The 57,468-nt window shown below is 58.9% G+C and carries 52 protein-coding genes (2 of these 52 running past the window's edge); 28 read left to right on the plus strand and 24 right to left on the minus strand.

Translation table 11 applies throughout. The features are described from left to right. The 3 genes from G5367_RS03615 to rsmS all read left to right on the plus strand — a co-directional run. Positions 1 to 235 carry the 3' portion of a hypothetical protein gene (locus G5367_RS03615; protein WP_337072758.1) on the plus strand. Its footprint begins 68 nt before the window's first position, so 235 of the gene's 303 nt are visible here — the last part of the coding sequence; its start codon lies off the left edge, out of view; its stop codon occupies positions 233 to 235. Positions 236 to 255: 20 nt separating this feature from the next. Continuing rightward, complete coding sequence (locus tag G5367_RS03620) at positions 256 to 726, plus strand: acyl-CoA thioesterase (protein ID WP_216963462.1); 471 nt, start codon at positions 256 to 258, stop codon at positions 724 to 726. Between the two features lie 96 nt (positions 727 to 822). Further along, positions 823 to 978 carry a pleiotropic regulatory protein RsmS gene (rsmS, locus tag G5367_RS03625; protein WP_076493688.1) on the plus strand — a complete coding sequence of 52 codons (156 nt, stop codon included), beginning with the start codon at positions 823 to 825 and terminating at the stop codon, positions 976 to 978. A gap of 47 nt (positions 979 to 1,025) precedes the next feature. Here rsmS and G5367_RS03630 read toward each other — a convergent pair whose 3' ends face one another. Next, positions 1,026 to 1,868 (minus strand): LysR family transcriptional regulator, encoded by an 843-nt coding sequence (locus G5367_RS03630; protein WP_421243870.1) that lies wholly within the window; start codon positions 1,866 to 1,868, stop codon positions 1,026 to 1,028. Positions 1,869 to 1,977: 109 nt separating this feature from the next. On the opposite strand from G5367_RS03630, the gene G5367_RS03635 reads away from it, so the two are divergent. Continuing rightward, positions 1,978 to 2,508, plus strand: a complete 531-nt coding sequence (locus G5367_RS03635; RefSeq protein WP_279491854.1) for a nucleoside deaminase — start codon at positions 1,978 to 1,980, stop codon at positions 2,506 to 2,508. Beyond that, entirely contained in the window at positions 2,501 to 3,775 is a 1,275-nt protein-coding gene (locus G5367_RS03640; protein ID WP_421243871.1) for a cyanate transporter, read from the plus strand. The genes G5367_RS03635 and G5367_RS03640 overlap by 8 nt, the downstream gene beginning before the upstream one ends. Positions 3,776 to 3,842: 67 nt before the next feature. Here the strand turns inward: G5367_RS03640 and rluF are convergent, their stop codons facing one another. Together rluF and G5367_RS03650 are read right to left on the minus strand one after the other, a co-directional pair. After that, positions 3,843 to 4,859: a 23S rRNA pseudouridine(2604) synthase RluF gene (gene rluF, locus G5367_RS03645; protein WP_421243872.1), complete on the minus strand. Its 1,017-nt coding sequence runs from the start codon at positions 4,857 to 4,859 to the stop codon at positions 3,843 to 3,845. Beyond that, entirely contained in the window at positions 4,849 to 4,971 is a 123-nt protein-coding gene (locus G5367_RS03650; protein ID WP_421243873.1) for a hypothetical protein, read from the minus strand. The genes rluF and G5367_RS03650 overlap by 11 nt, the downstream gene beginning before the upstream one ends. A 343-nt stretch (positions 4,972 to 5,314) precedes the next feature. Between G5367_RS03650 and G5367_RS03655 the strand changes: the two genes are divergently transcribed. After that, a complete protein-coding gene (locus tag G5367_RS03655; protein ID WP_421206472.1) occupies positions 5,315 to 6,895 on the plus strand; it encodes an alpha/beta hydrolase in 1,581 nt (526 codons plus the stop codon). A gap of 122 nt (positions 6,896 to 7,017) precedes the next feature. Here G5367_RS03655 and G5367_RS03660 read toward each other — a convergent pair whose 3' ends face one another. Further along, positions 7,018 to 7,386, minus strand: coding sequence for a VOC family protein (locus G5367_RS03660; RefSeq protein ID WP_421243874.1), 369 nt, complete (start codon positions 7,384 to 7,386; stop codon positions 7,018 to 7,020). A gap of 163 nt (positions 7,387 to 7,549) precedes the next feature. After that, positions 7,550 to 8,017, minus strand: coding sequence for a hypothetical protein (locus G5367_RS03665; protein WP_107682341.1), 468 nt, complete (start codon positions 8,015 to 8,017; stop codon positions 7,550 to 7,552). Positions 8,018 to 8,171: 154 nt separating this feature from the next. Here G5367_RS03665 and G5367_RS03670 point away from each other — a divergent pair, with 154 nt between their 5' ends. From G5367_RS03670 to gloA, 9 genes are all read left to right on the plus strand, one after another. Further along, entirely contained in the window at positions 8,172 to 11,315 is a 3,144-nt protein-coding gene (locus tag G5367_RS03670; RefSeq protein WP_421206474.1) for a DUF3427 domain-containing protein, read from the plus strand. A 181-nt stretch (positions 11,316 to 11,496) separates the two neighbouring features. Beyond that, positions 11,497 to 12,078 carry an electron transport complex subunit RsxA gene (gene rsxA / locus G5367_RS03675; protein WP_266135085.1) on the plus strand — a complete coding sequence of 194 codons (582 nt, stop codon included), beginning with the start codon at positions 11,497 to 11,499 and terminating at the stop codon, positions 12,076 to 12,078. A gap of 2 nt (positions 12,079 to 12,080) precedes the next feature. After that, positions 12,081 to 12,659 carry an electron transport complex subunit RsxB gene (gene rsxB / locus G5367_RS03680; RefSeq protein WP_005350799.1) on the plus strand — a complete coding sequence of 193 codons (579 nt, stop codon included), beginning with the start codon at positions 12,081 to 12,083 and terminating at the stop codon, positions 12,657 to 12,659. A gap of 14 nt (positions 12,660 to 12,673) precedes the next feature. Then, positions 12,674 to 15,406 carry an electron transport complex subunit RsxC gene (gene rsxC / locus G5367_RS03685; protein WP_421243875.1) on the plus strand — a complete coding sequence of 911 codons (2,733 nt, stop codon included), beginning with the start codon at positions 12,674 to 12,676 and terminating at the stop codon, positions 15,404 to 15,406. A gap of 11 nt (positions 15,407 to 15,417) precedes the next feature. Then, positions 15,418 to 16,470, plus strand: a complete 1,053-nt coding sequence (gene rsxD / locus G5367_RS03690) for an electron transport complex subunit RsxD (RefSeq protein ID WP_204479647.1) — start codon at positions 15,418 to 15,420, stop codon at positions 16,468 to 16,470. A gap of 43 nt (positions 16,471 to 16,513) precedes the next feature. Then, positions 16,514 to 17,146 carry an electron transport complex subunit RsxG gene (rsxG, locus tag G5367_RS03695; RefSeq protein ID WP_005359614.1) on the plus strand — a complete coding sequence of 211 codons (633 nt, stop codon included), beginning with the start codon at positions 16,514 to 16,516 and terminating at the stop codon, positions 17,144 to 17,146. A gap of 15 nt (positions 17,147 to 17,161) precedes the next feature. Then, positions 17,162 to 17,923, plus strand: a complete 762-nt coding sequence (locus G5367_RS03700; protein ID WP_421243876.1) for an electron transport complex subunit E — start codon at positions 17,162 to 17,164, stop codon at positions 17,921 to 17,923. Positions 17,924 to 17,936: 13 nt separating this feature from the next. After that, positions 17,937 to 18,578, plus strand: a complete 642-nt coding sequence (gene nth, locus G5367_RS03705) for an endonuclease III (protein WP_227342383.1) — start codon at positions 17,937 to 17,939, stop codon at positions 18,576 to 18,578. Between the two features lie 56 nt (positions 18,579 to 18,634). Further along, a complete protein-coding gene (gene gloA, locus G5367_RS03710) occupies positions 18,635 to 19,048 on the plus strand; it encodes a lactoylglutathione lyase (protein ID WP_005337610.1) in 414 nt (137 codons plus the stop codon). Between the two features lie 84 nt (positions 19,049 to 19,132). Here gloA and G5367_RS03715 read toward each other — a convergent pair whose 3' ends face one another. Then, a complete protein-coding gene (locus G5367_RS03715) occupies positions 19,133 to 20,008 on the minus strand; it encodes a flagellar protein MotY (protein ID WP_005337611.1) in 876 nt (291 codons plus the stop codon). Positions 20,009 to 20,076: 68 nt separating this feature from the next. Further along, positions 20,077 to 22,050 carry a methyl-accepting chemotaxis protein gene (locus tag G5367_RS03720; protein ID WP_421243877.1) on the minus strand — a complete coding sequence of 658 codons (1,974 nt, stop codon included), beginning with the start codon at positions 22,048 to 22,050 and terminating at the stop codon, positions 20,077 to 20,079. Positions 22,051 to 22,341: 291 nt separating this feature from the next. Between G5367_RS03720 and G5367_RS03725 the strand changes: the two genes are divergently transcribed. Continuing rightward, the gene (locus G5367_RS03725) at positions 22,342 to 23,259 is read left to right on the plus strand and encodes an autotransporter domain-containing protein (RefSeq protein WP_421171955.1); all 918 of its coding nucleotides are present in this window, start codon (positions 22,342 to 22,344) and stop codon (positions 23,257 to 23,259) included. 106 nt (positions 23,260 to 23,365) lie between these two features. Here the strand turns inward: G5367_RS03725 and katG are convergent, their stop codons facing one another. Next, positions 23,366 to 25,552, minus strand: coding sequence for a catalase/peroxidase HPI (gene katG, locus G5367_RS03730; RefSeq protein WP_216978449.1), 2,187 nt, complete (start codon positions 25,550 to 25,552; stop codon positions 23,366 to 23,368). Positions 25,553 to 26,108: 556 nt separating this feature from the next. Between katG and G5367_RS03735 the strand changes: the two genes are divergently transcribed. Continuing rightward, entirely contained in the window at positions 26,109 to 27,116 is a 1,008-nt protein-coding gene (locus G5367_RS03735; RefSeq protein ID WP_421243878.1) for a DUF1176 domain-containing protein, read from the plus strand. A gap of 57 nt (positions 27,117 to 27,173) precedes the next feature. Here G5367_RS03735 and G5367_RS03740 read toward each other — a convergent pair whose 3' ends face one another. Next, positions 27,174 to 28,355 carry a DUF1615 domain-containing protein gene (locus G5367_RS03740; protein ID WP_421243879.1) on the minus strand — a complete coding sequence of 394 codons (1,182 nt, stop codon included), beginning with the start codon at positions 28,353 to 28,355 and terminating at the stop codon, positions 27,174 to 27,176. A 257-nt stretch (positions 28,356 to 28,612) separates the two neighbouring features. On the opposite strand from G5367_RS03740, the gene G5367_RS03745 reads away from it, so the two are divergent. Further along, positions 28,613 to 29,647 carry a sterol desaturase family protein gene (locus G5367_RS03745; RefSeq protein WP_421243925.1) on the plus strand — a complete coding sequence of 345 codons (1,035 nt, stop codon included), beginning with the start codon at positions 28,613 to 28,615 and terminating at the stop codon, positions 29,645 to 29,647. A gap of 125 nt (positions 29,648 to 29,772) precedes the next feature. Here the strand turns inward: G5367_RS03745 and carB are convergent, their stop codons facing one another. After that, positions 29,773 to 32,997, minus strand: a complete 3,225-nt coding sequence (carB, locus tag G5367_RS03750; RefSeq protein WP_421243880.1) for a carbamoyl-phosphate synthase large subunit — start codon at positions 32,995 to 32,997, stop codon at positions 29,773 to 29,775. Between the two features lie 20 nt (positions 32,998 to 33,017). After that, complete coding sequence (gene carA / locus G5367_RS03755; protein ID WP_421243881.1) at positions 33,018 to 34,154, minus strand: glutamine-hydrolyzing carbamoyl-phosphate synthase small subunit; 1,137 nt, start codon at positions 34,152 to 34,154, stop codon at positions 33,018 to 33,020. A gap of 67 nt (positions 34,155 to 34,221) precedes the next feature. On the opposite strand from carA, the gene G5367_RS03760 reads away from it, so the two are divergent. Next, a complete protein-coding gene (locus G5367_RS03760) occupies positions 34,222 to 34,464 on the plus strand; it encodes a hypothetical protein (RefSeq protein ID WP_421243882.1) in 243 nt (80 codons plus the stop codon). A gap of 357 nt (positions 34,465 to 34,821) precedes the next feature. Here the strand turns inward: G5367_RS03760 and dapB are convergent, their stop codons facing one another. Further along, entirely contained in the window at positions 34,822 to 35,634 is an 813-nt protein-coding gene (gene dapB / locus G5367_RS03765) for a 4-hydroxy-tetrahydrodipicolinate reductase (protein WP_005347132.1), read from the minus strand. A gap of 333 nt (positions 35,635 to 35,967) precedes the next feature. On the opposite strand from dapB, the gene G5367_RS03770 reads away from it, so the two are divergent. From G5367_RS03770 to serA, 4 genes are all read left to right on the plus strand, one after another. Then, complete coding sequence (locus tag G5367_RS03770) at positions 35,968 to 37,302, plus strand: Na+/H+ antiporter NhaC family protein (protein ID WP_005337634.1); 1,335 nt, start codon at positions 35,968 to 35,970, stop codon at positions 37,300 to 37,302. A gap of 212 nt (positions 37,303 to 37,514) precedes the next feature. Beyond that, positions 37,515 to 38,111, plus strand: coding sequence for a 5-formyltetrahydrofolate cyclo-ligase (locus G5367_RS03775; protein WP_058059524.1), 597 nt, complete (start codon positions 37,515 to 37,517; stop codon positions 38,109 to 38,111). A 161-nt stretch (positions 38,112 to 38,272) separates the two neighbouring features. Beyond that, on the plus strand, positions 38,273 to 38,926 hold the full coding sequence (rpiA, locus tag G5367_RS03780; RefSeq protein ID WP_005353106.1) for a ribose-5-phosphate isomerase RpiA: 654 nt from the start codon (positions 38,273 to 38,275) through the stop codon (positions 38,924 to 38,926). A gap of 324 nt (positions 38,927 to 39,250) precedes the next feature. Continuing rightward, positions 39,251 to 40,483: a phosphoglycerate dehydrogenase gene (gene serA / locus G5367_RS03785; RefSeq protein WP_005337639.1), complete on the plus strand. Its 1,233-nt coding sequence runs from the start codon at positions 39,251 to 39,253 to the stop codon at positions 40,481 to 40,483. Positions 40,484 to 40,564: 81 nt separating this feature from the next. On the opposite strand, the gene G5367_RS03790 is transcribed toward serA, so the two are convergent. Further along, positions 40,565 to 40,945: a diacylglycerol kinase gene (locus G5367_RS03790; protein WP_005337641.1), complete on the minus strand. Its 381-nt coding sequence runs from the start codon at positions 40,943 to 40,945 to the stop codon at positions 40,565 to 40,567. Between the two features lie 144 nt (positions 40,946 to 41,089). Here G5367_RS03790 and G5367_RS03795 point away from each other — a divergent pair, with 144 nt between their 5' ends. Further along, positions 41,090 to 42,151, plus strand: coding sequence for a 3-deoxy-7-phosphoheptulonate synthase (locus G5367_RS03795; RefSeq protein WP_204477408.1), 1,062 nt, complete (start codon positions 41,090 to 41,092; stop codon positions 42,149 to 42,151). Positions 42,152 to 42,267: 116 nt separating this feature from the next. Here the strand turns inward: G5367_RS03795 and G5367_RS03800 are convergent, their stop codons facing one another. The 3 genes from G5367_RS03800 to G5367_RS03810 all read right to left on the minus strand — a co-directional run bounded on the left by G5367_RS03800 (position 42,268) and on the right by G5367_RS03810 (position 44,955). After that, positions 42,268 to 43,065, minus strand: a complete 798-nt coding sequence (locus tag G5367_RS03800; RefSeq protein ID WP_421243926.1) for an ATP-binding cassette domain-containing protein — start codon at positions 43,063 to 43,065, stop codon at positions 42,268 to 42,270. A gap of 53 nt (positions 43,066 to 43,118) precedes the next feature. Further along, positions 43,119 to 44,126, minus strand: a complete 1,008-nt coding sequence (gene btuC, locus G5367_RS03805; protein ID WP_421243883.1) for a vitamin B12 ABC transporter permease BtuC — start codon at positions 44,124 to 44,126, stop codon at positions 43,119 to 43,121. A 97-nt stretch (positions 44,127 to 44,223) separates the two neighbouring features. Beyond that, positions 44,224 to 44,955, minus strand: coding sequence for a substrate-binding periplasmic protein (locus tag G5367_RS03810; RefSeq protein ID WP_043825634.1), 732 nt, complete (start codon positions 44,953 to 44,955; stop codon positions 44,224 to 44,226). A gap of 112 nt (positions 44,956 to 45,067) precedes the next feature. Here G5367_RS03810 and G5367_RS03815 point away from each other — a divergent pair, with 112 nt between their 5' ends. Both G5367_RS03815 and tapW read left to right on the plus strand, forming a co-directional pair. Continuing rightward, positions 45,068 to 45,424 carry a DMT family protein gene (locus G5367_RS03815; protein WP_421243884.1) on the plus strand — a complete coding sequence of 119 codons (357 nt, stop codon included), beginning with the start codon at positions 45,068 to 45,070 and terminating at the stop codon, positions 45,422 to 45,424. Positions 45,425 to 45,482: 58 nt separating this feature from the next. Beyond that, entirely contained in the window at positions 45,483 to 46,622 is a 1,140-nt protein-coding gene (tapW, locus tag G5367_RS03820) for a type IVa pilus ATPase TapW (RefSeq protein ID WP_337072779.1), read from the plus strand. A gap of 94 nt (positions 46,623 to 46,716) precedes the next feature. Here the strand turns inward: tapW and G5367_RS03825 are convergent, their stop codons facing one another. After that, positions 46,717 to 47,166 carry a methyltransferase family protein gene (locus G5367_RS03825; RefSeq protein WP_100646207.1) on the minus strand — a complete coding sequence of 150 codons (450 nt, stop codon included), beginning with the start codon at positions 47,164 to 47,166 and terminating at the stop codon, positions 46,717 to 46,719. A 173-nt stretch (positions 47,167 to 47,339) separates the two neighbouring features. On the opposite strand from G5367_RS03825, the gene alr reads away from it, so the two are divergent. After that, positions 47,340 to 48,566, plus strand: coding sequence for an alanine racemase (gene alr, locus G5367_RS03830; protein ID WP_103422279.1), 1,227 nt, complete (start codon positions 47,340 to 47,342; stop codon positions 48,564 to 48,566). A gap of 64 nt (positions 48,567 to 48,630) precedes the next feature. On the opposite strand, the gene G5367_RS03835 is transcribed toward alr, so the two are convergent. The 7 genes from G5367_RS03835 to G5367_RS03865 form a co-directional block, all read right to left on the minus strand. Continuing rightward, positions 48,631 to 49,575, minus strand: a complete 945-nt coding sequence (locus G5367_RS03835) for a TerC family protein (protein WP_005337664.1) — start codon at positions 49,573 to 49,575, stop codon at positions 48,631 to 48,633. 303 nt (positions 49,576 to 49,878) lie between these two features. Then, positions 49,879 to 50,874: a murein tripeptide/oligopeptide ABC transporter ATP binding protein OppF gene (gene oppF / locus G5367_RS03840; RefSeq protein WP_005337666.1), complete on the minus strand. Its 996-nt coding sequence runs from the start codon at positions 50,872 to 50,874 to the stop codon at positions 49,879 to 49,881. Continuing rightward, a complete protein-coding gene (locus G5367_RS03845) occupies positions 50,875 to 51,855 on the minus strand; it encodes an ABC transporter ATP-binding protein (RefSeq protein ID WP_005337668.1) in 981 nt (326 codons plus the stop codon). Between the two features lie 54 nt (positions 51,856 to 51,909). Continuing rightward, complete coding sequence (gene oppC / locus G5367_RS03850) at positions 51,910 to 52,821, minus strand: oligopeptide ABC transporter permease OppC (protein WP_236345225.1); 912 nt, start codon at positions 52,819 to 52,821, stop codon at positions 51,910 to 51,912. A 14-nt stretch (positions 52,822 to 52,835) separates the two neighbouring features. After that, complete coding sequence (gene oppB, locus G5367_RS03855; RefSeq protein WP_069555437.1) at positions 52,836 to 53,756, minus strand: oligopeptide ABC transporter permease OppB; 921 nt, start codon at positions 53,754 to 53,756, stop codon at positions 52,836 to 52,838. A 98-nt stretch (positions 53,757 to 53,854) separates the two neighbouring features. Continuing rightward, positions 53,855 to 55,474, minus strand: a complete 1,620-nt coding sequence (locus G5367_RS03860) for an ABC transporter substrate-binding protein (protein ID WP_216978442.1) — start codon at positions 55,472 to 55,474, stop codon at positions 53,855 to 53,857. A gap of 279 nt (positions 55,475 to 55,753) precedes the next feature. Then, positions 55,754 to 56,389: a YchE family NAAT transporter gene (locus tag G5367_RS03865; protein ID WP_005337678.1), complete on the minus strand. Its 636-nt coding sequence runs from the start codon at positions 56,387 to 56,389 to the stop codon at positions 55,754 to 55,756. A gap of 856 nt (positions 56,390 to 57,245) precedes the next feature. Between G5367_RS03865 and adhE the strand changes: the two genes are divergently transcribed. Next, positions 57,246 to 57,468 carry the beginning of a bifunctional acetaldehyde-CoA/alcohol dehydrogenase gene (gene adhE, locus G5367_RS03870; protein ID WP_019446648.1) on the plus strand. The gene runs 2,444 nt beyond the window's last position, so the window shows 223 of its 2,667 coding nt (coding positions 1-223); the start codon lies at positions 57,246 to 57,248; its stop codon lies beyond the right edge, outside the window.

Consider the following 57,468-nt stretch of genomic DNA (forward strand, 5'->3'; position numbering starts at 1 on the left):
TCGCTCAGCCCAGCAGGCCAAGCTGGATGCCGCCTGCCAGCAAGCTCAGCAGCAACTGGTCGAGCAGGGCAAGCAACAGCGGATCGACGCCTGCATCAAGGAGGGCGGCAAGGCCGACAAGTGTCAGCAGGAGTTCGCCAACTTCGGCCAGCGCGAGGGCAACAAGCGGCCAGACCTCAACAACCTGCCCCCCTGCCAACAGGCTGACGCCTACCGCAAGAGCTACCGCCAATGACCCCGAACCAAGGAGAGAGCATGATCCCCCCCCGCGAACTGACCCTGCAATTTCTGGCCGAACCCTCCGACGTCAATTTCGGCGGCAAGGTGCATGGCGGCATGGTGATGAAGTGGATCGATCAGGCGGGCTATGCCTGCGCCGCTGGCTGGTGTGGCGGCTATGCGGTGACCGTCTATGTAGGGGGGATCCGCTTTTTGCGCCCCATCCAGATTGGCCAACTGGTAGAGGTGCACGCCCAGGTGATCCACACCGGCACCACCAGCATGCATCTGGCGGTGGATGTCTACAGCCGCCATCCCACCGAGACCGAGCGCCACAAAACCACCCACTGCATCATCATCTTCGTGGCGATGGATGAGCACGGCAAGCCGACCCCAGTGCCCCAGTGGCAGCCGGTGAGCGAGAGCGATCTGCAGTTGCAGCAGTACGCCAAAAAGCTGATCGCCCTGCGCGAGGAGATCGACAAGGAGATGCGCCAGCACCTCTGACCTTGGTGATTCCCCTTCCCGATACAGCGGGCGCTTTCGGCCTGCGGCGGCGCCCCTGTATAATCCCCCCCTCTTCCCGCAACCGGAACCCTGCCCATGTCACTGGAAACTGCCCCGCCCGAGGTGAAACTCGCGGTGGATCTAATTGAACTGCTGGAAACCAATGAGCTGGCCCCCGAGCTGGTGCTGGCGGCGCTGACCATCGTAAAAAATGACTACGAGCGCAAGCTGGCGGAGGGGAAGGATCACTGATCCCCCCGTTTTATCTTTCCGACTTCAGTTTTTCACCACATAGCCACTCACTGCGGCCCCATCACCTCGTCACAGAGGGCGATTAGGGCCGCACTCAAGCGGGTGAGCGGCTCGCTCCCGCTTCCCCCGGCATGGAGCGCCAGCTCCACCGGCGCCACCTTGGGCCACTGGGTCAGGGCCAGCTGATCGGCGGGCATCAGCCGTTTGGGCAGCAAGCTCACCCCGATCCCCGCGCTCACCGCCCCCTGCAAACTGGCGAGGCTGGCGCTGACATAGGCGATACGCCAACGCCGCCCCAGACCATCGAGCGCCTCGGTCATCTGGCGCCGATAGAGCCCTTCGCTCGGGAACACCACCAGCGGCAGCGGATCCCGTTCCCGGGCGGGCCAGTCGCGGCTATCTACCCACACCAGCGGCTCGCGCCAGCTGGCAAGGGGCGAACCCTGCCCCCGCGTCTGTTTGACCAGCGCCAGATCCAGCTCCCCCGCAGCGAAGCGCTGCCAGATGTGGTGGCTCAGACCGCTCTCCACCTCCAACCGCACCTCGGGGTAGTCGCGGGCAAAGGCGGCCAGCACCGGGGTAATGGCCCCTGTGGCGAAATCCTCCGGCACCCCGAGGCTGAGGGACACGCTCCCCTCGCTCACCTGCTCCTCGGCCTGTGCCAGCAGCGCCAGAATGCGGCGGGCCAGCCCCAGCAATTTTTCCCCCTCCGCCGTCGCCACCACCTGACGGCCAGCGCGATCCAGCAGTGGGCAGCCAAGCTGCTGCTCAAGGCGGCGGATCTGCTGGCTGATGGTGGATTGGGTCAGATGGACCCGTTCACCGGCGCGGGTAAAGCTGCCGGTGTCGATAATGGCGACAAAACTGCGCAGTAACAGGGGATCTAGCATGGGGCGCTCCATTTACAAAACCACTGAAACTCATTCTATCATTTAATTTCCAAATGACTTTTTTCGCCGCTAGGCTGGCATTTGTTCTGTCAAATCAGGGTTTTTCATCATGTCACAGCCTCTTGTAGCGTCTACCCCTCTTCGCTCGCTCACCCCATCAACCTCACTCCAGACTCACCGACAATGGCTGGAGCAGGCGGTGCAACTGGCCAGAGCAAATCACCGGCAGGGCGGTCGCCCCTTCGCCGCCCTGCTGGTGCGCGATGACCAGCTGGTGGCGAGCGCGGTCAACGGCATTCATCTGGATGGCGATCCCACCCGTCACGCCGAGCTGGAGGCGCTGCGCAAGGCAAGCCAGAGCGCGCCGCTCGCGGGCAGCATCGTCTATGCCAGCGGTCACCCCTGCCCCATGTGCCTCGGCGCGCTGGTGATGAACGGCATCGCCGCCGTCTATTACGCCTTTGATAACGCCGATGCGGCGCCGTTCGACTTTGACAGCACCGCCGCTTATCAAAAGCTGGGGCTGCCGCTGGCACCGCCACCTCTGCCACTGGTCAAACTGGCCGTCACCATGACGGCGGCAGATCTCTACGGCTCCCAGTTACAACAAGCCACACAAGCAGCGCCTGATCATGAGTAAAGGGACTTTCGAACGCCCGGCAGAAGCGCGCCGCCAGCAGTTTGCCCTGCTGGTGCTGGTGATCCTGACTGGCCTGAATCTGCGCCCCTTTCTTACCGCCATCGGCCCGCTGAGCGGCGAGATTGGCCGCGCCCTGTCGCTGGGGATGGACACCCTCGCCTGGCTTACCCTGCTGCCGCTCTGGCTCATCGGGATTGGCGTGCTGCTCACTCCCAGCCTGCGTCGGCGCGCCAGTGCGTGCCAACTGCTGGGGCTGGCCCTGTTGCTGCTCGGCGTTGGCAGCGCTATGCGCTTCGATGCCCAAAGCGGTGCCTTGCTGATCGCCAGCGCGGCGCTGTGTGGATTGGGGTCGGCACTGGTGCAGGGGGTGCTGCCGGCACTGATCAAGCAGGCCTTCGCCCACAAGGTGCCGCTGGTGATGGGGATCTTCTCTGCCTGCATGATGGGGGGCGGGGCATTGGGGGCCAGTCTCACCCCAAGGCTTGCAGTCAGCCTCGACTGGTCGCGGGCACTGGCGCTCTGGAGCCTGCCGGTGCTGCTGGCCCTCGTCTGGCTAGGGTGGAAAGTGCGTCTGCCAAACACCGCAGCGGTCGCCATTCCCCACGGCGAGCAACGGCTGATCACCCTGCCCCGCAGCTGGTTGCTGATCGTCTGCTTTGGCATCATTAACAGCGGCTACGGCATCGTGGTGGCCTGGCTGGCCCCCGCCTATATGGCGCAGGGCTGGAACGCTGCACAGGCTGGCGGGCTGGTCGCCTGGCTGGCACTGGCGCAGACCGCCAGCGGTCTCGGCTTGCCGCTGCTGGCGGCGCGCAGTCTGGATCGACGACCCTGGATGGGCCTTGCCATCGCCATGCAGCTGGCGGGATTCGGCGGCCTCTGGCTGGCGCCAGCCAGTGCCCCCATTCTCTGGTGTATGCTGTGCGGTGCCGGTCTTGGCGGCAGCTTTTCGCTGATCATGGTGATTGCGCTCGATCACCTGCCCGACCCGCGCCGCGCGGGCACCCTGAGCGCCCTGATGCAGGGATTCGGCTTTATGCTGGCGGCCACCGGCCCCTGGGTGGCGGCACGGCTCTATCACTATGTGGGCGATTTTGCGGCCGCCTGGCAGTGGCAACTGGGAGGCTTGCTGCTGATGAGCCTGCTGGTGCTGCGCCTCGACCCGCGCCACTACCCTCGCGTCATGCGGTTACCGACCGCCAGCGAACCGACCCTTTCAGCGCCCCTCCCAACCGACTCTGCGGCCCAAAGCAACACACCGGCCTAAGGCCGGTGTGTTGGGGATAACAGTGTTGGGGATGACAAGGTAGGCTGACGCCACTCAGAGGGGCAACTCAGCGCCCCTTCTTCTGCCGCCCTGTGTTAGCGGTGCGCGGCTTGCCAGCGGCCGGTTTGCCTCCCTTGGGAGCCCCTTTGCCAGCACCGCCCCTGTTGGCAGCACCTTTGCCCGCGCCACCCTTGCCCACCGGCAGCTTCTTCTCGAAGGCTTCCGGGCCCGGCACATTGGGGCGCCCGCCAATCTCGTGATCATCATCGCGGCGCGGCTTCTTGCCTTGGGCCGGCTTGGCGGTTTGCGCCGCAGGAGCCTTGGCCGCCTTCGGTTTGTCGCCTTTGGCCGGTTTCACCTCGGAGGAGGAGTCCTCAATCAGCTTGAACAGATCGATCAGCTCGTCGTCGGTCAGATCGCGCCACTCGCCCACCGGCAGCCCCTTGAGGCTGACGTTCATGATGCGAATGCGCTCCAGCTTGGTCACTTCAAAACCGAAGTGCTCGCACATGCGGCGGATCTGGCGGTTAAGCCCCTGCACCAGGGTGATGCGAAAGACGAACGGCGCCTCTTTCTTCACCTTGCACTTCTTGGTGACAGTACCGAGGATCGGCACCCCGGCCGCCATGCCGCGCACAAACTCGTCGGTCACCGGCTTGTCGACGGTCACCAGATACTCTTTCTCGTGATCGTTGCCCGCCCGCAGGATCTTGTTGACCAGATCGCCGTGGTTGGTGAGGAAGATCAGACCCTGCGAATCCTTGTCGAGCCGCCCGATGGGGAAGACCCGGGTGCTGTGGTTGACGAAATCGACGATATTGTCCTTCTCGCCCGCCTCTGTGGTACTGACGATGCCCACCGGCTTGTTGAGGGCGATCAGCACCAGACTGTCCGCCTCGCGCGGCTCGATCACCTGACCGTTCACCTTGACCAGATCGCCAACCTGCACCTGATCGCCGATCCCGGCGCGCTTGCCGTTGATAAAGACGTGGCCCTGCTCGATAAAGCGGTCGGCCTCGCGGCGCGAGCAGATACCGCTCTCGCTGATGTATTTGTTCAGGCGCATGGATTCGTTAGCCAGCATGAGTTACCTGCCACAGGATCTGGGTCGCGCCCGGTTGTGCCATTGCCTGTTCCGGCTGCGCCGGGGAGGCTGTCTGCTGCATCAGCCAATTCACTACGTCAAAGTTCTGCATACCATTCCATCTTCAAAAAAGGCCAATGCCAGCTTATCCATCAAAAAACGCCGCTACAGTAGCATAATTGCCCTCTTTCAGGGGCAGATAGTTGCAAGGTCGCGCGCCCAAGCGGCATCTGCGGACAAGTTCACGCCGCCGGATGGCCCGCGATGCCGCCTTTGAACAACCAGCCTGATGCCAACGGCGGGATCCGGCTCCCACAGCCAGCGCGGCCGAACGCCATCAACTATACATATCACCTTGTTTCCATTAGGCTTTAAGCCGGTTGGCCGCGCCCAATGTGCTGCGCCGAACTCGCCCGCCCAAATGCGGCTTCACCTCTATCGCCAAGGATTGCACCATGCTGGCTCACACTCGCCGCCTTGTTCGCCGTGCTCTGCTGACCCTGTTGCTGCTGTTGCTGACCGCATGGGCGGTGATCGCCTACTTCGCCTGGCAGGCAGCGCCGCTGCAGCTGTGGCACACAGTGGTGCCCCCCGAACTCAGTGCCGATGAGCTCGACAGCAGCGACTGGCAAGCCTATCTGGCCCGCGAAGCAGAGCTGTTCGAGCTGGTGGCCACCGAGGTAGTCGCCAAGACGCCGCCGGAGCAGCAACTGGCCAGCAATCGCTACTATCAGGACGCCCCCATCAATCCCGCCCGCTTTCAGCAGAACTGGAACCGCTCCTACCTGCTGCGCCCCGAGGGGGAAGCCAAAGGGGTAGCGGTGCTGCTGCACGGCCTGACCGACTCCCCCTACAGCCTGCGCCATCTGGCTAGACGCTATCAGCAGCAGGGCTTTATCGCGCTGGGGCTGAGGATCCCCGGCCACGGCACAGTGCCCGCTGGCCTCGTAGATGTGGATTGGGAAACCTGGCTGGCCGCCACCCGACTGGCGGTGCGGGAGGCCAGATTGCTGGCACCGGGCAAGCGGCCGCTGCATCTGGTGGGCTTTTCCAACGGCGGCGCGCTGGCGGTGAAATATGCGCTCGATGCGTTGGCCGACCCGAGCGGCACGCTGGCAAAACCGGATCGGCTGGTGCTGATCTCCCCGATGATCGGGGTGACCCGCTTTGCCCGCTTCGCCGGGATCAAGGCCGTGCCTGCCCTGCTGCCCGCCTTTGCCAACGCCGCCTGGCTCGACACCATGCCGGAGTTCAACCCGTTCAAGTACAACTCGTTCCCGGTCAACGGCGCGCGCCAGTCCTACCGCCTGACCCACGCAATCCAGCAGCAGGTGCGCCAGCTGGCCGCCAGTGGCGAGCTGGAGGCATTTCCCCCCGCCCTCACCTTCCAGTCGGTGATGGACTACACCGTCAGCACCCGCTCCATCATTGCCGATCTCTATCACTACCTGCCGGCCAACGGCAGCGAACTGGTGCTGTTTGATATCAACCGCAGCACCCTGTTTGGCCCGCTGATGAGCTCGGCCTCAGAGCTGGCGCTGCACCGCTTGCTGCCAAACGCCCCCGGGCACTATCGCCTCACCGTGGTGGGTAATGTCGAGCCAACCTCCCCCGCGACGCAGGCCAGAACGCTGGCCAGCGCAGACCAGCCTGAGCAGGTCCGCCCGCTGGGCATCGACTATCCCAAGGAGATCTACTCCCTCTCCCATGTGGCGCTCCCCTTCCCGATGGACGACCCCCTCTATGGCATGGCAGCGCGCCCGCAGCAGCGGGAGCAATACGGCATCAACCTCGGTGGTCTGGCCCTGCGTGGCGAGCGCGGCGTGCTGATCGTCAACCCCGGCGCCCTCACCCGCACCTCCTCCAACCCCTTCTACCCCTATCTGCAGCAGCGGGTGATGGAGACTCTCATCGCCCCTCCCGTCGCCCCGTCTGCCGCCGTAACCCCTGCCAGCAGCGGTCAACCTGATGCGGCCTATCAGGCAGAAGTGGAGCAGTTTTTACAGGAGAGCGACGAGAGCAGCGCGCCTTTCTAGGGCATTTCTGGAGTATCGGCAAAGAGCCACTGGCGCTGGGTCGATGGCGATACAAGAAAGGGGCCGTCAATTGACGGCCCCTTTCTATTGATGATGGCGATGGGAGTGATGACTTGGTGGGCTCAGGGATAGATGCTGACTTCTATCAGGTTCTGGTCAGGGTCGAGGAAGTAGACAGATTCTATCGGCCCGCAGGCACCGCTTTTGGTCACCGGCCCCTCGACAATCTCCACCCCGTGGCAGGCAAGCTGGGCCATCACCTGCTCCAGCGGCCAGCGGGTGATAAGGCAGACATCTCCCGACCCCACCTGCGCCAGATTGCGCGGCTCCTGCCCCAGCAGTTGCAGATTGATCTTCTGGTTGCCAAACCCTACCGCCCGGCGCCCCGCACCGAAGGTAATGGCCTCCATATTGAGCACCGAGCTGTAAAATTCCACGGCCCGTTCGATATCACTGACCGTCAATACCAGATGGTCGATATGGCTGATCATGGTTACCTCCTGGTGGTGATCTGGCTGATGTGACCGGCATATACCCGCAAACATCCGGCTGTTGCCGCCACGGCGGGCAACCCCATCATACCCGGCAAGGGGAAGCCCATGTGTGTCGTGACGCGCAAAGCGAGCGCAAATGATCTGGTCAGATAAATTCGCTTTACTGCACCGCTGCGCACGCTTTCTCCCGCTGGGCCAGCAGGGCTTCATCGTCACTGTCCATTGCCGCCAGAATCGCCTGATTGCAGGCGCGCTCCGCCAGCTTGGCAGGACTCTGCTTGGCATCCCCAATCTCTGCAATCATCGGCCGATAACTGATGGCCGCCGAGCAGTACATGGTGCGAAATTTGGGCAGTTGCCAACTGCTGTCATCCTGCCGGGTCAAGTCATCGCACAGCTTGTGAAACAGGGCGGACGCCTTGACCGTGCACTGGCTAAAACGCCGAACATCCTGCTGGTAGGGACGACAAACGCTCGGCTGCTGGATCTGCCACAGCTGAAAAGAGAACGGGACCGACTCCCCCTCATACTGCACCACCAGCGTCTTGGCCTCAGTGCCATAGATATCCGCAACCTGCTGCTGTACCAGATTGAGATAAGCCGAAAAAAGATAGGAAACCGGATCCATCACCACCTCCCTGTGGTTGTCACTGCCGGGCTTTATTACCGAAAACCGGGGTGATTTTCAAACGAGTAACAGGCGACAACAGCTTACTGATTTGGTTGGAAAAAATGATACTCTTCTCGCCACCCTCATGTACAACGTTCAAGGCTAAAGTGCGATGCAACAATGCGGTATTTATGAACAGCTCATTACTCAACTGCTGACATCTCGACTCGACCGCGAGCGCTTTTACGTGGGGGAACGCCAACTTGAGCCTGCCGAAGCGGCAGTTTGGTTATCCAGATTTCTGAGCCGGGTTTTGGAATATGCGGTGGGCTCGGTAACTGGAGAGGATCAGCTGCAACGGCAGATTGAGCTGGCTAACCAGTTATTGCTTTGGCTAAAGGATCGCACCCAAGACCCAGACTTTATTGGCGAGAACCTCATCGATAGTCAGGGAAAAATTCTGACAGCACTCTACCAGTTGGATAACCCCATCTCCGCCAATTTAAAGCAATATGCCGAGGATATTTTCCCTCTGACAGGTCTCACTCAGAGCGAACTGTTTTGTGGCAGCAATGCGGGTTTGTCGATGGAGTCGGAGATTAAACGGGAAATTTTATCGGCAGATAGCATCTGCTGGCTGGTCTCATTTATCAAATGGGCAGGTATCCGGATTTTCCGTCATGAGCTGGAAGAGTTCACTCACAGCGGCCGCCAATTAAAAGTAATTACTACCTCTTATATGGGGGCGACCGATGCCAAGGCAGTTGAATTTTTAGCCAGCCTCCCAAATACCGAAGTCAAACTCAGCTATAACACCCAGCGCGAGCGGTTGCATGCCAAGAGCTATCTCTTTTGCCGAAATACCGGCTTTCATACCGGCTATATAGGTTCCTCCAATCTCTCTCACTCTGCCCTCACCAGCGGCTTGGAGTGGAACCTAAAAATCACCTCGCAAGAGATCCCTCATATTATCGAGAAATCCCTGAGTACCTTTGAAACCTATTGGGAATCCGATGATTTTGAGCTGTTTGATGGCAAGCTCGAAAGCCGTACAAAATTGCAGCATGCACTGCAAGAGGCCCGTGGGGATGGGGACAAAAATAGCCCTGCCTATTTCTTTGATATCACGCCGTTTCCCCATCAACTGGAGATCCTTGAACAATTGGCGATGGAGCGCGCTTTACACCAGCGCTTCCGTAACTTGGTGGTTGCGGCCACCGGTACAGGGAAAACCCTGATCTCCGCTTTTGATTTTGCGCGTTTTCTGAAAACCAAACCCGATGCCAAGTTCCTGTTTGTCGCCCACAAAGAGGAGATCTTGCGCCAAGCATTAGCCTCGTACCGCGGTGTGCTCAAGCAATCCAATTTTGGCGAACTCTTAGTCGGCGGCGCCGTGCCAACCCACTACCGTCAACTATTTGCCTCGGTGCAATCCTTGAATAACCAGCTGGCTAATTTACCTCTTAGCCCAGATTATTTCGATTACATCGTCATTGATGAGGTTCACCATATTGCGGCGGCCAGTTATCGCGGTCTGCTCGCCGCCTTTGAACCTCACATTCTGTTGGGATTAACCGCAACGCCAGAGCGCCATGATGGCGGTGATATTCTTGCCGACTTTTGTGGTGTCATCGCAGCAGAGATCCGCTTGCCCGAGGCCATCAATCGTCGCCATCTCTGTCCGTTCCAATATTTTGGTATCGATGATGATACTGACTTGCGCCAAGTGGCTTGGAAAAATGGCCGTTATGACATCACTGAACTCACCAATATCTATACCCATAACCAGCAGCGGGTACAGAAAATAGTCCAGAGCCTCAATGAGATCGTCACCGATATTACCAAGATAAAAGCGCTGGCATTTTGTGTGAGCCGTGAACATGCCGATTTTATGCGCAAGGCCTTTTTATTGAAGGGCATCAAGGCTGATATTCTCACCAGCGATAACCGAGAAGAACGGTATAGCAAACAACAAGATTTGCGTACCGGCGTTATCAATATTCTCTGCGTGGTGGATATCTTCAACGAAGGGGTTGATATCCCGGAAGTCGATACCTTGCTATTTTTACGACCAACGGAAAGCCTCACTATCTTCTTGCAGCAATTAGGGCGCGGCCTGCGGCTGGCGAGCGATAAAGAGTGCTGCACCGTGTTGGACTTTGTTGGCAATGCCCGTGCTGAGTATGACTTTGCCCAGAAATTCCGGGCACTGGTGGGTAAAACTAATAAGGCGATCAGCCACGAGATCAAACAGGGCTTCCCTCACGCCCCCTTGGGCTGCCGCATCGAACTCTCAAAACAGACCCAAGAGTTAATTCTGAGCAATATCAAGAAGGCGACCCTCAATACCTCACGCCTCATGGGCCTGATCCGCCGTTTCTCACAGGACTGTGATTTACCACTGACGCTGGCGAACTTTTTGAAGTTCTACCCTCACATCAGCCTTGAGGAGATCTACAAGCGCGGTAACTGGAGCGCCTTGGTCAAACAGGCTAGCAACCATACCATTTCTGAAATGAGCGATGAGAAGCTGTCGACCCTCTACACCCGGGCCATCAAAACCCGGCTATTGGGCTGCGATGCGCTCCATTACTTGAAATTCTTACAAACCTTGGTGGCAGACGCCTTTACCTTAACGGCCGAACACGATGAACGTATGGCCTTGATGTGCCATTACGACTTCTGGCAACAGAGCGGCCCCAATGCAGGCTTTAGCTCCTTGGCGCACAGCCTGAAACAACTCAATCAACCAGAGTTAAGGGCCGAGCTGGCAGATCTGTTGCCCATGCTGCTCAACCGGGTGCAACACGAACAAAGCGCCATGCCAAACCTTCCCGGTAATCCGCTGCAACTGCATGCTCGCTATGCCAGAGAGCAGGTGCTGGTTGGCTTTGGTGCGACCACCTTCGCGCAGCAACCCACGGCTCGCGAAGGGGTCTATGTCATCGCAGAGCAAAATATCGAGTTGCTGTTCGTGACCTTGAACAAAACGGAACAGCACTTCTCCCCCACTACCCGTTATCACGACTACGCCATCAACGAGTCGCTGTTTCATTGGCAGAGCCAAAACAGCGCTCGCCCAGAACGGGGTAAGGGGCTGAGTTACATAAACCACAGAGCAGAAGGTAAGCGCTTGTTTCTGTTCGTTCGTGAGCAGAGCAAAGATGAATTTGGCCGCACCCTTGGCTTTGTGAACTTTGGTGAGGTGGAGTACGTATCCCACACTGGCAGCCAACCGATGAACATTAAATGGCGTCTCACTACTCCGATGCCGCCATTTATGTGGAAAGAGGCCGCCAAACTGGCTGTTGGTTAGTAAGGCTTCTCACCCGGTGGGAAGATGACGCAAAACCCACCGGATTCTTGCCCAAAACCCCGGCTAAATTATCCAGTTGCATAATAACCATGCGGCCTTGCGGTTGTTTAACTGGCCCTAACGTCAGATAATACCGCCCGCCTTCAAACCCCGATAACCCGACTTTCAGTGACGGTAATTGATGACTGAGTACCTGCTTTTATTGATCGGCACCGTGCTGGTTAACAACTTCGTGCTGGTGAAATTCCTCGGCCTCTGCCCCTTTATGGGGGTCTCCGGCAAGCAGGAAACCGCCATCGGCATGGGGCTGGCGACCACCTTCGTGATGACCCTCGCCAGTGCCAGCTCCTATCTGGTGGAGCACTATATCCTGCTGCCGCTGGATATCGCCTATCTGCGCACCCTCGCCTTTATTCTGGTGATCGCCGTGGTGGTGCAGTTTACCGAGATGGTGGTGCGCAAAAGCAGCCCGACCCTCTATCGCCTGCTGGGGATCTTCCTGCCGCTCATCACCACCAACTGCGCGGTGCTCGGGGTGGCGCTGCTCAGCATCAATGAGCGACACGACTTTATCCAGAGCGTGATCTACGGCTTTGGCGCCGCCACCGGCTTCTCGCTGGTGTTGATCCTGTTTGCCGCCATGCGCGAGCGTCTGGTCGCCGCCGATGTGCCCGCACCGTTTCGCGGGGTGTCGATTGCCATGATCACCGCCGGTCTGATGTCGCTGGCCTTTATGGGCTTTACCGGCCTAATCAAGATATAACCATGATCCATATTCTCTTTGCCATTCTGGTGCTCACCCTGCTGGCGCTGGCGTTCGGGATTATCCTGGGCTTTGCCGCCGTCAAGTTTCATGTGGAAGCAGACCCCATCGTCGATCAGCTCGATGCCCTGCTGCCCCAGACCCAGTGTGGCCAGTGCGGCTATCCCGGCTGCAAACCCTACGCCGAGGCGCTCGCCAACGGCGATCAGATCAACAAGTGCGTGCCCGGTGGCGAGGCCACCATGCGCAAGATTGCCGATCTGATGGGGGTCGAGCCCCAGCCGCTGGGGGGCAGTGACGAGGCCGCAGTGCCAGTCAAAAAGGTCGCCTTTATCCACGAAGATCAGTGCATCGGCTGCACCAAGTGCATTCAGGCCTGCCCGGTGGATGCCATTGTCGGCGCCACCAAGGCGATGCATACCGTGATTGCCAACGAGTGCACCGGTTGCGATCTCTGTGTCGATCCCTGCCCGACCGACTGCATCGAGATGATCCCGGTGCCCACCACGGTCGATAACTGGAAGTGGGATCTCAATAACGTGCATGTTCCGGGCAAGATTCCGGTCAAGATAGTGGAATAAACAGCGGAGCAACCATGCATTCCTTACTCGAACGTATCAAAGCCGGCACGCTCTGGGACTTTCACGGTGGCATTCACCCCGCCGACAACAAGCTGCAATCAAGCCAGAGCCCGTTGGTAGACGCCGGTCTGCCGCCACGTCTCATCATTCCGCTGCGCCAGCACGCAGGCCCCGCCGGCGATCTGCTGGTGCAGGTGGGCGACAAGGTCAAAAAAGGGCAGCCGCTGACCCGTTATGCCAAGGGGCGGGTCGTCCCTGTCCATGCCTCCACCTCCGGCACCATCACCGAGATTGGCAACCACACGGTTGCCCACCCCTCCGGGCTCGGCGATCTCTGCGTCATTCTCACCCCGGATGGGGAAGATGAGTGGGGCGAGCGCAATGGCAAACCCGATTACTGGAATCTGGAGCGGGGCGAGCTGCTCGAACGCATCCAGCAGGCGGGAGTAGCGGGCCTTGGCGGCGCCGTATTCCCGACCCACAGCAAGCTCGATGGCCGCGGCCAGCTCACCGAGATCCTGATCGTCAACGGGCTGGAGTGCGAACCCTATATCACCACCGACGATCGGTTGATGCAGCAGTACTCCGACGAGATCATAGATGGCATCCGGGTGCTCAAGCACCTGCTCAAACCGAAACTCACCCTGATCGGGGTGGAAGACAACAAGCCCGAGGCGATCGAGCAGCTGACCCGCCACGCCACCGATGAAGATGTGCTGGTCAAGACGGTGCCGACCAAGTACCCCTCGGGCGGTGCCAAGCAGACCATCGAGCTGCTGACCGGCCGTCAGGTGCCCAAGGGGGGCCGCGCGGTCGATATCGGCATCATGGTGCTCAACGTCGCCACCGTGTTTGCCATCAAGCGCGCCATCATCGACGGCGAGCCGCTGATCGAGCGGATCGTCACTCTCACCGGCGACAGCTTCAAGAAGCCCGGCAACGCCTGGGTGCGCCTGGGTACGCCGGTACGCTGGCTGTTGCAGCGTTTTGAACTGCAACCGGAAGCGGAGCAACGGGTGATCATGGGTGGCCCCATGATGGGCTTTACCCTGCCCCACGCCATGGTGCCTGTGGTCAAGGCCACCAACTGCCTGCTGGCGCCGACGCAGGCCGAACTGCCCGCCCCCGGCCCAGAGCAGCCCTGCATCCGTTGCAGCGCCTGTGCCGATGCCTGCCCAGCCACCCTGCTGCCGCAAGAGCTCTACTGGTACAGCCGGGCCAAGGAGTATGACAAGGCCGAGAAGCTCAACCTGATGGACTGCATCGAGTGCGGCGCCTGCGCCTGGGTCTGCCCGAGCGAGATCCCGCTGGTGCAGTACTACAAGATCGCCAAAGACGACATTCGCGAAGCCCGTGCCGAGGCCGAAAAAGCCGAACGCGCCAAGCAGCGTTTCGAGGCCAAGCAGGCCCGTTTCGAGCGGGAGAAAGCAGCCCGCGAAGCGCGCCACGCCGAAGCCGCCGCCCAGCGCCGTCAGACCATGACGGCCGCAGGCGGGGAAGATCCGGTGGCAGCGGCACTGGCCCGCATCAAGGCCAAGCAGGATGCGCCCATCACAGCCATTGCCACCACCGCCGAGGGCTTGCCTGACAACAGCGCGGTGATTGCCGCCCGCGAAGCCCGCAAACGGGAAGCGGAGGCGCGCCGCGCCGCCAAGCTGGCAGAGAACGCAAACAGCGACACTGCCGCTGCGGCGCAACCCTCCGAGGCGGTTGACCTCGCCAGCGATCCCAAGAAAGCGGCCATCGCCGCCGCACTGGCCCGCGCCAAGGCCAAGAAAGCCGCTCAGGCTGGCGAGAGCGCCGAGCCTGTGACTGCCGAAGCCGTTGCTGCCCCAGCGGTAGATGCTGATCAGCAAAAAGCAGAGGTTGATCCGAAAAAGGCGGCGATTGCTGCCGCCATTGCCCGCGCCAAGGCCAAAAAGGCCGAGGCGAATGGTGAACCGGTAAGCGCTGCCAAGGGCACGGCAGCCGAGGTCAACACGCAAAATGATGCCCCTGTCGATCCCAAAAAAGCGGCAATTGCTGCCGCCATCGCCCGGGCCAAGGCCAAGAAGGCCGCCCAGCAGGGTGACAGCGCTGAGGGCGATCTGACTGCAAATGCTGGCGCCAGCGAATCCGCTGCAACCCAAAGTGATGCGCCATCTGCGGCCAGCGAAGCGGTTGCTCCCAAGAAAGCCGCTATCGCCGCTGCCATTGCCCGCGCCAAGGCCAAAAAGCTGGCCCAGCAGGGTGAAAGTGCCGGTGCTGAGGATGCGAAGAGTGAGCCAGCTGCCAGCGCACAGACCCGCGACATGACGGTAGCCAAGAGCGAAGTAACCACCAGCCAAAGCGATACGGCTGCAAGTGAAGCGGTCGATCCCAAGAAGGCCGCTATCGCCGCAGCCATCGCCCGGGCCAAGGCCAAAAAGCTGGCCCAGCAGAGCGCAAGTACCAGTGCTGAGGTAGAAAATGCCGGTGCTGGGGTAGAAAGTGCCGGTACTCAGGTAGAGAGTGCCGGAACTGAGGGTGAGCGCGCACCGGCTGAGCCGATGCAAAGCGATGCTGCCAGCAGTGAGCAACCACTTGCCGTCACAGAGGCTCCTGAAGCGAGCGCCCCTGTGGCTGACGCCCCGGTTGATCCGAAAAAAGCGGCCATTGCAGCCGCAGTGGCCCGCGCCAAGGCGAAGAAGCTGGCGGCCGAGGCAGCCAGAGCCGCAGAGACCGCCGCTGAAGATGCCCCGTCAGCCGACCGAACAACCACAAGGTAATCGACAGACTCATGTTCAATATTGCGACTGCGCCGTTTGCCCATAACCGCAAACAGACCCGAACCCTGATGCTGCTGGTGATCCTGGCCTGCGTGCCGGGCTTGCTGGCCCAGACTTGGTTCTTCGGCTGGGGCTCCTTTATCCAGATCCTGCTGGCGTTGGTGACCGCGCTGCTGTGCGAGGCGCTGGTGCTCAAGCTCCGTGGCCGCGCCATCAAGCCTGCCCTGATGGATGGCAGTGCGGCGCTCACCGCCGTGCTGATCGGTCTCTCCCTGCCGCCGCTGCTGCCATGGTGGATGCTGGTGGTGGGCACGGCCTTTGCCATCATTGTCGCCAAGCACCTTTACGGCGGACTGGGTCAGAACCTGTTCAACCCGGCCATGGTCGCCTATGTGCTGCTGCTGGTCTCCTTCCCGGTGCAGATGACCAGCTGGCTGCCACCGGAGAGCGTGCGCGCCTACAGCCTCGGCTTTGGTGATGCGGCGTCGGTGATCTTCACCGGCTTTAGTCTCGACGGCTACAGCATGACCCAGCTCAAGCAGGGGGTGGATGGTCTCACCATGGCGACCCCCCTCGATACCCTGAAAACAGGCCTGACTCAGGGGCTCACCACCGGCGAGATCCTGAGCGGCCCGCTGTTCGAGGGTTGGGGCGGCATCGGGTGGAGCTGGGTCAACCTCGGCTATCTGCTGGGCGGCCTCTTCCTGCTGCAACAGAAGGTGATCAACTGGCGCATTCCCACCGCCATTCTCGGTGCCCTGCTGGCGGCAGCGACCCTCGGCTACCTGATGAGCCCGGATGCCACCGCCACGCCGATGTTCCACCTCTTTAGCGGCGCGACTATGCTGGGGGCCTTCTTTATCGCCACCGATCCGGTCAGTGCCTGCACCACGCCGCGCGGCCGCTTGGTCTATGGCGTGCTGATCGGGGTGCTGGTCTACATCATTCGCCGCTTTGGCGGCTACCCGGATGCCTTCGCCTTCGCCGTGCTGCTGGCCAACCTTTGCGTACCCTTTATCGACAGCCTGACTCGCCCGAAAGTGTATGGAGCCCGTCGCCAATGATGTTTCTGCCCTCTTTTCCCATCACAGCTGACGGAGCCCGGACATGTTAAAGAGCATGCGCAAGAACGGCCTTATTCTGGCCATGTTCGCGCTGGGCTGTACCGCGCTGGTGGTACTGACCAACGAGCTGACCAAGGATAAAATCGCCCACCAGCAACAGCTGGAGAAGCAGCAGACCCTCTCGGTATTGCTGCCGGAGGGGAGCTATGACAACGATCTGGTGGCCAGCTGCAAGCAGGTGACCAGCAGGAAGTATCTCGGCAGCGATCAGCCGCAGGCCCTCTATACCGCCAGCAAGAATGGCGTGGTAACCGGCTATGCGCTGGAGGCGATCGCGCCGGATGGCTACAGCGGGGCGATCCGCATCGTGGCGGGCTTTGATGCCAAGGGCACCATCACAGCCGTGCGCGTGCTCGCTCACAACGAGACCCCGGGCCTGGGTGACAAGATCGAGCTAAAAAAATCGGACTGGATCAACAGCTTTGCCGGAAAATTCCTGACCCATGACAACGAGCCCCAGTGGGCGGTGAAGAAAGATGGCGGCGAGTTCGATGCCTTTACCGGCGCCACCATCACCCCGCGAGCCGTGGTCAAGGCGGTGAAGAACCTGCTTAAACTGCAGCAGGAGCAACCCGAACTGCTCAGCAACGCCCCGGCTTGTCCGGCGGCGAACTAACGGAGTCGAGCCATCATGAACCAGATGGAACAGATTGAAACGGGCATAGCCCCGCTTGCCGAGCTGGAAAGCCGCAAGGGCGAGCTCAAGGAGCTGATGAGTCAGGGGCTGTGGAAGAACAACCCCTCGCTGGTGCAGGTGTTGGGGCTCTGCCCGACCCTCGCCGTCTCCTCCACCTTTACCAATGCGCTGGGGCTGGGCCTTGCCACCATGGCGGTGCTGGTCTGCTCCAACCTTGCCGTCTCGCTGGTGCGCAACTGGGTGCCGAAAGATATTCGCATCCCGGTCTATGTGATGATCATCGCCTCGCTGGTGACCAGCGTGCAGCTGCTGATGAACGCCTACACCTATGGCCTCTATCAGGCACTCGGCATCTTTATCGCCCTCATCGTCACCAACTGCGTCATCATCGGCCGCGCCGAGGCGTATGCCTCCAAGAATCCGCCGCTGCTGGCGGCCCTCGACGGCCTGATGATGGGCCTTGGTTTTACCCTGGTGCTGCTGGTACTGGGCGGCATGCGCGAGATCATCGGCATGGGCACTCTGTTTGATGGCGCCGAGCTGCTGCTGGGCGAGTGGGCCAAATCCCTGCGCATCGAGCTGTTCCACGCCGATGCCAGTCTGCTGCTGGCGATTTTGCCGCCGGGCGGTTTTATCGGGCTGGGACTGCTGATCGCCGCCAAGAACGCCATCAACGACTGGCGGGACCGCAAACAAGCATCCACAGTGGCCCACTGCAACGTTGCCCCGGCTCGCGTCCGGGCGACCGAACTATGATCGGACGCAAGGCATGAATAACCAGAAACGCAGAGAGATCCTCGAGCGACTGCGGGAAAACAACCCCCACCCCACCACAGAGCTCAATTTCAACTCGCCATTCGAGCTGTTGATCGCCGTGCTGCTCTCGGCGCAGGCAACCGATGTAAGCGTCAACAAGGCGACCGACAAACTCTATCCGGTGGCCAACACCCCGCAAGCAATGCTGGATCTCGGGGTGGACGGGCTCAAGGAGTACATCAAGACCATTGGCCTGTTCAATACCAAGGCCGAGAACGTCATCAAGACCTGCGCCATCTTGCTGGAGCGCCACGGAGGCGAGGTGCCAGAGAACCGCGAAGCGCTGGAAGCCCTGCCCGGCGTCGGCCGCAAGACCGCCAACGTGGTCCTCAACACCGCCTTTGGCTGGCCCACCATCGCCGTCGATACCCATATCTTCCGGGTATCGAACCGCACCGGCTTTGCGGTAGGCAAGAACGTAGATCAGGTGGAGGAGAAGCTGCTCAAAGTGGTACCCGCCGAGTTCAAGCTGGATGTCCACCACTGGCTCATCCTGCACGGGCGTTACACCTGTCTGGCTCGCAAGCCCCGTTGTGGTTCCTGTATCATCGAGAACTTGTGCGAATACAAAGAGAAGGTCTATCCAGAAAGCTGATGGCCTCGCAACCGAGATTGAAAGCAGTACACATCACCAACCCGGAGAACTGAGCAATGAGAATTCTGCATACCATGCTGCGTGTCGGCGATCTGCAACGCTCCATCGACTTCTACACCCGTGTCCTTGGCATGAAGCTGCTGCGCAAGAGCGAGAACAGCGAGTACAAGTACACCCTGGCCTTCGTCGGTTACGGTGACGAGAAGGATGAAGCGGTGATCGAGCTGACCTACAACTGGGGGGTGAGCGAGTACGAACTGGGCTCTGCCTATGGCCACATCGCGCTGGAAGCAGACGACATCTATGCCACCTGCGAAGCGCTGCGCGCCGCCGGTGCCAAGATCACCCGCGAGCCGGGCCCGGTCAAGGGTGGCACCACCGTCATCGCCTTCGTCGAAGATCCGGACGGTTACAAGATTGAACTGATTGCCAAGAAAGATGCCGGTACAGGGCTGGGTGACAGCTTCTAAGCAGCCCTAATCCCACTGCCTAATGGCAGGATCAAAAAAGAGCGCAGATGCGCTCTTTTTTATATCCGGCTGCCGGGGACGGCGCTAGATCTCGCCATTGCGCCCCATGCTGATCACCACCCGCCGGTTCTTGGCACGCCCCTGTTCGGTTTCGTTGGAGGCGACGTGCTGCTTCTCGCCATGCCCCTCCACCGAGATCTTGCCGGGATCGATCCCCAGATCGACAAACACCTTCTTGATGGCATCGGCCCGTTTCTCGGATAGCTTCAGGTTCGGCCAGCGGCCGCCATAGCTGTCGCTGTAGGCATCGATCACCACCACGTCGATGCTCTTGTCCGCCTTGATAAACTCGCTGATCATCGCCAGCCGCCGCTTGGAGGGGATGGAGAGCTGATCGCTGTTCTTGTCGTAGGTAAGCACGCTAAAGGCGATGTCGTTGAAGCTGTAGGGCAAGAGCCCGCTCAGGCAGTCGATAAAGGCCTGATATTTGACCCGAAAGTTAACCGACGAAAGCGATACTCGCACCGCACGGTTTTGGCGATACCAGTCCCGATACTGGAAAGTGGGCATTCGTCCCCCCTCCAGCTCATCGAGCATGGTCCAGGCGGTTTGCCCCTCCACCAGCCCATCGAACTGCTGATAGAAGCGCAGTTGACTCACTTCTCGCCCGGCAATCCCTGGGCGCCATACCGGCGGCATGATGCCAAGGCTCACCGTCTGGGTCTGGGCCTGTGGCCGCTTGCCCTTGAGCTCAAAGTCGAGGTTGATCTTGCGCCCGGCGCGGCTGACAAAGGCCCCCGTTCCCCAGTTGGGAATAGGATGCTCGAGGCGACACTCAATCTGGGTATCGGAGGTCAAACGCCAGACGGATTGATCCAGACCGGCACCAAATTCGGTAACCCCAGCCTGTAACTGCATACTCACGGATATGCTGACCAACCCCAACACCCAAGCGTTCAATTGCTTGCCCTCCACACGATCTCACAAGGGGTATCGGCCAGGGAGGGACAAGCTTTAGCTCAAATGGATCAGTGTGGAGAGGCTCTCTCCAGCAACTTGAAGCTGGCAATGCGTCCAGCCAACTCCCGAGCCAACTGATCCAGTTCGACACTATTCTGCTGCAGGGTGACCGAGTGCTGGCGATGGGCCTCGTACACTTCGCGGATGGTCATTACGTTGTGCTGGATATCGTCCGTTACGTAGCGCTGCTGCTCGGTTGCGGTAGCTACCTGCGCAGTCATGTCACTCACCTTGCGCACCTCATTGACGATGTCGGTCAGCTCGTGACCCGCCCGCTGCGCTTCACTGACACTGAGACCCGCCTGCTCGCTGCCCGACTGCATGGCCACCACCGCCTGACGGGCCCCCGCCCGCAAACGGGAGAGCATCTGTTCGATATCATCTGCCGCCTGCTGGGTACGGACAGCCAGTGAACGTACCTCATCGGCGACCACGGCAAAGCCGCGCCCAGACTCACCGGCACGGGCGGCCTCAATGGCAGCATTGAGGGCCAACAGATTGGTACGATCAGAGATCTGCTTGATGAGGTTGAGTGCCTCGACGGCGGACTCGGTATCCTGATGCAGGTTGTTGACCAACAGCCGGGTCTCGTCGAGGGTGCCGGCCACCTGCTCGATGGCGGCGATAGTCTGATCCACCTCCTTGTCCCCCTGCCGGGCACGTCCAATGGCCTGCTGGGTCGCCAGCGAGGTCTGGGTCGCATTGCGAGCAATTTCGGCCACCGTCGAAGCCATTTCAGTTGCGGCGGTGGCAACCAGTTCAACCTGACCAACGCCACGCACCACACCTTCATTCACTTCGGCAATCACCTCGCTGGAGTTGCTGGCACTACGGGTCAATATCTCACAGGAGCGGCGCACCTCCAGCAACAAGCCTTCCAGATGCTGCAGGAAGCGATTGAGATCCCGCGCCAATGCCCCCAGCTCGTCACCCGATTTCCAGTTGACCCTCACCGTCAGATCATTGTCATTGACGAGCCGTGAAAAGGTGCGATGCAGAGCGACGAAGCCCAGATGCACATCCCGCAGCACCTTCCAACTGATAAGAGAGGTCAACAAAAGACAGCACAGAACCACCATTGAGCCCCACCAGAAGTTGCGCTGACTCTCGCTCTCCATCTGCTCAACCCGTTCGAACAGCTGCTGATAGAGCTGATCCTCACCCTGTTTGAGCAGGTCGATCTTCTCGGTGCTCACGGCAAACCATCGCTCCGGATCGACATCAAAGCCCCCCTCGGTCATCTTGTCCAGAGCTAGCTGCTCATATTTCGCGACCTCTGCAATGACAGGGCTCTTCTCTATTTGCTCAAGCAGTCGTTGCTGCGCCGGACTTGCCGCAGCGCGAAAACGCTCCAGATAACTCTGCTGGGCAGAGAGCAGGGACATAAATTGCTGCAAGGTAGCCGGGGTGAAACTCCCTTTGGCAAAAACATTGCTGAGGGTCGCCCGCTCCATCCCCATACGCTCCTTGTTTTGCAAAAATGCGGCGTAGGCATTGGTCTGCAAGGCAATAGCGGCATCCTGGCTACGCAGGCTAATCTCATCCACCACCTTGAGCAGAGAAGCAATCAACTGGCTATAAAAAGCGACCTGACGGGGAGCCTCTATGGCCAGTTTGTCCACCTGATCGCGGATCCCCGTCAACTCGCTCAAACCCAGATCCGCCTGCTCGTGGACGCTCCCCCTCTCCAACCCCTGAAAGCGACTAATGGCTTCATCAACCTGTTGCCGTTGACGTGGCAAGGCATCGGCAAATTTACGCCCTTCAGAGCCAATAAACCCAGCCGACATGCCACGCTCCTTTTGCAGCTCGTGCACCAGCTGGGCGCTGCGTTCGACCACTGTCAGCTGCTGTAGAGCTTGCGCCATCTCATGGGTCACCCGATATCTGTCGTATGCGTAGTGGCTGGCGAAAAACAGCAGCGCCAATAACGGCAGGCAAATTGCCAGCAACATCTTGCCGGCCAATCCGAGTCTGTTCATCCCGCACTCCTGTCATTTTTATCAACGCGTTGAGTATATCCAGCCTGCTCGCTTATGCCGCTGAGGACACCTGCCATTGGCCAGAACCATGAGCTGCATCAACCATTTTCTGCAGATGGCCACGCCACCACCCATAGCCCAACCCAATGGTCAGGTCGAGACAGCCAGAGAGAAACTCGCTACAGTAGATTGGGGCGACAGGAGGTCGCTTGTTTAGGGTATCCAGCCATGAAACACCCGCTCTGCCTGCAGTACCGTCTGGGTTGCGCCCTCTTCGCGGCGATCCTGCCCATGGCGTCACTCGCGGCCAGTAACAACCTTGATGATCAGGAGGAGGACTGGGCGCAAAAACGGGCCAATGCGGTGATCTCGCTGATGACTTTCAGCGTGGTGCCGGACATCACGGCCAGCAACCTGGATATCGGCAGCAGTACTGGCCAATCTTCGGCGCTCAACATGGGACAACTGGGAGGCGGCGCAACCCTGAGCGAAGCCGTGCCCATCTATCTGGAGGGGGCGCTGGGCTACAGCCGCTACGACCCCCAGTTTGTGATAAGCAATGGTACCGAGAGTCGCACCATACCGACCAAGTGGAATAGCCTGACCGCTTCGGGCGGGATCGGCTGGGATGTCACCCTTCACAAAGATCCGCGTGGCGGCCACTGGGTGCTGCGCCCCATAGCCAACGTCTCGCTCGGTACCATGGCCAGCGACCTGCGGATCGGCAACTGGCTGCTTGATCGTACCAAGGGCTACTCGCTGGACTTTCTCGATGGGGGTCAGCTCAATATGTACGGGCTGGGTGGCTCGCTGATGCTCGATTACGAACTCTTTTCACCGGCCCAGGACATAGATGCCGAACTGCGCTACTCCTATCAGCACCTGCAGAGCTTTGGCGGCACCTCGACCAGCGTCCGTGGTCACGCCGAGGCGGAGAACCTTGGCCTCTATCTGCGCCGCCGCGCCCCGCTGTTCCACTGGACCCTGCTCGACAGGCCGGTGCGCTATGTACTGGAGGGGGCCCATACCGCATATCTGGGGGAGCAACGGGGGTTGCTTGGCTTTGACTCCCTCAACTCCATCGGCGCCGGTCTGGAGCTGGACAGCAGCAAGTACGACATCATAGTCACCCGTACCCGGCTGGTTGCCCGCTACATGTTCAGCCACAACACCTGCGGTTATTCCATCGGGCTGGCCATGAGCTTCTAACCCGGGCGGCCAGAGGAGCATCCACCGAGTTGCACCATGCAGCTATCACCGCCACCATAAAAAACGCCAGCCCTGCGGCTGGCGTTCTCATTCAGGTTAAAGCGACTTATTTCAGATCGAAACGGTCGTTGTTCATCACCTTGACCCAGGCCTTGACGAAGTCGCGGACGAACTTCTCCTTGCCATCTTGCTGGGCATAGACCTCGGCGTAGGCACGCAGCACCGAGTTGGAGCCAAACACCAGATCAACCCGGGTGGCAGTCCACTTCACCGCACCGCTCTGGCGATCCACGATCTGGTAACTGTTGCGGCCAGTCGGCTGCCAGCTATAAGCCATGTCGGTCAGGTTGACGAAGAAGTCGTTGCTAAGCACCCCGACCCGGTCGGTAAAGACGCCGTGGGCCGAGCCACCGTGGTTGGTGCCAAGCACCCGCATACCGCCGACCAGCACTGTCATCTCGCGGGCGGTGAGCCCCAGCAGCTGGGCACGGTCGAGCAGCATCTCCTCCGGCTGCACCTTGTAGTGCCCCTTCTGCCAATTGCGGAAACCATCGTGCACCGGCTCGAGGAAGGCGAACGACTCGGCATCGGTCTGGTCGGCGCTGGCATCGCCGCGGCCCGGCGCAAAGGGGACGACGATATCAACGCCGGCCAGCTTGGCCGCCTGCTCCACCGCTGCGCTACCACCCAGCACAATCAGGTCGGCGATGCTGACCGGCTTGCTCAGGGTGGCCTGCAGGGCGATCAGGGCGTTGAGCACCTTCTCGAGGCGAGCGGGCTCGTTGCCTTCCCACTCTTTCATCGGCGCGAGGCGGATGCGGGCACCGTTGGCCCCGCCGCGATAATCGGAGCCGCGGAAAGTGCGGGCACTGTCCCACGCGGTTGCAATCAGATCTGACGGCGCCACGCCGCAGGCCAGCAGTTTGGCCTTGAGCTCGCTCACCTCCTTATCGGAGAGCTGGTAATCCACCGCCGGAACCGGATCCTGCCATACCATGACTTCGCCCGGCACTTCCGGCCCCAGGTAGCGGCTGCGCGGCCCCATGTCGCGGTGAGTCAGCTTGAACCAGGCTCGGGCAAAGGCGTCGGAGAAGAGGTCTTGATCCGCAGCGAAGCGCTCGGAGATCTCCCGGTATACGGGGTCAAAGCGCAGCGCCATGTCCGCATCGGTCATGATGGGGTTGCAGCGGATGGAGGGGTCTTCCACGTCCACCGGACGATCTTCCTCCTTGATGGCGACGGGCTCCCACTGCCAGGCGCCGGCCGGGCTCTTCTTGAGCCACCAGTCGTGGCCCAACAGCATCTTGAAGTAACCGTTGTCCCAGCGAGTCGGGTTGCTGGTCCAGGCCCCTTCAAGGCCACTGGTCACAGTGTCACGGCCGATACCGCGGCTTTCGTGGTTGATCCAACCCAGTCCCTGCTCGTGCACATCGGCCCCTTCTGGTGCTGGCCCCAGTTTGGCTGCACTGCCGTTGCCGTGGGCCTTGCCGACGGTGTGGCCACCGGCAGTCAGGGCGACGGTCTCTTCGTCATTCATCCCCATGCGGGCAAAGGTGACGCGCATGTCGTGGGCGGTTTTCAGGGGATCGGGATTGCCATCCACCCCTTCCGGGTTGACGTAAATCAGCCCCATCATCACCGCAGCCAGCGGGTTCTCCAGATCCCGTTCGCCGCTGTAACGGCTCCCTTCGCTGCCGCTCGGTGCCAGCCACTCCTTCTCGGAACCCCAGTAGACATCTTTTTCCGGATGCCAGATGTCCTCGCGACCACCGGCAAAGCCAAAGGTCTTGAGCCCCATGGACTCATAGGCGACGTTGCCCGCCAGGATCATCAGGTCAGCCCAGGAGATCTTGTTGCCGTACTTCTGCTTGATCGGCCACAGCAGACGGCGTGCCTTGTCGAGGTTGCCGTTGTCAGGCCAACTGTTGAGGGGGGCGAAGCGCTGGTTGCCGGTGTTGGCACCGCCGCGCCCGTCGGTAGCGCGATAGCTGCCGGCGGAGTGCCAGGCCATGCGGATCATCAGGCCGCCATAGTGACCCCAGTCTGCCGGCCACCAGGGCTGGCTGTCGGTCATCAGGGCATGCAGATCGGCCTTGAGGGCATCGTAATCGAGGCTATTGAAGGCATCGGCATAATCGAAAGTCTCATCCATCGGATTGGTCTTGCTGTCATGCTGGTGCAGGATGTCGAGGTTGAGGGCATTGGGCCACCAGACTTGATGCTCCTGGCTGGCAGAGGTATTGGCACCGTGGGCAAAGGGGCACTGACCGGCCCCGCTAGCGTGTTTGTCCATCTATCAGATCCTCATTGTGGTCATAATGACGGCGAAACCCTTCGCTTCGCAGTAGAGACTAGCCTACCCCCCACCAGTCACTTAAAAAACCGAATAAAAAAGTTCAATTCAATCTGGTTTTGCGATTGAGCTATCTCGTCACCGGGTAACAAACAGAACAATGCAGGCGCGGGCAGAGTAGTCATGGCATAGATCACACAAGCTTGTTGAACCCACTGTTAACATGTGGCCATTGCACGCCAGCCGACAGCGTTGAAATGGACTTCACATCTGTTATTGCAGCTCTGCTGGGCCAGCTCTGGTATCTGCTACCCCTGCTGCTGATTGCCACCCTGAATTCCGCTACTTTCCTAGACATTCCCAGATCCTCAAACTGAGGTCATTTAGGATGGGTTATGCGCAAGCTGTGATAATCACCTTCAGGTCTACCACGCCTTGATGACCTTCATTGTCATCACGCACAACACAGAGTAGACAGACGGATACAGTCCAGATGGTGGTCAAAGCAATGCAAGAGCCATGGTATGCTCTTTAAAGTTCTCACTGGAATCCATCGATGCTTATACCTACCCTCTTGGCCACCATACTGGCCACACAACCCGAAGCCCTATATTTTGCCCATAAAGACTGGGAGATCGCCTGCGACAATACACGTACATGCCGAGCCGCAGGTTATAGTTCCGAGTCTGGAGGTATCTCGGTGCTGCTGACACGAGAAGGCGGCCCTAAAGGCGGACTCAGTGGCAATTTGGCAGTCTCGATCATGAATGATGATCAAGAGAGACCGATTACATCACCACTGACAATGCTTATTGACGGCAACATCGTCGGAACCGCCCGTTATGATCAGAAAAGTGACTACTACCAACTGCCAGCTACAGCATTAATACCACTGGTGAACGCCATCAAAGGCAGCAGTACCGTAGAGTTTACTGCTGAGCCTTCCCATCGCTGGTCACTCTCAGGCGCCGGCGCCACAGCAGTACTGCTCAAGATGGATGAATTTCAGGGGCGGATTGGTACAGAAACCGCCTTCGTCAAACCCGGTACCAACGCCGCGTCACTGGTTCCACCCTCCCAGCCCGTACCACTTATTCGTGTTCCCCAAGTCCCGGAGAACAGTGAGAGAGCACTGACCGGCGATGAATTCAACGCCATAGGTCAATGGCTCGATGCGCAAAAGAGGGACACCTACTGCTCGTGGCAAGATTACCCATCACTTGGCGTGGTCTATCGACTCAGTAAGGAACAACTGCTGATCGAGATGCCCTGCAATATGAGCTCGTACAATCAAACTTATGCCTATCTTCTGACCAACAACCAGCTTGCTCTCAAGCTTGCACGCTTAGTCACATCATCTGCCACCGGCTACATGCAAGGAGAGATCACATCTTCGATGAAGGCTCGCGGTCTGGGGGATTGTTGGGAAAGCGAAAGCTGGGGGTGGAATGGCGAGACATTTAAACTCACCGAGCGAAGTACTACCGGAATGTGTCGACTCATCACGCCGGGGGGAACGTGGAATATGCCTCTATGGCGAAGCGAAATCATCAAGGTTCAATAAAGTAAGAGCGCTCAAAGCGCCCTTACTTTATCAATGCATGACGACCCGCATCAGCAGTCAGCGAATGGTCGCCATCTGCCGCACGCAGCGCTGCTCCCTGTCATCCACTCGCTTGGCAAACCAGGCGGTGGTGAGGTTGCGGGTGATCTTGGGGCTTTTCAGCTGAATGCCCGGCAGGATGGCGCGGGGTAGCCGCTTGCCCGCTTTCTGGTCTGCCAGCGTAAACACGCGATGATAGAGGTCGCTCTGGCCAAATTCGGCGGTATCGCCAAGTTTGAGGCTCTGGTGGATAGCCTGCTGACTCATATTGATCCGGCTGGCGATGGTATAGACCGCGAGTTCCGTCTTGCCCGGCAGTTCGGAGTCATAGCGGATCAGATCGCCATCCAGAGCCAGCGTGGTACCGCTCAAACGGTTGACAGCGGACTGAAAGGCGGCATTGCGACTGGCATACCAGCCGGCGTTGAAGTCGGCGAAACGGTAGAGGGTATCGGGGTACTTCGCCTCATAGCCGAAGATATGTTTGGTACCAAACCAGATACCGCCGCGGCGGGTAAAGACTTCGTGGCGGATGGACTCCTTGACCGGATAGGGGTAACCGCGGGTATTGGCCTCGGCAAAGGCGATGCTCACCTGCATCGGGCCGCCGGTGTGCACCGGGTTCATGTTGCCAAACAGGGTCTTGCCCATCGGCAGCATGCTGATCATGTCCTCGAAAATTTCGCTCATCTCCCGCTCGGTGCGAAGCGCATCGATGCGCTCGGCATAGCTCTTGCCGGTCGGCGAATTGATGGAGAGCGCGGCCCGCACCATAAACTCGGGGATCAGCAGCTTGGCCGCCCGCGAGTTGATCTCCTTCCAGGCGATCTTGCCAAGGCCCGGCACCACGGGGTCGGCCTGATAGGTCGCCTCCTGTTCCGCTACCGCCAGCACGGTACAGACGTTGTGGTCATTGACTGTCACCCCCTGGGTAGTGAGTGCCGTCACCACATCGTTGGCCCACCCCTGCTTGTCAACTACATGGCGGGGCAAAAACCTCACGATGCGGCTCTTCATGTCCGCCGGCTTGCGCGGCTGCATGGCTGGCGGGGTCGCCTTTTGGGCGGGCACTGTCGCGCCCGTTGTGTCGCTCGGTGCAGGGGCAGAAGCGGGGTCGCTGGCACAGCCGGCCAGCAGCAAGGGGATCAGCAGCGCCAGCGTGCGCATGGCGGGGGAAACAGAAAAGAGAGAGAGCGTCATCGGATATCCGGTACTGAGGCTGGAGGCAAACCCGCCCGGCGGCGGGCGCACACATGATGGCTCATTGTAGAGAATTGATCCACAAGGCTAAAGTCCCATTGCCTCGCCCCTTCCTCGGACCAGACAGGGGTTGCCGCAACAGGAGCGCCCCCATATATGACCAGATAACAGGTATGACCCGACAACAGGTATGGGCTTTTATCGAGAGTTGTTTACATTTAGAATGCCGCCGCCAGGATGCTCACGGTATGGACCCTATGGATACGCTCGCCCATCTCTTTGCTTACGTGCAGCAGTGGCTGCTCACTCCGATCTGGCACTGCCTGACCGGACTGCTTGATTTCAACGGGCGGCTTGGGCTCCCCTTTCTGCTGATATCCGGCCTCATTGCCTACCTCCTCTATCGTGTGCGCCGGCACCAGCAAGGCCCGGCAGCAGGCAGTTTCGCCCGGTTTCTCGGCGGCCGGGCCATCTGGCTGCATCCCTCCGCCCTGCTCGATTACCAGTATTATCTGGTGCGCGCCCTGCTCCATGTGGCCCTGATCGTGCCGCTCCTGACTCTGCTTAACCCCTGGCTTTTGCAGGCAACGGATATTACCTCTGCGCTTACCCGTCTGTGGGGTGAGCGTCCCCGTCTGGCCGAGGCGAGCTGGCTGATGATGCTTTACGGTCTCGGGGTATTTCTGGTCAGCGATTTCGTCCACTACTGGCTGCACCGTGTCTTTCACAGCCGCTGGCTGTGGGAGTTTCACAAGGTGCACCACAGTGCCACCGTGCTGGTGCCGCCGACCGCCAGCCGTATTCATCTGGTGGAAAAGCTCTCTGAAATCCTGCTCAAGGGGTGCGCGCTCGCCCTCTACTCCGGTGCTTTCTACTGGCTGTGCGGCGGCTCCGTGCGCCCCTACACCCTGTTTGGGGTGGGCTATCTGGTGCTGATCTTCAACTCGCTGGCCGCCAATTTACGCCATAGCCATATCTGGCTATCGTTTGGCCCGCGGCTGGAGCATATCTTCAACAGCCCGGCCCAGCACCAGATCCACCACAGCCGGGATCCCCGCCACTTCAACCACAACTTCGGGATCAATCTGTCGCTGTGGGACTGGTGGTTCGGCACTCTTTACGTCACCAACCACCAGCCAGAGCCGCTTACCTTCGGGGTCGGCCCGAAAGACAATGTGCGCTACAGCCGCCTGGGCGCGCTGATCCTGCGCCCCTTTCTGGTCACGGCCCGCAAGCTGTGGCATGCCCTGCCCCGTCCACGCAGCCGCAAGCCACAGCCTGATTTAAGGTAGTTACGCTCTGCGCCCCATAAGTCCGCTCCTCGCAGCCCCCAACCCGTCGTCATAAAAAAGCCCCCGCCATTGCTGGCGGGGGGCTTGTCATCTATGCGATGCGAGCATGGCTCGCTTGCAGAGCGTTAGCGGTTGTTCACCCGCTCGTGCAGCTCCTGCACCGAGTTGACGCTGGCAGTGGCATCAACGCTGATGGCCATGCAGGTCGCGAATGCCTCGTTCATGGTGGTGGTATACGCCACCTTGTTCTGCAGGGCGGCGCGGCGCAGCTGCTTGGAGTCCTCGATGGCCACCCGCCCTTCGGCGGTGTTGACGATGTAGGTGTACTCGCCATTCTTGATGCGGTCGAGAATGTGCGGGCGCCCTTCGTGTACCTTGTTGACCAGACGCGGGTTGATGCTCGCCTCGCCCAGTGCGACAGCGGTGCCGTGGGTGGCATCGAGCTCGTAACCCAGCTCCAGCAGCTTGGCGGCCAAGTCGACCACCTGCGCCTTGTCGCTGTGACGCACTGACAAGAGGGCACGACCCTCTTTCGGTACGGCGTGGTTGGCACCCAGCTGCGCCTTGGCATAGGCCTCGGCAAAGCTGCTGCCCACACCCATTACCTCACCTGTGGAGCGCATCTCCGGCCCCAGCAGCGGGTCAACCCCCGGGAACTTGGCGAACGGCAGTACCACCTCTTTCACCGAGTAGTAGGGCGGGATGATCTCTTTGGTGAAGCCCTGTTCTTGCAGCGACTGACCGGCCATCACGCGGGCGGCAATCTTGGCCAGCGGAGCACCGGTCGCCTTGGAGACGAACGGCACGGTACGGGCGGCACGCGGGTTCACCTCGATAAGGTAGATGTCATCGCCCTTGACCGCGAACTGCACGTTCATCAGGCCGATAACGCCGAGCTCCAGCGCCAGCTTGCGCACCTGCTCGCGGATCTCGTCCTGAATTTTCTTGGACAAGGTATAGGGAGGCAGGGAGCAACCGGAGTCACCGGAGTGGATACCGGCCTGCTCGATGTGCTCCATGATGCCGCCGATGACCACATCGGTGCCGTCGCAGATGGCATCCACGTCCAGCTCGGTCGCATCGTCCAGGAAGCGGTCCAGCAGTACCGGCGATTCGTTGGAGACGCTTACCGCCTCGGCGAAGTAGCGACGCAGATCCTGCTCGTCATAGACGATTTCCATGGCGCGGCCACCCAATACGTAGGAGGGGCGAACCACCAGCGGGTAGGTAATGCGCTCGGCCAGCAACACGGCCTGCTCCAGCGCAGTGACGGTGCCGTTTTCCGGCTGCTTGAGACCGAGGCGCTCGACGGCAGACTGGAAGCGCTCACGGTCTTCGGCGCGGTCGATGGCATCCGGGCTGGTACCGATGATCGGCACACCGTTGGCTTCCAGTGCACGGGCCAGTTTCAGCGGGGTCTGGCCACCGTACTGAACGATGACGCCCTTGGGTTTTTCGATGCGCACGATTTCCAGCACATCTTCCAGGGTCACCGGCTCGAAGTAGAGACGATCGGAGGTGTCGTAATCGGTGGAGACGGTCTCCGGGTTGCAGTTGACCATGATGGTCTCGTAACCATCTTCGCGCAGGGCCAGCGCCGCGTGCACGCAGCAGTAGTCGAACTCGATACCCTGACCGATACGGTTCGGGCCACCGCCGATGATCATGATCTTGTCGCGGTTGCTCGGGGCCGCTTCGCACTCCTCGTCATAGCTGGAGTACATGTAGGCAGTGTTGGTGGCGAACTCGGCCGCGCAGGTATCGACCCGCTTGTAGACCGGGAAGATGTTGTGGCGGGCGCGCAGTTTGCGCACTTCCCCTTCGGCCACGCCGAGGATCTTGGCCAGACGGGCATCGGCAAAGCCCTTGCGCTTCAGGGCACGCAGGAAGTCGGCATCGAGACCGGCCATGCCGCGCTCTTTCACCTCTTCTTCCAGTTTCACCAGGTCTTCAATCTGTACCAGGAACCAGGGGTCAATCTTGGTCAGCTTGAAGATGCCGTCCATGGAGAGACCGGCGCGGAACGCATCGGCAATATAGAAGATACGGTCGCTACCGGCGTCCTGCAGCTCGTGACGGATGCGGGTCAGGGAGTCCGGGGCATTGAGGTCAACCATGGGGTCGAAGCCGGTTTTGCCGGTTTCGAGGCTGCGCAGCGCCTTGTGCAGGGACTCCTGGAAGTTGCGGCCGATGGCCATCACTTCGCCGACCGACTTCATCTGGGTGGTCAGACGGTCGTTGGCACCGGCGAATTTTTCGAAGTTGAAGCGCGGCACCTTGGTGACCACGTAGTCGATGGCCGGCTCGAAGGAGGCCGGAGTGCGACCACCGGTGATGTCGTTCATCAGCTCGTCGAGGGTGTAACCGATGGCGAGCTTGGCAGCGATCTTGGCGATGGGGAAACCGGTCGCCTTGGACGCCAGCGCAGAGGAGCGCGACACCCGCGGGTTCATCTCGATGATGACCATGCGGCCATCTTTCGGGTTGATACCGAACTGGACGTTGGAGCCGCCGGTCTCGACACCGATTTCGCGCAGCACCGCCATGGAGGCGTTGCGCATCAGCTGGTACTCCTTGTCGGTCAGCGTCTGGGCTGGCGCGACCGTGATGGAGTCACCGGTGTGGATACCCATGGGGTCGAAGTTTTCGATGGCGCAGACGATGATGCAGTTGTCGTTGCGATCCCGCACCACTTCCATCTCGTACTCTTTCCAGCCGATCAGCGACTCGTCGATGAGCAGCTCTTTGGTCGGCGACAAGTCCAGACCGCGCTCGCAGATCTCGACGAACTCTTCGGTGTTGTAGGCGATGCCGCCACCGGAGCCACCCATGGTGAAGGAGGGACGAATGATGCAGGGGAAGCCGACCATCTGCTGCACGCCCCACGCCTCTTCCATGTTGTGGGCAATGCCGGCGCGCGGGCACTCCAGGCCGATGCTGCGCATTGCCTTGTCAAAGCGGGAGCGATCTTCGGCCTTGTCGATGGCGTCGGCAGTGGCGCCGATCATCTCGACACCGAACTCGGCCAGCACGCCGTGCTTCTCCAATGCCAGTGCGCAGTTGAGCGCAGTCTGGCCACCCATGGTGGGCAGGATGGCGTCCGGGCGCTCTTTCTTGATGATTTCGCGCACCACTTCCCAAGTGATGGGTTCGATATAGGTGGCGTCCGCCATCTCCGGGTCGGTCATGATGGTGGCCGGGTTGGAGTTGACCAGAATGACGCGGTAACCCTCCTCGCGCAGGGCTTTGCACGCCTGGGCGCCGGAGTAGTCAAATTCGCAGGCCTGGCCGATGACGATGGGGCCGGCGCCGAGGATCAGGATGCTCTGAAGGTCGTTACGTTTTGGCATGAAACTCTTTCCTCTTTTCCTTAGGCGCGATACTGCTTAATCAATTCAATAAAGTGGTCAAAGAGACCGGCACAATCGTGCGGGCCCGGGCTCGCTTCGGGGTGACCCTGGAAGCTGAAGGCCGGACGGTCGATACGATGGATGCCTTGCAGCGACCCGTCGAACAGGGAGACGTGGGTGGCGCGCAGGCAATCCGGCAGGCTGTTCTCGTCTACCGCAAAGCCGTGGTTCTGAGCGGTGATCATGACGGTGTTGTCATCGAGGCTCTTCACCGGATGGTTGGCGCCGTGGTGGCCAAACTTCATCTTGACGGTCTTGGCACCGGAGGCCAGACCCAGCAGCTGGTGACCCAGACAGATGCCGAATACCGGCGTGTTGGTATTAAGGAAAGCCTTGATGGCCTCGATGGCGTAGTCGCACGGCTCGGGGTCGCCGGGGCCGTTGGAGAGGAAGATGCCATCCGGGTTCATCGCCAGTACCTCGGCGGCCGGGGTCTTGGCCGGTACCACGGTCAGGCGGCAGCCGCGGTCAACCAGCATCCGCAGGATGTTGCGCTTGACGCCAAAGTCATAGGCCACAACGTGGTATTTCAGCTGGTCGGCATCCGGGGTGACATGCCCCTTGCCAAGCTGCCAGCTCCCTTCGGTCCAGTTGTACGCTTCACCAACCGTCACCTCTTTGGCCAGATCCATCCCCTTCAGACCGGGGAAGGCGCGGGCCTGTTCGAGAGCATAGGCTTCATCGACCTGTTTCCCGGCCAGAATGCAGCCAGCCTGAGCGCCTTTCTCGCGCAAGATGCGGGTCAGTTTACGGGTGTCGATGTCGGCGATGCCAACGATGTTGTGAGACTTGAGGTATTCGGAGAGGGATTGCTGATTGCGGAAATTGGAGGCAAGTATCGGAAGGTCCCGGATGATCAATCCCTGAGCATGGATCTGACTGGACTCTTCATCTTCGCTGTTGGTGCCGGTGTTGCCTATATGGGGGTAAGTGAGGGTGACTATCTGACGTGAATAAGAGGGATCGGTGAGGATTTCCTGATAGCCCGTCATCGACGTATTGAAAACCACTTCACCAACGGAACATCCCTCGGCGCCTATCGACACGCCTTTGAACACAGTTCCATCTTCCAGCACTAGCAATGCAGTGTGATTCAAGACAACCTCCAGTTATTTAGCTTTAAATTCAGCAATTTACCTGGGTGTTGCGGGCTCGGTTCCGGTCTTGGACAGGACTCGAACCCGGCAGATTTCTGGCAAATTGGGCGCATTCTACTTAAAAAAAGTGGCATTTCAACGTCTTTTCTCAGATGAAATGCATCTAAATTCAATAAAAAAGCAACATTACCCATTATCTATGCACTCAACTGCTTTGCAACCCCCTCCAGCGAAAGAAAAGGAAAAACCACCAACAAAAGATGCCGCCAAGCCAGCAATAGCAACAAAAATGAACAAAAAAACCAATTAAAACAATGTTGTTTATTTTTACATAAAAAACATTAATGACAGATTTGACGCTTTTATGATGACAAGAGTGAACATAAAAAATGGAAAACGTTTTTCCGTGTTTGAATTTTTAGTCTCTTCTTGGTCGTGTAAAAAAATGGCTTAATCCGCCATAAAGATGCTCAAATCTGTTACCTGGTGATGACATTCAGGAAGGGAAAATATGGTGGATAAAGCAATAGTGTGATTTATAAGGCATTCAGATAAAAATTGAAGGCAGCGAGCCTTTTTACACAAACTCTGGCTGACTGACAGAAAAAACCCCGGCAAGCCGGGGTTTTTGCTGTCAGCTGTAGTACGAAAGTGCAGCACAGAGACATCACTTGAGATTGAGCACGTCCTGCATGTCATAAAGACCGGCACCCTGCTGACCAAGCCACTTGCCCGCGCGCACAGCACCGTTGGCGAAGGTCAGGCGGCTGGAGGCCTTGTGGCTGATCTCCACCCGCTCGCCGATATCGGCAAACATGACGGTATGCTCCCCCACCAGATCGCCGGCACGAATAGTGGCAAAGCCGATAGTGTTGCGATCCCGCTCGCCAGTGATCCCCTCGCGGCCATAGACGGCGCACTCCTTGAGATCCCGGCCCAGGGTTTTGGCGACCACCTCCCCCATGGAGAGCGCAGTACCGGATGGCGCATCCACCTTGTGGCGATGGTGGCCCTCGATGATCTCGATGTCGGTGTAATCCCCCATCACCTTGGCGGCCTGCTCCAACAGCTTGAAGACCAGGTTGACCCCGACCGAGTAGTTGGAGGCGAACACGATACCGATCTGCTTGCCTGCCTCTTTCAGGGCGGCCTTGCCTGCATCGTCAAAACCGGTGGTGCCGATCACCATCTGCTTGTGGTGGGCCAGCGCAAAGGCCAGATTGGCCAGCGTCACCTCGGGGCGGGTAAAGTCGATGATGAGGTCAAACTCATCGCGCACCTTGTCCAGACTGTCGCTGATGGCCACGCCCAGATGGCCCAGCCCATTGAGCTCACCGGCATCAAGACCGATCACCGCCGAGCCCGGCCGCTCCAGCGCAGCCCCGACCACCACGCCATCGGTGTTGGTGATGGCCTCCAGCAGCACCTTGCCCATACGACCATTACAGCCCATCACGGCCACACGGATCGGATTGTCCATCTCCACCCTCTCATCTCTTTTAATTATGGAAAGAGACCGTTTTACCAGCCCGCGCCCGCTTTGAAAAGCTCACTCTGCGCCACCACACCACCTCGACATATAAACGGAAATATTGGATAAATCAGAATATTTGACGGATTTAATCACACAGACAAAATCACCAAACAAAAACACCTATCCATCTGGACGTCTATCTTGACCTTAAGGGATTGACTCACTACTGTGGGCCCCCCAATGCGGCAGGATGCCCGCCCTGTTTTCCCCCTATCCCTATCCGATACAGGTACAAAGCAGTTTATGACAGGAGGTCATTGTTCAATTTCAGAGGAACACATGATCCAGATCCAACCCAGTGCCAGGGCCTTGTTGCCACTTCTGGTTTTTCTCGCACTCTTTATCGGTACCGGTACCTGGCTGACCCTGCAGGGGGTCGAATTCGCCTTCTATCAGCTGCCCGCTCCGGTTGCTGCCCTGCCTGCGGTGATGCTCGCCCTGCTGCTTGGCAAAGAGAGCTTCAACAGCAATCTGGAGACCTTCTTCAAGGGGGTCGGCCACAGCAATATCATGGCGATGTGCCTTATCTATCTGCTGGCGGGCGCCTTTGCCAGCGTGGCCAAGGCCACCGGCGGCGTTGATGCCACCGTGGCGCTGGGTCTCTCCCTCATTCCCGGCTGGGCGCTGTTGCCCGGACTGTTCCTCATCTCTGCCTTTATTGCTACCGCCATGGGCACCTCCATGGGCACCATAGGTGCCGTGGCGCCGGTGGCCCTCGGCGTGGCGCAGGCTGCCGGTATCGATCCGGTGCTGATGGCAGGTACCATTCTCTCCGGCGCCATGTTTGGCGATAACCTCTCCATCATCTCCGACACCACCATTGCGGCCACCCGCAGCCAGGGGTGCGAGATGAAGGACAAGTTCCGCGAGAACTTCAAGATTGCCGCCCCTGCCGCCATCGCGGTGATCCTGCTCTATCTGACCCTGGGCTCAGTGGGTGAATCCCCGGCCAACGGCAGCGCCATCGAGCTGTTCAAGGTGATGCCTTATCTGCTGATCCTGGGGCTGGCGCTCGCCGGAGTGAATGTGTTTGTGGTGCTGGGGATCGGTATTCTGGCCGCCGGAGTGGTGGGCATGATCAACGGCTACGCCATCGGTCAGTTCAGCAAGGATATCTATCAGGGCTTTACCGGCATGCAGGAGATCTTCCTGCTCTCCATGCTGATCGGCGGCCTCGGCGCCCTGATGGAGCGTCAGGGTGGACTGGCATGGATCAGCGAGCGCATCAGCGCCCTGATTGCCCGTTTCACTCGCGAGCACAATGGTGAACAGAACGAGAAAGCCGCCGAGCTCGGCATCGCCGGGGTGGTGAGCCTCACCAACCTCTGCACCGCTAACAACACGGTGGCTATTATCGTCGCCAGCAAGGTGGCCCGGGATCTGGCAGAACACCACGGTGTCACCCCGCGCCGCGCCGCCTCCATGCTCGATATTTTCTCCTGCGTGGTACAGGGTCTGATCCCCTGGGGCGCACAGGCGCTGCTGCTGGGATCCATCTTCGCCCTGTCGCCGTTGGCGGTAGTAAGCATGAGTTTCTACCCGATGGCGCTCGCGGTAGCGGCACTCATTGCAGTGTTTGTGAAGCACCAGATGCGCGGCAAGGCTGACAAGTAACTGACCAGAGTCTGGCGCGCCGACATGCTGTCAACAGGGGCCACACCCTGGCCCTTGTTGACTCACTAACGGATCAGCCAGCATTTATCCCACCGTTCCGGGCATCAGCCGTCCGGGGCGGGAGTTCCCCTGTCCCCCTTAACGTCAAGAGTGAATGTGCTAAGGTAGAGCGCGTTCAAGCCATCGATGCGCAGCTATACCAGAGGTTCCCCATGCATGAGTCCCAACCCGAACGTCAATCCCTGCGCCAACTGGTTCGTCAACGCCGCAAAAATCTGAGTCCGGCCGAGCAGCAATTGGCGGCCCAACAGCTGCTGGCCCAGTTCAAGCAACACCCCGAGATCCTCGCCGCCAAACGCATTGCCCTCTATCTGGCCAATGATGGGGAGATCAATCCCTTGCCCACCATCCATTGGCTGTGGGCCCAGCACAAAGAGGTCTACCTGCCGGTGCTCCACCCCTTTACTCCGGGTCACCTGCTCTTTTTGCGCTATACCGCTACCAGTCCCATGGTGCGCAACCGCTACGGCATCGAAGAGCCGGAGCTGGATATCCTGCAGGTGGTGCCCCACAGCACGCTCGATCTTATCTGCACCCCGCTGGTCGCCTTCGATGCCCAGGGTAATCGCCTTGGCATGGGGGGCGGCTACTACGATCGCACTCTCGCCATCTGGCATGAGCACAAACTGGGCCCCAAGCCACTCGGCATTGCCCACGACTGCCAGCAGGTGGATGCGGTCCCGCAAGAGGAGTGGGATGTGCCGCTGCCCCAGATCATCACCCCGAGCCACTGCTGGCGCTTTGAATAGGCTGTTTTTGGCAGGCAGCCCCTGCTTTGTGCGCGCAAACGCAGAATAAACAGGCAAACGATTTACAAAGTCCCTCTTTTTGCCCCGGAACGTGAGCAACAAGGTCGCGACGGGGTACCGGGTTGGATATAATGCGCCCGCTTTTTTCTTAAGGAACGATCATGACTCAAGATGAAATGAAGAAGGCGGCCGGTTGGGCTGCGCTCAAGTATGTGGTTCCCGGCACCATCGTCGGGGTGGGCACCGGCTCTACCGTCAACCACTTTATCGACGCGCTGGCGACCATGAAGGACGAGATCAAGGGGGCGGTATCCAGCTCCGTGGCCTCTACCGAGCGCCTCAAGGGCTTCGGCATCACCGTATATGATCTCAACGAGATCGACGCCCTCTCCGTCTATGTGGATGGCGCCGACGAGATCAACGCAACCCGCGACATGATCAAGGGCGGTGGCGCAGCCCTGACCCGCGAGAAGATCGTTGCCGCCGTCGCTGACAAGTTCATCTGCATCATCGACAACACCAAGACCGTCGACGTGCTGGGCCAGTTCCCGCTGCCGGTGGAAGTGATCCCGATGGCCCGCGAATACGTGGCCCGCGAAATCCGCAAACTGGGTGGCAACCCGGTCTGGCGTGAAGGTGTGGTCACCGACAACGGCAACCACATTCTGGATGTAAAAGGGATGGCCATTACCGACGCCAAGGCGCTGGAAGTACGACTGAACGCCATTGTTGGTGTGGTCACCAACGGCCTGTTCGCCGCCCGCGGCGCCGACGTGGTCCTGATCGGTACGCCGGACGGCGTGATTACCCAGTAATCCCGACACCGGTAGCACAGTGCAGCGGCATCCTCCCTCCCTCGCCAGCGCCACTCTGCAACCTCTGACGCAGCAGCGACGTTGATTGAGCCCCGGGATAGGATATGACCCAAACATTGCACTGTGAATAAATGACGGCGCCTGATGGCGCCGTTTTTATTTATCCCTCAACAAGTTGCATACGGATGTTTACAACATTCGTTGATAACTTCAAAGAATTTGACTTTCGTCACAAATATTCCCTCTCCCAAACGTTTTTGCTACTTTACGGTTTTCTTCGCACACCAAATCTGCACTTACGTTTGCACATACAGAGGGATCGTCATGACTGCCAAGTTTTCGTTGGACAAGGATAAAATCAAGGTTCTGCTGCTGGAGGGGGTTCACCCCAACACCGTAGAGACCTTTCGTGCCGCAGGTTACACCAGTGTGGAGTATCTCAAGACCTCGCTCTCCGAAGAGGAGCTGATCGAGCAGATCCGCGACGTCCATTTCATCGGGCTGCGCTCCCGCACCCAGATCACCGAGAAAGTCCTCGACGCCGCCAACAAGCTGGTCGCCATCGGCTGCTTCTGCATCGGTACCAACCAGGTCGAGCTGGAAGCGGCCCAGATCCGCGGTATTCCGGTCTTCAACGCCCCCTTCTCCAACACCCGCTCGGTCGCCGAGCTGGTACTGGGCGAGATCCTGCTGCTGCTGCGCGGCATCCCCGAGAAAAACGCCAAGTGCCATCGCGGCGTGTGGGAAAAACTGGCCAACCGCTCGGTGGAAGCGCGCGGCAAGAAGCTCGGCATCATCGGTTACGGCCACATCGGTACCCAGCTTGGCATCATCGCCGAGAGCATCGGCATGAAGGTTTATTACTACGATATCGAGAACAAGCTCTCGCTGGGTAACGCCATTCAGGTGCCAAGCATGGTCGAGCTGCTCAATATGTCTGACGTCATCAGCCTGCATGTGCCGGAGACCGCCTCCACCAAGAACATGATCGGTGCCGAGCAGCTGCGGATGATGAAACCGGGCGCCATCTTCATCAACGCCGCCCGCGGTACCGTGGTGGATATCGATGCGCTGGCTGACGTCATCAAGAGCGGGCATATCGCCGGCGCTGCCATCGACGTCTTCCCGGTCGAGCCCAAGTCCAATGACGAAGAGTTCCAAAGCCCGCTGCGTGGGCTTGAAAACGTCATCCTGACCCCGCACATCGGTGGCACCACCCATGAAGCGCAGGAGAACATCGGGCTGGAAGTGGCCAACAAGCTGGTCAAATACTCCGACAACGGCTCCACCCTCTCCGCCGTCAACTTCCCGGAAGTGTCGCTGCCGGGCCACAAGGGCTCCAGCCGCCTGCTGCACATTCACCGCAACCAGCCGGGTGTGATGAACCAGATCAACCAGATCTTCGCCGAAGAGGGGATCAACATCGCCGGTCAATACCTGCAGACCAGCAGCCATATCGGTTACGTGGTGATCGACGTGGAGACCGAGCACAGCGAGAAGGCGCTCGCCAAGCTCAAGGAGATCAACGGCACCATCCGCGCCCGCATCCTCCACTGATAGACCCTTATCTGCGCAGCTAAAAGCCCGTCGTGATGACGGGCTTTTTTATGAAGCAGAACCTCAAAACAGCATGGTGGCTTACCACCACCCCAACAGATTGCGGCCTACCAGCGCGCCCCATACCAGAGCGTTCAGGGCCAGCGCAATAAAGACGGCGGCGGAGCCCAGATCCTTGGCACGACCGGAGAGCTCGTGATGCTCGGAGCCAACCCTGTCTACCACAGCTTCAATGGCGGAGTTGAGGATCTCGACGATCACCACCAGCCAGCTGATGACGATAAGCAGCAGGATCTGGTTGAGAGAATCCCCCAGCCAGAAGGCCAGCGGCATCAGCAGCAGGATCAGCATCAGCTCCTGCCGAAACGCCGCCTCGTTAATCCAGGCTGACTTGAGCCCCTTCATGCTGTAACCGGTTGCGTTGATGATGCGGGTGACCCCGGTTGCCCCTGGCTTTGCCACGCTATCTACCTCATTTGGAATCGATTTTGGCCTCACATCCTATCAGAGCCCCCCAAGGTTTCAATCAGGGGACTTTTGCTTTATTTTATCTCTTTGCTTTTTCGCCCCTTGCGGCTGACACCACCCACTCGAGACTTGAGTTGTATGTCCATTCACACAGATGAATTGCGCACCCGTCGCCTGGAGTCACTGATCACTCCGAGCGAGCTCGCACACGCGTTTCCGATCACCGATACCATTGCCCAGAATCTGCTGGATGCCCGTCGCGAAGTGGAAGCCATTCTGGCTGGAGACGATCAGCGCCTGCTGGTCATCGTCGGCCCCTGTTCCATCCATGATCCCGCTGCTGCTCGCGAGTATGCCCTGCGTCTCAATGCTCTGCGCGAGCAGTATAAAGAGAGCCTCTGCATCGTGATGCGCACCTACTTCGAGAAGCCGCGCACCATCGTCGGCTGGAAAGGGCTCATCAACGATCCGCGCCTCGATGGCAGTTTCGATGTCAACGAAGGGCTGAAACTGGCACGCAAACTGCTGGTCGACATCAACGAGATCGGCATGCCCACCGCCACCGAGTTCCTCGATATGGTGACCGGCCAGTATATTGCCGACCTCATCACCTGGGGCGCCATCGGCGCACGTACCACCGAATCCCAGGTACACCGCGAGATGGCTTCGGCCCTATCCTGCCCGGTCGGCTTCAAGAACGGCACCGACGGCAATACCCGCATCGCCATCGATGCGGTGCGCGCCGCCCGTCACAGCCACATCTTCTATTCGCCGGACAAGGACGGCAAGATGACCATCTACCGCACCGCCGGTAACCCCTTTGGTCATGTGATCCTGCGCGGTGGCCACCGCCCCAACTACGACACCGCCAGTGTCGATGAAGCGTGTGAAGCGCTGGCCGATGTGGGCCTGCCGGAGCGTCTGGTAGTCGATTTCAGCCACGGCAACAGCATGAAGGATCACCGTCGTCAACTGCTGGTGGCGCAAGATATCTGCGATCAGCTGCGCCGTGGCCGTACCGGCATCGCCGGCATCATGGCAGAAAGCTTCCTGGTGGAAGGGCGTCAGGATGTGGAGAACGGCTGCGCCGCCACCTTTGGCCAGAGCATCACAGATGCTTGTCTATCGTGGAACGATACCGAAACCCTGCTGGCGATGCTGGCAGAGGCGGCGCAGGTGCGCCTGAGCAAACAGGCTTGAACTGCGAATAAAACCAAAGAGGCCGGTATTTTTGATACTGGCCCCTTCTTCTTGCTATCGGCCGATTACGCTTCGCTAATCGACCCTACATGCGCGCTCTTTCCTATACACCCTACTTATAAACTGGGCATAAACCACACCCGGCCTGCCGCTTCGATGCGATCGGTGCTGATCTGGAATACCTGCGCCAGCAGTGCCTCATCCACCAGCTCGACACCCCCTTCGCGCACCACAGCGCCCCCTTGCAGGCAGAGAATGCGGTCGGCCCAGTCGATAGCCAGATTGATATCGTGGATGGCAAGTACCACCAGCAATCCCTGCCCGGCCAGCTTTTTCAGCAGCCGTAATAGCGCCAGCTGATGATGCAGGTCGAGCCCCGCCAGCGGCTCGTCCAGCAGCAGCACCTTGCCGGTCGGATTGAGGCTCGGCCACACCTGCAGCAGGGTGCGGGCGATCAGCACCCGCTGCTGCTCGCCCCCCGACAAACGGCTGAAGTCCCGGGCCAACAAGGCTTCCAGCTCCAATGCCTCGCACAGTGCATTTATCGCCTCGCTCTGCCTGGCGGGCGAAACCGCCTCATCGAGCCCCAGGCTCAACACCTGAAACACCGGAATATGAAACAGCTGGGGCTGACGCTGGGGCAACATAGCGCGCCGTTTGGCAAGCTCGGGCCAACTCAGGTCAGTAAGCACTTCCCCCCCCAGCTGCACTGTGCCATCGGCGGGTAAAATCCCCGCCAGCGCCCCAAGCAGGGTCGACTTGCCGCTGCCATTGGGGCCAAGCAGCGCCACCAACTGGCCGCCATGCCAGCGGATATCCAGGGGAGAGAGCCGTCCGGCAATGGCGAGTGCGCGCGCCTCCAGCAGCGGCGCAGCAGCACGAGAAGAAACCGGCATGTGATCAGCGGGCGACATCGGCATCTTGCCTCAACAACGGGTAAATAAGGTGACTGCGCGCCCCGACCAAATCATGCAGAACCATCAGCAGTTTGCCTCAATAGCAGGTAGATAAAGAGCGGTGCCCCCACCGAGGCGGTGATGACGCCGATAGGCAACTCCCCCGCGCTCAGGGTGGATCGAGCAACCAGATCGGCCGCCAGCAGCAGGGCCCCGCCGCCAAGCGCCGAGGCAGGCAGCAGAAAGCGCTGATCGCTGCCACCGCAGAGCCGCAGCAGATGGGGCACCACCAACCCGACAAAACCGATGACACCACACAACGACACCGCCACACCGGTCAGCAGACAGACCGCCAGCACCAGCCGCACCCGCATCTTGTCGACATCCATCCCCATCAGGCGGGCCTGGGTCTCCCCCAACAACAACTGTTGCAGCGCCTTGCCCTGCCAGCAGAGCCAGCCCAGGGTGAGCGGCAGCACCAGCCACCACCAGCCGAACTGCTGGCTGCCGTAAGAGAGGCTGCCCATCATCCAGAACATGAATTCACGCAAGGAGCCATCATCGGCAAAGTACATCAACCAGGTCATGGCGGCATTGGTGAGAATGCCGATGGCCACCCCAAACAATAGCAAGCGGGCATGGCCGAGACGCGCCCGGCGAGCCAGCCGAATGAGCAGCATGGTCACCAGCAAGGCGCCACCAAAGGCCGCCAGCGACAGCCCCCAGCCGGGCAGATAGAGGCCGAGGGACTTGGCCACCGCCATCGCCACCATGGCAGCCAGTCCTGCTCCGCTCGAGACACCAAGCAGCCCGGGTTCGGCCACCGGGTTGTGCAGCATCACCTGTAATACGGCGCCGCCACAGGCAAGGGCTGCGCCAGCCAAGAGGGCCAGCAAGGCGCGCGGCAGGCGCAGCTCCAGCAGGATGCGCTGTTCGAGCTCGCCAAGAGGCCGCCAGGGCGGCAGCACAAACTCGCCCCAGACGAGGGAGAAGAGAAACAGCAGCAGGGTCAGCAGCGTCAGGCCACAGAGCCAGCGCCGCTGCCAGCGCTGTTGGCGGGCGATAAGGGAGAGGTACAAGGAGGATCCCCGAATAACAAGGCTTCCCCCCGGCCCAGTCGCAGCGTCGGGGGGGAAGCAGGAAAAGGGCATAATAACAGTGGCTTGCCACCCAAGGTCAAGGCTGGTAACGCTTTGCCATCACCCTTATCTCGCCGCTGGCCACCAGATTTTGCAGCGCCACCAGCAAGGGCTGACGCAGCGACTGGTGAGGTGAGTGCTTGCTCATCCCCAGATAGAGGGTCACCGGCGTGGCGGGGCGGTAGTCCGCCTTGCCTATCCGGCTGGCATTTCCCTGACTCAAGGCATAGTCCACCTGACAGTCAGTGCCAATCATCAGCGGCAGGTGACCGCGCTGCACCATGCGCAGCAGCTGATCTTCGGTGGGTACTCCGTGCTTGTCGAGGCGACTGTCAGAGTTGAAGGGCTCAAAGTAGGCGGAGTTGAGCACATAGCCCACCTTCACCCCCTGCAGATCGCGGTATTGGTGGATCCGGGCCACATTGACCGGCTGACCATAAAACGCGGGCCAGCACTGGTAGTAGGCAGGCTGCAGATAGTCGATGAACTGCGCCCGCTCGGCGGTATAGGCGAGGCCAATCATCAGATCGACCTGGCCGGTCTGCATCTGCTTGAGCGCCCTGCCCCACGGCATCCGCCGTACCTGCAACTCAATGCCGCTCGCCTGTTGCAACCGGCGCAGGATGTCCATGTCGAGCCCCTGCAACCGGCCATCCGCTTGCAGGATGCGAAATGGCGGCCACAGGTCGGTGGCCACCGTCAGCGTCGGGGTCGCTCGCACCGGCATGGCAAATAACAGTAACAACACAATCCCGCATAACTTGCCCATCCCGTCGCATACCTCGCACGGCTTATCCTGTTGGTTAAAAATACCCTCCCGCACCACGTATGAAAACCGGTGGTTCAGGGATAAAATGCGCCGGATTTTCAAGGAGAACCCTATGAACCCGATTTTCGCCAGTATCGGTCTGCTGCTGTGCAGCAACGTCTTTATGACCTTCGCCTGGTACGCTCACCTCAAGAGCATGAACCACAAACCCTGGATCATTGCCGCCCTGGTGAGCTGGGGTATCGCCCTGTTCGAATACCTGCTGCAAGTGCCCGCCAACCGCATCGGCCACACCGTGATGAGTGTGGGGCAACTGAAAATCCTGCAAGAAGTGATCACACTCACCGTATTCGTCCCCTTCTCTATCTTCTATCTCAAGGAAGATCTGAAATGGGACTATCTCTGGGCAGGGCTCTGCATTCTCGGTGCGGTCTTTTTTGTCTTTCGCGAGAAACTGACCGGCGTCTGAGGCTGTACACTCAATATCATCCCGCTCATGGCATCTCATTGATCGACGAGGCAAAAAAATGGAATTGCGAGACATGTTACAGATCCTGGCCAAGCAGGATGGCTCAGACCTCTATCTGTCGACCGGCGCCCCCCCCTGCGCCAAATTTAACGGCGGCCTGCGCCCCCTCAACGAAACGCCGCTGGAACCGGGTGAAGTGGCGCGGATCGCCGCCGAGATCATGGATGGCGAGCAGAAGCAGCAGTTCGAGAAGGATCTGGAGATGAACCTCGCCATCTCCCTACCCCAGATCGGCCGCTTTCGGGTCAACATCTTCAAGCAGCGCAACGAAGTCTCTCTGGTGGCCCGCAACATCAAGACCGACATCCCCCGCTTTGAAGATCTCAAACTCCCGCCTGTGCTGCTCGACACCATCATGGAGAAACGTGGCCTGGTGCTGTTTGTCGGCGGTACCGGCTCGGGCAAGTCCACCTCGCTGGCAGCCCTTATCGACCATCGCAACCGCAACAGCGGCGGCCACATCATCACCATCGAGGATCCGGTGGAGTTCGTTCATCGCCATCGCAAGAGCATCATCAACCAGCGGGAGGTTGGCGTGGATACCCGCAGCTTCCATGCGGCCCTGAAAAACACCCTGCGTCAGGCGCCAGACGTCATTCTTATCGGCGAGATCCGTGATCGCGAGACCATGGAACATGCGCTGGCCTTCTCCGAAACCGGCCACCTTGCAATCTCCACCCTGCACGCCAACAACGCCAACCAGGCGCTGGATCGCATCATCAACTTCTTCCCCGAGGAGCGCCGCCCCCAGCTGCTCAACGACCTTGGCAACAACCTCAAGGCCTTTGTCTCCCAGCGACTGGTGAAAACCACCGATGGCGGCCGCCGGGCCGCAGTGGAGATCATGCTCGGCACCCACACCATCCGCGACATGATCAAGCGCGGTGAATTTGGCGGCCTCAAAGAGGTGATGGAAAAATCCAAAGCCCTCGGCATGGTCACCTTCGACAGTGCCCTGTTTGATCTGGTGGTAGAAGGCGTGATCGACGAGGAGGAGGCCGTGAAGAACGCCGATTCTGCCAACAACCTGCGTCTCAAGATCAAACTGTGGAAGGAGAAGGGGCAGATCGCCAGCAGCAGTGATGCCACCGGCTGGAGTCTCGAACCCACCAAGGACGAGAAAGACGATTTTTTCTAAACCTGTCCCTCTAGAACCTCGGGCCAGCCCGAGGTTCTCTTTACCCCGTACGGCTAGCCCGACTTATCCCTCAGCTCACACAGGTCACTGCCATTCAGCACCAACGGCGAACGCGTTGGCAATACGCCACATACTCGTCGCCGAAACGGGCGCGCAGCAGCCGCTCCTCCGGCATGATCTGGAAGCGTGTCAGCCAGGCCACCAGCACGATCGGCCCAACCCAGACCCATATACTACCGAGATAACAGCCCCAGGCGGCCAGCCAGCAGAGCAATCCCAAATACATGGGATTACGGCTGAAGCGATAGACGCCACAGGTCACCAGATGGCTGGTGTGCTGGGGTCGGGTGGGGCTGACCGTGGTCTGGTGGTGGCGAAACCGTTGCAGGGCACCAAAACCCATGATAGCCCCCACCACGATCAGCGCAGCCGTCAGCGCCATCACCCAAGTGCCGGGCTGGCTCTCCGATCTCAGCCACCACATGAGTCCCACGCAAAACAGGAAAATCAGTGGGGGTGGCAAACGTAACTCAAGATTGACCATTTTCTTCCCCTGACGAGTGTCGGCCGAACCCGTGTTGCGGTAGACTCCCAACCAGTCAGCGCCTGTTGAGAGTGACAAAGATCATAATAATAACAACAAGTTGTGGTTAAACCACCACCAATGTGGCCGACCCCGTCCAAACTATCCAACGCGAACAACAAAAAGGAATCACCATGCACAAGAAAACTCTGCTGGCTACCCTGATCTTCGGCCTGCTCGCGGGCCAAGCCGTTGCGGCTCCCTATCTGCCCCTTGCGACGGATCATCGCAACGGCCAGGAGCAAACCGCCAGCAACGCCTGGTTGGAAGTGGATCTGGGCGCCTTTGAACACAATATCCAGACCCTCAAGGATCGCCTCGGCGACAAGGGCCCGCAGATCTGCGCCATCATGAAGGCCGACGCTTACGGTCATGGCATCGACCTGCTGGTCCCCTCCGTGGTCAAGGCAAATATCCCCTGCATCGGCATCGCCAGCAACGAAGAGGCGCGCGTCGCCCGCGAGAAGGGCTTCACCGGCCGTCTGATGCGGGTGCGTGCTGCCACCCCGGATGAAGTAGAGCAGGCCCTGCCCTACAAGATGGAGGAGCTGATCGGCAGTCTGGTCAGTGCCCAGGGTATCGCCGATATCGCCCAGCGCCACCACACCACCATTCCGGTGCATATTGCACTCAACTCCGCCGGCATGAGCCGCAACGGCATCGACCTGCGTCTGGCCGATGCCAAGCAGGATGCGCTGGCCATGCTCAAGCTAAAGGGGATCACCCCGGTCGGCATCATGACCCACTTCCCGGTTGAGGAGAAAGAGGACGTCAAGATGGGACTGGCCCAGTTCAAACTGGACTCCCAGTGGCTGCTGGAAGCGGGCAAGCTGGATCGCAGCAAGATCACCATCCACGCCGCCAACTCCTTCGCCACTCTGGCCGTGCCGGACGCCTACTTCGACATGGTGCGCCCGGGCGGCCTGCTCTACGGTGACTCCATCCCCTCCCACACCGAATACAAGCGGGTGATGGCATTCAAGACCCAGGTCGCCTCGGTCAACCACTATGCAGCGGGTAACACCGTCGGTTATGACCGCACCTTTACTCTCAAGCGTGACTCCTGGCTCGCCAACCTGCCGCTGGGCTACTCCGATGGCTATCGTCGCGCCCTCAGCAACAAAGCCTATGTGCTGATCCAGGGTCAGAAGGTACCGGTGGTCGGCAAGACCTCCATGAACACCATCATGGTGGACGTGACCGACCTGAAGGGTGTGAAACCCGGTGACGAGGTGGTGCTGTTTGGCCGTCAGGGTGACGCCGAAGTGAAACAGGCGGATCTGGAGGAGTACAACGGCGCCCTGCTGGCGGACATGTACACCATCTGGGGCTACACCAACCCCAAAAAGATCAAACGCTGATCACGCGATATGAAAAAGGGCTCCCGCGGGAGCCCTTGTTGTTTGGTATTAAATAATGTTGCGTTTAAGCGGCCTTTTTACGGGTCACAAACAGACTCAGCCCCATGGATGCCAGCAGGATCAACGCGACTACGCCCAGTGCTATGCCGGTCGGGATCTTGAAGATATCCAGCAGCAGCATCTTGACCCCGATAAACATCAGGATCAGCGCCAGACCGTATTTGAGCAGGGCGAAGCGATCAGCCACACCCGCCAGTAGGAAGTACATGGCGCGCAGACCCATGATGGCGAAGATGTTGGAGGTCAGCACGATGAAGGGATCCGTGGTCACCGCGAAGATGGCCGGGATACTGTCCACCGCGAAGATGAGATCGCTCACCTCCACCAACACCAGAATGAGCAGCAGCGGGGTGGCATAGCGCACACCGTCACGCCAGACGAAGAACTTCTCCCCTTCCAGGGTCTCGGTCACCTTGAAACGACGGCGCATCCAGCCTAGCAGCGGATTGTTGGCCAAGTCCGGCTCCTTGTCGGCCGCCCACAGCATCTTGGCACCGGTCAGCAGCAGGAAAGCGCCGAACAGATAGAGGATCCAGTGGAACTGCTCGATGAGCCAGCTACCCGCGAACACCATACCGGCACGCATCACGATGGCACCCAGTACTCCATAGAGCAGCACCCGGCGCTGCAGCTCGGCCGGAATGGCAAAGTAACCGAACAGCATCAGCCAGACGAATACGTTGTCCACTGCCAGCGCTTTCTCGATGAGGTAGCCGGTAAGGAACTCCAGCCCCTTCTGGTTGGCAATCTCACGGCCCGCGCTGTGATCGAGCCAGAGCCAGATGGCTAGGTTGAAGAGCAGCGCCACGCTGACCCAGATGAGGGACCAGACACCCGCCTCTTTGAGGGACACCTTGTGTGACTTGCCGCCACCGACAAAGCGTATGTCTATCCATAACAGGACCAACACTATGCTGAAGAAACCGGTCCACATCCACCATTCACCCATTTTCACTTCTCCCAAAAACGACAAAACCCACGACCGAGAGGCAGTGGGTTTGCGTTTGGAGCAGATACACCTTGCCTCTCGGCAAGGTCTCACTTACAGCTGATTTTCATCAACTGCCCAGCTGCCGGGTGCACTGCAGGATATGGGTGCACCGTAATGACGACAAACCGGCGAGAAGTTACTCCCCTTGTTGCGCGGATAGTAGCAGCGGTAAAAGATAACGCCAAGAGGCATCTTCACTACCGCCAGAAATAAATCGGGGCCCCATCAAGGAGCCCCGCAAACAGGTTCAACACATCCCCATCAGAGCGGGTCGACCTTGAGGCAGGAGACCGCGTGATCGAAGTTACCCTCCAGCACAGGGCGGGTCTTGGCACACTCGGGGCCAGCCACCGGGCAGCGGGTGCGGAACACGCAGCCTGACGGCGGATTCATCGGCGATGGCAAATCCCCCTCCAGGATCTGGATCACCTTGTTGCGCTCCAGCTCAGGGTCCGGGATCGGCACCGCAGACATCAGCGCCTTGGTGTAGGGGTGCAGCGGATTGGCGAAGATCTCCTTGCGGGTCCCCAGCTCGACGGCGTTGCCCAGATACATCACCAGTACCCGGTCGGAGATATGTTTGACCACAGACAGATCGTGGGCGATGAAGATGAGCGACAGCCCCATCTCCTTTTGCAGGGATTTGAGCAGGTTGACCACCTGCGCCTGAATGGAGACGTCCAGCGCCGAGACCGGCTCGTCGCAGATGATCATCTTGGGCTCGAGGATCAGCGCCCGGGCAATCCCGATCCGCTGGCACTGGCCGCCAGAAAACTCGTGCGGATAGCGGTTGACCAGGTTGGGCAAGAGCCCCACCTTGCTCATCATGGCGCGCACCTTCTCTTTCACCTCTTCCCGCGGCAGGTTGGGGTAGAAGGTGATGAGCGGCTCGGCGATGATGTCGCCGATGGTCATGCGCGGGTTCAGAGAAGCCAACGGGTCCTGGAAGATCATCTGGATCTCTTTGCGCTTCTCGCGCAGGGCATTCTGATCGAGCTTGGTGAGATCGTCACCCAGCCACACCACCTTGCCATCGGTGGCCGGTACCAGGCCGATGATGGCGCGGGCAAAGGTCGATTTTCCGCAGCCGGACTCCCCCACCACGCCGAGGGTTTCCCCTTCGTAGAGGCGCAGGGTAACGCCATCGACCGCCTTGAGGTCGGACGGTTTGGCCCAGGGCCACGCCTTGCCACTCTTGATACTGAAGTGGACCTTGAGGTCAGACACTTCCAACAGCAATTTTTTGTCGGCACCCATTTAGTTGGCTCCCTTGTTCATGGCATCCGAAACCCAGTGACAAGCACGCTCCCGACCGTCGTTGAACGGGGTCAGGATCGGTGACTGCTGGCCGCAAATCTCGCTGACCCGGTGGCAACGCTCCTGGAAGGGGCAACCGGTGGGCAGACGCAGCAGGTTGGGCGGATTGCCCGGGATGGTGGGCAGCACTTCCCCTTCGGTATCGAGGCGGGGAATGGCGCGCAGCAAGCCTTCGGTGTAGGGGTGGCTCGGGCGATAAAAGATATCGTCTACCTTGCCGTACTCCATGGTACGACCGGCATACATCACCAGCACCTTGTTGCAGATACCGGCGACCACGCCGAGGTCATGGGTGATCATGATGATGGCGGTGTTGAACTCGCGCTTGAGCTCGTTCATCAGGGTCATGATCTGGGCCTGTACGGTCACGTCAAGCGCGGTGGTCGGCTCGTCGGCGATCAGCAGTTGCGGCCGGCAGAGCAGCGCCATGGCGATCATCACCCGCTGACGCATACCGCCGGAGAACTCGTGGGGATACATGCCCATCCGCTTGCGTGCTTCGGGAATTTTCACCGCATCGAGCATCCGTACCGACTCTTCGAACGCTTCCGCCTTGCTCACCCCTTTGTGCAGCATCAGCACTTCCATCAGCTGATCCTGCACCTTCATGTAGGGGTTGAGCGAGGTCATGGGGTCCTGGAAGATCATGGCGATCTTCTCGGAGCGGATCTTGTTGAGCTTGGACTCCGGCAGGTTGAGGATCTCCTCACCCTGAAACTTGGCGGAACCGGTAATAATGCCGTTTTTGGCCAGCAGCCCCATGATGGCAAAGGCCGTCTGGGATTTGCCGGAGCCGGACTCGCCGACGATCCCCAGGGTTTCACCCGCAGAGAGAGAAAAATTGAGGTCGTTGACCGCCACCACATTGCCGTCCGGGGTCTTGAACTCGACCCGCAGATCTTTCACATCCAGTAACTTCATATAAAAACTCCTTCTCGATCTTTCGTGACGTTTTCCTGTCGATCCGAGGCGCTATTAACGATCTTTCGGATCGAGGGCGTCACGCAGACCATCCCCGAGGAAGTTGAAGCAAAACAGGGTCACCACCATGAAACCGGCGGGAAACAGCAGTTGCCAGATGGCCACTTCCATCGACTTGGAGCCTTCATCCAGCAAAGCACCCCAGCTGGTCATGGGCTCTTGCACGCCCAGGCCAAGGAAGCTCAGGAAGGATTCGAACATGATCATCCCGGGCACCAGCAGGGTGGCGTAGACCGCCACGATCCCCAGCACGTTGGGTACGATGTGACGGGTGATGATCTTCCACTTGGAGACGCCGCAGACGTGAGCCGCCTCGATAAACTCCTTGCTCTTGAGGCTGAGGGTCTGGCCTCGCACGATCCGCGCCATGTCGAGCCAGCTCACCGCGCCGATGGCGATGAAAATGAGCGCCAGGTTGCGGCCGAAGAAGGTCACCAGCATGATCACGAAGAACATGAAGGGGAAGGCGTTGAGGATCTCCAGTACCCGCATCATCAGGCTGTCGACCCGCCCGCCGATAAAGCCGGAGGCAGCGCCATACAGGGTGCCGATGATGACCGCCACCATGGCACCCATGATGCCGACCATCAGGGAGATGCGACCACCCAGCAGGGTGCGCACGAACAGATCGCGCCCCAGACTGTCGGTACCGAAGTAGTGACCCGCTTCCATATCGGGCGGCGACTGCATGGCCCCCCAGTCCGGATCGTCAAAGGTGTATTGGGACAGATGAGGGCCGACGATGACCGCCAGACCGATGATGGTCAGGATAATCAGGCTGGTCAGAGCAGCCTTGTTGCGCAGGAAACGGCGACGGGCATCCTTCCACAGGGAGCGCCCCTCCACCACCTCTACTTTTTGCGCGAACGCCTCGACGGCATCCCGTTTTTCAGTTGAAACAACCATGATGAACTCCCGAATTAGTAACGGATCTTGGGATCGATGAAGGCGTAGAGAATATCGACCACAGCGTTAAAGGTGATGGTGAGGGCGCCGACCAGAATGGTCAGACCGAGCACCATGGAGTAATCACGGTTAAGGGCACCGTTGACGAACAGCTGACCGATCCCCGGCAGGCCGAAGATGGTCTCGATCACCACGGAACCTGTGATGATGCCGACAAAAGCCGGGCCCAGATAGGAGACCACCGGCAGCATAGCCGGACGCAGCGCGTGTTTCAGGATGATATGGCGCAGCGGCAAGCCCTTGGCACGGGCGGTACGGATAAAGTTGGAGTTCATGGTCTCGATCATGCTGCCCCGCATGATCCGCGAGATAGCGGAGATGTAGTACATCATCATGCCGAACACAGGCAGCACCATAAACTGGATGCCACCACCCTGCCAGCCACCGGCAGGGAACCAGCCCAGATGAATACTGAAAAACAGCACCAGCAAGGGCGCCAGCACAAAGCCCGGGATCACCACCCCGGCCATGGCCGACGACATCAGCAGATAGTCGATAATGGTGTTCTGTTTCAGTGCCGCTATGGTGCCGAAGGTGACCCCCAGCAACACGGCGAAGAAGAAGGCCGTGGTCCCGATCTTGGCGGAGACAGGCAACGCCTGACTCACCAAATCATTGACGGTGAAATCCTTGTATTTGAAAGAGGGCCCCAAATCACCCTGTACCAGGTTGCCCAGGTAAGTGAGATATTGCATGCCGATCGGCTTGTCGAGGCCGTATTTGGCTTCGATGTTGGCCATTACTTCGGGGGGGAGTGAACGTTCGCTGGTAAAGGGGTTACCCGGGGCGAAACGCATCATGAAGAAAGAGACGGTGATCAAGACCAGCAGAGTCGGGATCGCTTCCAATAGCCGTTTAAAAATGAATTTCAACATAGACATTTCCTGTCCTGTACTGCTTCCAAAGGGTCGCGGTTGTAATAAAGGCCCGCCGTCTGGCGGGCCCTGCTTGTTATGCGACTTGTTGCTTTAAATCAGTGAGCAATGATGTACATATCTTTGCTGTAGAGGTTATCCAGCGGGTTGCTTGGGTAACCCCCAACATAAGCTTTGACCATCCGAGGTTGAACATATTGGTATATCGGGATGATCGGCATGTCCTTGGCCAGGATCTCTTCCGCCTGGACATAGAGCTTGTTGCGAGCGTCCGCATCAACCTGATCTCGAGAATCGGTCATCAACTTGTCAAACACCGGATTGGAGTACTTGCCATCGTTGTTGCCGTGAGTGGTCTGCATCAGATCCAGCATGGATGAGGCTTCATTGTAGTCGGCGCTCCAGCCGGCACGACCCACGTCAAACTGTCCCTGCTTCTTGGTTTCGAGGTAAGTTTTCCACTCCTGGTTCACCAAGCTGACCTCTGCACCCAGTTTTTTCCACATGGAGGCAACGGCCACAGCTACTTTCTTGTGGTTGTCATCGGTGTTGTAGAGCAGCTCGAACTTCAGCGGCTTGCTGGCATCGAAACCTGCCTCTTCAAGCAGCGCCTTGGCCTTGGCGTCACGTTCAGCCTGGGTCATTTTTGACCACTCCGGAGCAACCGGTTTAAAACCATCAACATAGTCAGGCGTCAACCCATATGCGGGTTTTTGCCCTTGTCCCATGACTTTATCTGCAATCACGTCACGATTGACCGCATAAGAGAGAGCAGTTCGCACTCGCACGTCATCAAACGGCTTTTTCTTGATGTTGAACTGGTAGTAATAAGTAGAAACCAGACCTTCAACCTTCAGATCCGCGGGATAATCTTTCTTCAACTGCTTAAAGCGTTCGATCGGCACATTCCATGTCATGTCGATCTCACCAGCCAAAAAGCGATTTAGCTCCGCGTTGGTGGACTGGATCGGAAGATAGGTAACCTTGTTGATCACCGTTTTCGCATCATTCCAATAGTTTTTATTACGCTCCAAACCAATTCGCTCATTAACAACCCACTCCTTCAATACGTAGGCACCATTACCTACCATATTGCCCGGCTGGGTCCATTTTTCACCATACTTCTCGATCACCTTCTTCGGTACCGGATAAGTGGTGGTATGAGAGAGCATGGTTACGAAATAAGGGATGGCCTTCTCGAGCTGAACTTCGAAGGTGTAGTCGTCGGTCGCCTTCACACCCAGCGTATCAGCCGGCTTCTTGCCAGCAATGATCTCTGTAGCATTGGCAATAGTTGGCATCTCTAGGTACCAGGAGTATGGAGAAGCTGTCTTGGGGTCAACTGCACGTTGGAAAGCATATACAAAGTCATGTGCGGTGACCGGTTCACCATTAGACCACTTGGCATCTTTGCGCAGGTGGAAGACGTAGTGCTTGTTATCCTTGGTTTCCCAGGACTCCGCGACACCGGGAACAACCTCCCCTTTCGAACCGGATGTCACGAGACCTTCAAACAGGTCGCGCAAAATTGCAGACTCAGGCGTTCCTTCAACTTTCTGTGGGTCCAAGGTCGCAGGCTCGGAACCGTTGCCTTTTACCAACTGCTGGACATCCGCCAGCTTGGTTCCCGCCGGGACATCGGCAGCCTGAGCCACATTGACGCCACCAAACAGTGCAGCCATCAGCAATGTGTTAATCATTGTTTTTTTATGAGTCATTTCCCTACTCCAACAAGAACATTCCATGCGTTTTTTAAAGTGACGGTGATAAAACCCGCTCCCAGCATAATTCCCTGCCAATTCTGATAATGCAACAGATATTGTTAGGGTAACTGTCATTTCCTGGTTAAAAAATCAGCTAATGTGCGTTTTTTCAGTATTAAAACACCAGCAACTCGCTCATTTTTCACACAAACGACCGATTCTAGAAAAGACCGGGCAAAAAGCAACCAATAAAAAGCCGGTCACGAGGACCGGCTTTCATAAAGCGGAGCTGGCTCACATCAAACTGGGGAAAACCCCCTTGATACCGGCCACCATGATCTCGATACCCAGCGACATCATGATAAGACCCATGATACGGGTCACCACGTTGATGCCGGTGTTGCCCATGATCTTGAACAGCAGCGGCGCGGCGCGGAAGATGAGCCAGGAGCAGAAAGAGAAGACAACGACAACCACTGACATGCCGAGCAGCTGCTGCCAGTGGCTCTGGCTGGCGTAGACAATCACCGAGGAGATGGCACCTGGGCCTGCCATCAGCGGCAGCGCCAACGGCACTACGGCGATAGACTCGCGCACCGCCAGTTCACCCTTCTCCTGTTTGTTGTGCTTCACCTCGCCCAGCTTGCCCTGCAGCATCGACCAGGCAATCAGGGTAATCAGCGACCCACCGGCGATCCGGAACGACGCCAGCGAGATGCCAAAGCCATCGAGGATCAGCTGCCCCATATACATGGAGACCAACAGGATCACCATCACCGCGATATTGGCGGTGGTATTGGTTTTCATCCGCTCGGCCTGGGTATGGTGGCTGGTCAGGCTGACAAACACCGGCAACAAACCAAGCGGGTTGATAATTGCGAACAAACCGACAAAAAACTTCAGATACAACGAGACGTCAATTGCTGCCATAGGCGCCTTCCAATAGAGTTTCGGGCCCAGTGGGCCAGTGGGCCAGTGGGCCAGTCCATTAATTTCGTGCGTAAATTTACATCATAGCCAGAGCGGGCACCAATCAAATAATCTCACCATTTTGAGGGTTTTTTAGTTAGTTCATCTAATGCATCCACGCTAACTGGCATAAACCGATGCCAAAAGCCCTTTCTACCGCCCGACACGCGTTAGAAAAGTGAGTGCAAGTCTACTTAATCATGACCAGAGAGTCCGACGGTGACTGACCGAATGACCAAGCGACTCGAGAGAATCCAAGCTTTGCCTTTCCACTATTTCAGGCTATGCATCACTTCACTGACTCGGCAAGAGAGCCACAATGCAAAAACCGGGAAAGCGGGCAGAAATGGCGTCCTCGGGGAATAAAGCGGATTAGTCATGGATTAAAACAACAATCATTCTCGCAACAAATGCAGAAATAAAGCGCGTTTGCCGATGATTTTGAAACCTATCTACTCATATTTACTAACTAATAGCGCCAAATTGGTGCTGCAACCAGATGAAGAGGAATAATTAACCGCTTGATAAATGTGGTTTATTGCCCTGCATTAACAGGCCTCTTACCTTTCCCTTTGGTGTACATTTCGATAACATCGGTCAAACAAGGATTGTGAAAGAAAATTTCTTTTGTTCTTTTGTTACACATGATCCAGATCAAGTTTTTCTGAGTCGGCCCCGCTCTATAATCGACTCAGAAAGCGATTTAGTAAGGCATGTAAAAACCGTGTTGCAACCATACCGTCTTGACAGGGCGACTATAATTGCCGGGCATTGCCAACGTCTTACTAAACAGTTTTCAAATAATCAGGAGATAAACATGGCAGTAACCAATTTGGCTGAACTGGATGCACTGGTCGCCCGCGTTAAGGAAGCACAGCGTGAATTCGCCAGCTTCTCTCAAGAGCAGGTAGACAAGATCTTCCGTGCCGCCGCCCTGGCCGCCAACAACGCCCGTATCCCCCTGGCCCAGATGGCCGTGGAAGAATCCGGTATGGGTATCATCGAAGACAAGGTTATCAAGAACCACTTCGCCTCCGAAT

The organism is Aeromonas sp. 604282 (assembly GCF_049170575.1).
Taxonomy (GTDB): Bacteria; Pseudomonadota; Gammaproteobacteria; order Enterobacterales; family Aeromonadaceae; genus Aeromonas; species Aeromonas veronii_A.

What these genes read in the sequence shown, in the direction of transcription:
- rsmS (WP_076493688.1), top strand. Translation starts at nt 823, where the DNA reads ATGTCACTGGAAACTGCCCCGCCCGAGGTGAAACTCGCGGTGGATCTA.
- G5367_RS03735 (WP_421243878.1), top strand. Translation starts at nt 26,109, where the DNA reads ATGCTTATACCTACCCTCTTGGCCACCATACTGGCCACACAACCCGAA.
- G5367_RS03635 (WP_279491854.1), top strand. Translation starts at nt 1,978, where the DNA reads ATGTCACAGCCTCTTGTAGCGTCTACCCCTCTTCGCTCGCTCACCCCA.
- G5367_RS03775 (WP_058059524.1), top strand. Translation starts at nt 37,515, where the DNA reads ATGCATGAGTCCCAACCCGAACGTCAATCCCTGCGCCAACTGGTTCGT.
- rsxC (WP_421243875.1), top strand. Translation starts at nt 12,674, where the DNA reads ATGCATTCCTTACTCGAACGTATCAAAGCCGGCACGCTCTGGGACTTT.
- oppF (WP_005337666.1), bottom strand. Translation starts at nt 50,874, where the DNA reads ATGGGTGCCGACAAAAAATTGCTGTTGGAAGTGTCTGACCTCAAGGTC.
- G5367_RS03800 (WP_421243926.1), bottom strand. Translation starts at nt 43,065, where the DNA reads ATGTCGCCCGCTGATCACATGCCGGTTTCTTCTCGTGCTGCTGCGCCG.
- gloA (WP_005337610.1), top strand. Translation starts at nt 18,635, where the DNA reads ATGAGAATTCTGCATACCATGCTGCGTGTCGGCGATCTGCAACGCTCC.
- G5367_RS03845 (WP_005337668.1), bottom strand. Translation starts at nt 51,855, where the DNA reads ATGAAGTTACTGGATGTGAAAGATCTGCGGGTCGAGTTCAAGACCCCG.
- serA (WP_005337639.1), top strand. Translation starts at nt 39,251, where the DNA reads ATGACTGCCAAGTTTTCGTTGGACAAGGATAAAATCAAGGTTCTGCTG.
- rsxD (WP_204479647.1), top strand. Translation starts at nt 15,418, where the DNA reads ATGTTCAATATTGCGACTGCGCCGTTTGCCCATAACCGCAAACAGACC.
- G5367_RS03650 (WP_421243873.1), bottom strand. Translation starts at nt 4,971, where the DNA reads ATGCAGAACTTTGACGTAGTGAATTGGCTGATGCAGCAGACAGCCTCC.
- dapB (WP_005347132.1), bottom strand. Translation starts at nt 35,634, where the DNA reads ATGGACAATCCGATCCGTGTGGCCGTGATGGGCTGTAATGGTCGTATG.
- oppC (WP_236345225.1), bottom strand. Translation starts at nt 52,821, where the DNA reads ATGGTTGTTTCAACTGAAAAACGGGATGCCGTCGAGGCGTTCGCGCAA.
- G5367_RS03720 (WP_421243877.1), bottom strand. Translation starts at nt 22,050, where the DNA reads ATGAACAGACTCGGATTGGCCGGCAAGATGTTGCTGGCAATTTGCCTG.
- nth (WP_227342383.1), top strand. Translation starts at nt 17,937, where the DNA reads ATGAATAACCAGAAACGCAGAGAGATCCTCGAGCGACTGCGGGAAAAC.
- G5367_RS03795 (WP_204477408.1), top strand. Translation starts at nt 41,090, where the DNA reads ATGTCCATTCACACAGATGAATTGCGCACCCGTCGCCTGGAGTCACTG.
- G5367_RS03670 (WP_421206474.1), top strand. Translation starts at nt 8,172, where the DNA reads ATGCAACAATGCGGTATTTATGAACAGCTCATTACTCAACTGCTGACA.
- G5367_RS03745 (WP_421243925.1), top strand. Translation starts at nt 28,613, where the DNA reads ATGGATACGCTCGCCCATCTCTTTGCTTACGTGCAGCAGTGGCTGCTC.
- G5367_RS03815 (WP_421243884.1), top strand. Translation starts at nt 45,068, where the DNA reads ATGAACCCGATTTTCGCCAGTATCGGTCTGCTGCTGTGCAGCAACGTC.
- G5367_RS03825 (WP_100646207.1), bottom strand. Translation starts at nt 47,166, where the DNA reads ATGGTCAATCTTGAGTTACGTTTGCCACCCCCACTGATTTTCCTGTTT.
- rluF (WP_421243872.1), bottom strand. Translation starts at nt 4,859, where the DNA reads ATGCTGGCTAACGAATCCATGCGCCTGAACAAATACATCAGCGAGAGC.
- G5367_RS03725 (WP_421171955.1), top strand. Translation starts at nt 22,342, where the DNA reads ATGGCGTCACTCGCGGCCAGTAACAACCTTGATGATCAGGAGGAGGAC.
- G5367_RS03700 (WP_421243876.1), top strand. Translation starts at nt 17,162, where the DNA reads ATGAACCAGATGGAACAGATTGAAACGGGCATAGCCCCGCTTGCCGAG.
- rsxG (WP_005359614.1), top strand. Translation starts at nt 16,514, where the DNA reads ATGTTAAAGAGCATGCGCAAGAACGGCCTTATTCTGGCCATGTTCGCG.
- G5367_RS03835 (WP_005337664.1), bottom strand. Translation starts at nt 49,575, where the DNA reads ATGGGTGAATGGTGGATGTGGACCGGTTTCTTCAGCATAGTGTTGGTC.
- oppB (WP_069555437.1), bottom strand. Translation starts at nt 53,756, where the DNA reads ATGTTGAAATTCATTTTTAAACGGCTATTGGAAGCGATCCCGACTCTG.
- G5367_RS03630 (WP_421243870.1), bottom strand. Translation starts at nt 1,868, where the DNA reads ATGCTAGATCCCCTGTTACTGCGCAGTTTTGTCGCCATTATCGACACC.
- rsxB (WP_005350799.1), top strand. Translation starts at nt 12,081, where the DNA reads ATGATCCATATTCTCTTTGCCATTCTGGTGCTCACCCTGCTGGCGCTG.
- G5367_RS03620 (WP_216963462.1), top strand. Translation starts at nt 256, where the DNA reads ATGATCCCCCCCCGCGAACTGACCCTGCAATTTCTGGCCGAACCCTCC.
- G5367_RS03860 (WP_216978442.1), bottom strand. Translation starts at nt 55,474, where the DNA reads ATGACTCATAAAAAAACAATGATTAACACATTGCTGATGGCTGCACTG.
- G5367_RS03655 (WP_421206472.1), top strand. Translation starts at nt 5,315, where the DNA reads ATGCTGGCTCACACTCGCCGCCTTGTTCGCCGTGCTCTGCTGACCCTG.
- rpiA (WP_005353106.1), top strand. Translation starts at nt 38,273, where the DNA reads ATGACTCAAGATGAAATGAAGAAGGCGGCCGGTTGGGCTGCGCTCAAG.
- G5367_RS03740 (WP_421243879.1), bottom strand. Translation starts at nt 28,355, where the DNA reads ATGACGCTCTCTCTCTTTTCTGTTTCCCCCGCCATGCGCACGCTGGCG.
- G5367_RS03770 (WP_005337634.1), top strand. Translation starts at nt 35,968, where the DNA reads ATGATCCAGATCCAACCCAGTGCCAGGGCCTTGTTGCCACTTCTGGTT.
- G5367_RS03640 (WP_421243871.1), top strand. Translation starts at nt 2,501, where the DNA reads ATGAGTAAAGGGACTTTCGAACGCCCGGCAGAAGCGCGCCGCCAGCAG.
- G5367_RS03660 (WP_421243874.1), bottom strand. Translation starts at nt 7,386, where the DNA reads ATGATCAGCCATATCGACCATCTGGTATTGACGGTCAGTGATATCGAA.
- rsxA (WP_266135085.1), top strand. Translation starts at nt 11,497, where the DNA reads ATGACTGAGTACCTGCTTTTATTGATCGGCACCGTGCTGGTTAACAAC.
- G5367_RS03810 (WP_043825634.1), bottom strand. Translation starts at nt 44,955, where the DNA reads ATGGGCAAGTTATGCGGGATTGTGTTGTTACTGTTATTTGCCATGCCG.
- tapW (WP_337072779.1), top strand. Translation starts at nt 45,483, where the DNA reads ATGGAATTGCGAGACATGTTACAGATCCTGGCCAAGCAGGATGGCTCA.
- alr (WP_103422279.1), top strand. Translation starts at nt 47,340, where the DNA reads ATGCACAAGAAAACTCTGCTGGCTACCCTGATCTTCGGCCTGCTCGCG.
- carB (WP_421243880.1), bottom strand. Translation starts at nt 32,997, where the DNA reads ATGCCAAAACGTAACGACCTTCAGAGCATCCTGATCCTCGGCGCCGGC.
- katG (WP_216978449.1), bottom strand. Translation starts at nt 25,552, where the DNA reads ATGGACAAACACGCTAGCGGGGCCGGTCAGTGCCCCTTTGCCCACGGT.
- G5367_RS03865 (WP_005337678.1), bottom strand. Translation starts at nt 56,389, where the DNA reads ATGGCAGCAATTGACGTCTCGTTGTATCTGAAGTTTTTTGTCGGTTTG.
- G5367_RS03665 (WP_107682341.1), bottom strand. Translation starts at nt 8,017, where the DNA reads ATGGATCCGGTTTCCTATCTTTTTTCGGCTTATCTCAATCTGGTACAG.